Source organism: Thermodesulfobacteriota bacterium (genome assembly GCA_026415035.1).
Taxonomy (GTDB): Bacteria; Desulfobacterota; BSN033; order BSN033; family UBA1163; genus RBG-16-49-23.
Genome location: JAOAHX010000009.1, coordinates 1 through 57461, shown reverse-complemented (window position 1 = coordinate 57461; position 57461 = coordinate 1). Strand labels below are relative to the sequence as shown.

Annotated in this window: 55 protein-coding genes and 1 pseudogene (1 of these 56 running past the window's edge); 1 reads left to right on the top strand and 55 read right to left on the bottom strand. The window is 57.4% G+C overall.

Going from position 1 to position 57461, the window contains the following annotated elements; translation table 11 throughout:
* The 54 genes and pseudogenes from N3G78_07285 to N3G78_07020 all read right to left on the bottom strand — a co-directional run.
* On the bottom strand, positions 1-299 hold the beginning of the coding sequence (locus N3G78_07285; GenBank protein MCX8117714.1) for an acyl-CoA carboxylase subunit beta. It extends 1276 nt beyond the left edge of the window; only the first 299 of its 1575 coding nucleotides appear in the window; its start codon is at positions 297-299; its stop codon lies beyond the left edge, outside the window.
* Between the two features lie 98 nt (positions 300-397).
* Positions 398-1345, bottom strand: coding sequence for a methylmalonyl Co-A mutase-associated GTPase MeaB (meaB, locus tag N3G78_07280; protein ID MCX8117713.1), 948 nt, complete (start codon positions 1343-1345; stop codon positions 398-400).
* Between the two features lie 71 nt (positions 1346-1416).
* Positions 1417-2586 (bottom strand): acyl-CoA dehydrogenase family protein, encoded by a 1170-nt coding sequence (locus tag N3G78_07275; protein ID MCX8117712.1) that lies wholly within the window; start codon positions 2584-2586, stop codon positions 1417-1419.
* 55 nt (positions 2587-2641) lie between these two features.
* Positions 2642-3118, bottom strand: coding sequence for a Zn-ribbon domain-containing OB-fold protein (locus N3G78_07270; protein ID MCX8117711.1), 477 nt, complete (start codon positions 3116-3118; stop codon positions 2642-2644).
* Between the two features lie 116 nt (positions 3119-3234).
* On the bottom strand, positions 3235-3765 hold the full coding sequence (locus N3G78_07265) for a Zn-ribbon domain-containing OB-fold protein (GenBank protein MCX8117710.1): 531 nt from the start codon (positions 3763-3765) through the stop codon (positions 3235-3237).
* 15 nt (positions 3766-3780) lie between these two features.
* The gene (locus tag N3G78_07260) at positions 3781-4938 is read right to left on the bottom strand and encodes a thiolase domain-containing protein (protein ID MCX8117709.1); all 1158 of its coding nucleotides are present in this window, start codon (positions 4936-4938) and stop codon (positions 3781-3783) included.
* A 16-nt stretch (positions 4939-4954) separates the two neighbouring features.
* On the bottom strand, positions 4955-6103 hold the full coding sequence (locus tag N3G78_07255) for an acetyl-CoA acetyltransferase (protein ID MCX8117708.1): 1149 nt from the start codon (positions 6101-6103) through the stop codon (positions 4955-4957).
* A 197-nt stretch (positions 6104-6300) separates the two neighbouring features.
* A complete protein-coding gene (locus N3G78_07250; GenBank protein MCX8117707.1) occupies positions 6301-6702 on the bottom strand; it encodes a cobalamin B12-binding domain-containing protein in 402 nt (133 codons plus the stop codon).
* Between the two features lie 14 nt (positions 6703-6716).
* On the bottom strand, positions 6717-8390 hold the full coding sequence (locus N3G78_07245; GenBank protein MCX8117706.1) for a methylmalonyl-CoA mutase family protein: 1674 nt from the start codon (positions 8388-8390) through the stop codon (positions 6717-6719).
* A gap of 117 nt (positions 8391-8507) precedes the next feature.
* On the bottom strand, positions 8508-9032 hold the full coding sequence (cobO, locus tag N3G78_07240) for a cob(I)yrinic acid a,c-diamide adenosyltransferase (protein MCX8117705.1): 525 nt from the start codon (positions 9030-9032) through the stop codon (positions 8508-8510).
* 33 nt (positions 9033-9065) lie between these two features.
* Positions 9066-11000 carry a CoB--CoM heterodisulfide reductase iron-sulfur subunit A family protein gene (locus N3G78_07235; protein MCX8117704.1) on the bottom strand — a complete coding sequence of 645 codons (1935 nt, stop codon included), beginning with the start codon at positions 10998-11000 and terminating at the stop codon, positions 9066-9068.
* A gap of 42 nt (positions 11001-11042) precedes the next feature.
* Positions 11043-12830, bottom strand: a complete 1788-nt coding sequence (locus tag N3G78_07230) for an FAD-dependent oxidoreductase (GenBank protein MCX8117703.1) — start codon at positions 12828-12830, stop codon at positions 11043-11045.
* A pseudogene (locus tag N3G78_07225) lies at positions 12822-13259 on the bottom strand (NAD(P)-binding protein). Before N3G78_07225 ends, N3G78_07230 begins: the two are co-directional and overlap by 9 nt.
* Positions 13260-13446: 187 nt before the next feature.
* Positions 13447-14601: an acyl-CoA dehydrogenase family protein gene (locus N3G78_07220; GenBank protein MCX8117702.1), complete on the bottom strand. Its 1155-nt coding sequence runs from the start codon at positions 14599-14601 to the stop codon at positions 13447-13449.
* A 25-nt stretch (positions 14602-14626) separates the two neighbouring features.
* The gene (locus N3G78_07215) at positions 14627-15607 is read right to left on the bottom strand and encodes an electron transfer flavoprotein subunit alpha/FixB family protein (protein MCX8117701.1); all 981 of its coding nucleotides are present in this window, start codon (positions 15605-15607) and stop codon (positions 14627-14629) included.
* Complete coding sequence (locus N3G78_07210) at positions 15607-16398, bottom strand: electron transfer flavoprotein subunit beta/FixA family protein (GenBank protein MCX8117700.1); 792 nt, start codon at positions 16396-16398, stop codon at positions 15607-15609. The genes N3G78_07215 and N3G78_07210 overlap by 1 nt, the downstream gene beginning before the upstream one ends.
* A gap of 26 nt (positions 16399-16424) precedes the next feature.
* The gene (locus N3G78_07205) at positions 16425-18914 is read right to left on the bottom strand and encodes a molybdopterin-dependent oxidoreductase (GenBank protein MCX8117699.1); all 2490 of its coding nucleotides are present in this window, start codon (positions 18912-18914) and stop codon (positions 16425-16427) included.
* A gap of 66 nt (positions 18915-18980) precedes the next feature.
* Positions 18981-20768: an NADH-quinone oxidoreductase subunit NuoF gene (locus N3G78_07200; GenBank protein MCX8117698.1), complete on the bottom strand. Its 1788-nt coding sequence runs from the start codon at positions 20766-20768 to the stop codon at positions 18981-18983.
* Positions 20769-20798: 30 nt separating this feature from the next.
* Positions 20799-21182 carry a (2Fe-2S) ferredoxin domain-containing protein gene (locus tag N3G78_07195; protein ID MCX8117697.1) on the bottom strand — a complete coding sequence of 128 codons (384 nt, stop codon included), beginning with the start codon at positions 21180-21182 and terminating at the stop codon, positions 20799-20801.
* A 12-nt stretch (positions 21183-21194) separates the two neighbouring features.
* Positions 21195-21674, bottom strand: a complete 480-nt coding sequence (gene nuoE, locus N3G78_07190; GenBank protein ID MCX8117696.1) for an NADH-quinone oxidoreductase subunit NuoE — start codon at positions 21672-21674, stop codon at positions 21195-21197.
* Positions 21675-21695: 21 nt separating this feature from the next.
* Positions 21696-22289 (bottom strand): sensor histidine kinase, encoded by a 594-nt coding sequence (locus tag N3G78_07185; protein MCX8117695.1) that lies wholly within the window; start codon positions 22287-22289, stop codon positions 21696-21698.
* Positions 22290-22300: 11 nt separating this feature from the next.
* The gene (locus tag N3G78_07180; protein ID MCX8117694.1) at positions 22301-23050 is read right to left on the bottom strand and encodes a PHP domain-containing protein; all 750 of its coding nucleotides are present in this window, start codon (positions 23048-23050) and stop codon (positions 22301-22303) included.
* Complete coding sequence (locus tag N3G78_07175) at positions 23044-23394, bottom strand: DRTGG domain-containing protein (GenBank protein ID MCX8117693.1); 351 nt, start codon at positions 23392-23394, stop codon at positions 23044-23046. Before N3G78_07175 ends, N3G78_07180 begins: the two co-directional genes overlap by 7 nt.
* Positions 23391-23870: an ATP-binding protein gene (locus tag N3G78_07170; GenBank protein MCX8117692.1), complete on the bottom strand. Its 480-nt coding sequence runs from the start codon at positions 23868-23870 to the stop codon at positions 23391-23393. The genes N3G78_07175 and N3G78_07170 overlap by 4 nt, the downstream gene beginning before the upstream one ends.
* Positions 23857-24234 carry a DRTGG domain-containing protein gene (locus N3G78_07165; GenBank protein ID MCX8117691.1) on the bottom strand — a complete coding sequence of 126 codons (378 nt, stop codon included), beginning with the start codon at positions 24232-24234 and terminating at the stop codon, positions 23857-23859. Before N3G78_07165 ends, N3G78_07170 begins: the two co-directional genes overlap by 14 nt.
* A 1-nt stretch (position 24235) precedes the next feature.
* Positions 24236-25384 (bottom strand): (Fe-S)-binding protein, encoded by a 1149-nt coding sequence (locus tag N3G78_07160; GenBank protein ID MCX8117690.1) that lies wholly within the window; start codon positions 25382-25384, stop codon positions 24236-24238.
* A 92-nt stretch (positions 25385-25476) separates the two neighbouring features.
* Positions 25477-26622 (bottom strand): acyl-CoA dehydrogenase family protein, encoded by a 1146-nt coding sequence (locus N3G78_07155; GenBank protein ID MCX8117689.1) that lies wholly within the window; start codon positions 26620-26622, stop codon positions 25477-25479.
* A 135-nt stretch (positions 26623-26757) separates the two neighbouring features.
* Complete coding sequence (locus N3G78_07150; GenBank protein MCX8117688.1) at positions 26758-27612, bottom strand: 3-hydroxybutyryl-CoA dehydrogenase; 855 nt, start codon at positions 27610-27612, stop codon at positions 26758-26760.
* Positions 27613-27651: 39 nt separating this feature from the next.
* The gene (locus N3G78_07145) at positions 27652-28857 is read right to left on the bottom strand and encodes an acetyl-CoA C-acetyltransferase (GenBank protein MCX8117687.1); all 1206 of its coding nucleotides are present in this window, start codon (positions 28855-28857) and stop codon (positions 27652-27654) included.
* The gene (locus tag N3G78_07140; GenBank protein MCX8117686.1) at positions 28802-29251 is read right to left on the bottom strand and encodes a MerR family transcriptional regulator; all 450 of its coding nucleotides are present in this window, start codon (positions 29249-29251) and stop codon (positions 28802-28804) included. The genes N3G78_07145 and N3G78_07140 overlap by 56 nt, the downstream gene beginning before the upstream one ends.
* Positions 29252-29352: 101 nt before the next feature.
* Positions 29353-30030, bottom strand: coding sequence for a CBS and ACT domain-containing protein (locus tag N3G78_07135; GenBank protein ID MCX8117685.1), 678 nt, complete (start codon positions 30028-30030; stop codon positions 29353-29355).
* 218 nt (positions 30031-30248) lie between these two features.
* Complete coding sequence (locus tag N3G78_07130) at positions 30249-30806, bottom strand: hypothetical protein (protein ID MCX8117684.1); 558 nt, start codon at positions 30804-30806, stop codon at positions 30249-30251.
* A gap of 13 nt (positions 30807-30819) precedes the next feature.
* On the bottom strand, positions 30820-31587 hold the full coding sequence (locus N3G78_07125; protein MCX8117683.1) for an ABC transporter ATP-binding protein: 768 nt from the start codon (positions 31585-31587) through the stop codon (positions 30820-30822).
* A gap of 81 nt (positions 31588-31668) precedes the next feature.
* Positions 31669-32913, bottom strand: a complete 1245-nt coding sequence (locus N3G78_07120; protein MCX8117682.1) for an ABC transporter substrate-binding protein — start codon at positions 32911-32913, stop codon at positions 31669-31671.
* 204 nt (positions 32914-33117) lie between these two features.
* Entirely contained in the window at positions 33118-34212 is a 1095-nt protein-coding gene (locus tag N3G78_07115) for a branched-chain amino acid ABC transporter permease (protein ID MCX8117681.1), read from the bottom strand.
* A gap of 69 nt (positions 34213-34281) precedes the next feature.
* Positions 34282-35166, bottom strand: coding sequence for a branched-chain amino acid ABC transporter permease (locus N3G78_07110; GenBank protein ID MCX8117680.1), 885 nt, complete (start codon positions 35164-35166; stop codon positions 34282-34284).
* 18 nt (positions 35167-35184) lie between these two features.
* Positions 35185-37119, bottom strand: a complete 1935-nt coding sequence (locus N3G78_07105) for an AMP-binding protein (protein ID MCX8117679.1) — start codon at positions 37117-37119, stop codon at positions 35185-35187.
* Positions 37103-37912 carry an ABC transporter ATP-binding protein gene (locus N3G78_07100; protein ID MCX8117678.1) on the bottom strand — a complete coding sequence of 270 codons (810 nt, stop codon included), beginning with the start codon at positions 37910-37912 and terminating at the stop codon, positions 37103-37105. The genes N3G78_07105 and N3G78_07100 overlap by 17 nt, the downstream gene beginning before the upstream one ends.
* A gap of 442 nt (positions 37913-38354) precedes the next feature.
* Complete coding sequence (locus N3G78_07095) at positions 38355-38927, bottom strand: nitroreductase family protein (GenBank protein ID MCX8117677.1); 573 nt, start codon at positions 38925-38927, stop codon at positions 38355-38357.
* A gap of 23 nt (positions 38928-38950) precedes the next feature.
* On the bottom strand, positions 38951-39697 hold the full coding sequence (locus tag N3G78_07090) for an ATP-binding cassette domain-containing protein (GenBank protein ID MCX8117676.1): 747 nt from the start codon (positions 39695-39697) through the stop codon (positions 38951-38953).
* 17 nt (positions 39698-39714) lie between these two features.
* Entirely contained in the window at positions 39715-41358 is a 1644-nt protein-coding gene (locus N3G78_07085) for an AMP-binding protein (GenBank protein ID MCX8117675.1), read from the bottom strand.
* 9 nt (positions 41359-41367) lie between these two features.
* Positions 41368-42156: an ABC transporter ATP-binding protein gene (locus tag N3G78_07080; GenBank protein ID MCX8117674.1), complete on the bottom strand. Its 789-nt coding sequence runs from the start codon at positions 42154-42156 to the stop codon at positions 41368-41370.
* The gene (locus N3G78_07075; protein MCX8117673.1) at positions 42153-43157 is read right to left on the bottom strand and encodes a branched-chain amino acid ABC transporter permease; all 1005 of its coding nucleotides are present in this window, start codon (positions 43155-43157) and stop codon (positions 42153-42155) included. Before N3G78_07075 ends, N3G78_07080 begins: the two co-directional genes overlap by 4 nt.
* Before the next feature lie 55 nt (positions 43158-43212).
* On the bottom strand, positions 43213-44079 hold the full coding sequence (locus N3G78_07070) for a branched-chain amino acid ABC transporter permease (GenBank protein ID MCX8117672.1): 867 nt from the start codon (positions 44077-44079) through the stop codon (positions 43213-43215).
* Between the two features lie 12 nt (positions 44080-44091).
* Positions 44092-45354, bottom strand: a complete 1263-nt coding sequence (locus N3G78_07065; GenBank protein MCX8117671.1) for an ABC transporter substrate-binding protein — start codon at positions 45352-45354, stop codon at positions 44092-44094.
* 324 nt (positions 45355-45678) lie between these two features.
* Entirely contained in the window at positions 45679-47064 is a 1386-nt protein-coding gene (locus N3G78_07060) for a sigma-54 dependent transcriptional regulator (GenBank protein ID MCX8117670.1), read from the bottom strand.
* Positions 47064-48590: a PAS domain S-box protein gene (locus N3G78_07055; GenBank protein ID MCX8117669.1), complete on the bottom strand. Its 1527-nt coding sequence runs from the start codon at positions 48588-48590 to the stop codon at positions 47064-47066. The genes N3G78_07060 and N3G78_07055 overlap by 1 nt, the downstream gene beginning before the upstream one ends.
* Positions 48591-48638: 48 nt before the next feature.
* A complete protein-coding gene (locus N3G78_07050) occupies positions 48639-49802 on the bottom strand; it encodes an ABC transporter substrate-binding protein (protein MCX8117668.1) in 1164 nt (387 codons plus the stop codon).
* A 64-nt stretch (positions 49803-49866) separates the two neighbouring features.
* On the bottom strand, positions 49867-50460 hold the full coding sequence (locus tag N3G78_07045; GenBank protein ID MCX8117667.1) for a cupin domain-containing protein: 594 nt from the start codon (positions 50458-50460) through the stop codon (positions 49867-49869).
* A gap of 58 nt (positions 50461-50518) precedes the next feature.
* Positions 50519-51094, bottom strand: a complete 576-nt coding sequence (locus tag N3G78_07040) for a 2-oxoacid:acceptor oxidoreductase family protein (protein MCX8117666.1) — start codon at positions 51092-51094, stop codon at positions 50519-50521.
* A 43-nt stretch (positions 51095-51137) separates the two neighbouring features.
* Positions 51138-51890 (bottom strand): thiamine pyrophosphate-dependent enzyme, encoded by a 753-nt coding sequence (locus tag N3G78_07035; GenBank protein ID MCX8117665.1) that lies wholly within the window; start codon positions 51888-51890, stop codon positions 51138-51140.
* Between the two features lie 113 nt (positions 51891-52003).
* Complete coding sequence (locus N3G78_07030; protein MCX8117664.1) at positions 52004-53062, bottom strand: 3-methyl-2-oxobutanoate dehydrogenase subunit VorB; 1059 nt, start codon at positions 53060-53062, stop codon at positions 52004-52006.
* 12 nt (positions 53063-53074) lie between these two features.
* Positions 53075-53314 carry a ferredoxin family protein gene (locus N3G78_07025; GenBank protein MCX8117663.1) on the bottom strand — a complete coding sequence of 80 codons (240 nt, stop codon included), beginning with the start codon at positions 53312-53314 and terminating at the stop codon, positions 53075-53077.
* A 150-nt stretch (positions 53315-53464) separates the two neighbouring features.
* Positions 53465-54664 (bottom strand): CoA transferase, encoded by a 1200-nt coding sequence (locus N3G78_07020; GenBank protein MCX8117662.1) that lies wholly within the window; start codon positions 54662-54664, stop codon positions 53465-53467.
* A 179-nt stretch (positions 54665-54843) separates the two neighbouring features.
* On the opposite strand from N3G78_07020, the gene N3G78_07015 reads away from it, so the two are divergent.
* Complete coding sequence (locus N3G78_07015) at positions 54844-57096, top strand: acetoacetate--CoA ligase (protein MCX8117661.1); 2253 nt, start codon at positions 54844-54846, stop codon at positions 57094-57096.
* A gap of 8 nt (positions 57097-57104) precedes the next feature.
* Here the strand turns inward: N3G78_07015 and N3G78_07010 are convergent.
* On the bottom strand, positions 57105-57461 hold a 357-nt coding region (locus N3G78_07010), incomplete at its 5' end, for a 4-hydroxythreonine-4-phosphate dehydrogenase PdxA (protein MCX8117660.1).

Genomic DNA, 57461 nt, shown 5'->3' with positions numbered 1-57461 from the left:
CCGAAGACGGTGAAGTCTTGAGAAAAGACAAAGACGAGACGACCGTGGATCTTCCCGTAACCGGTGACCACGCCATCGCCCCAGAATTTCTTCTTCTCCATCCCGAAATCGGTGCACCGGTGAGTGACGAACTTGTCCAGTTCGACGAAGGTCCCTGGATCGAGGAGGAGGTCCAGTCGCTCCCGAGCAGTCAGCTTCCCCTCTTTGTGCTGCTTATCGATCTTCTCCTGTCCCCCTCCCAAGAGGGCTTCGGCCCTTCTCCTCTCCAACTCTTTTCGGATGGCTTCGATGGATCGCATGCGTGGATCCCCCCTGTCCCATTCAAATTCAAAACGGAAAACTCAAACCCCAAAATTCAGATGCAACGCCCAAAGGATCAATCCTCAGGGAAGACGGGTTAAGGACTCCGGAGTTCTTCGGCGATCATCGTCTCGGCCAGGGAATAGGGATCGAGGCGTCGATGGGCCAATGCTTCGAGGAGGTTTTCCCATCGGGGATCGGATTGGATCTTCTCCATAAACCGGGTCATCACCTCTGACTCGAGAACCTCCAAGAAGAGGGTCTTGGCCCTTTCCTTTTGCTTCTTTTCGAGGCCCTGGCCCTGTTCCAGAGCCTGCCTGTGGCGGTAAATGCCATAGACCAGTTCGAAGATCCCCTTCCCGAGGATCGCCTCGGTTTTGAAGATGGGAGGGTCCCACCCGTCCTCTCGCTTCCGCCCCATCTCGAGCACCATCCGGAGGTCCCGCTCCATCTTGTCCGCCCCTTCGCGTTCACACTTGTTGATCACGAAGAGATCTCCGATCTCGATGATCCCCGCCTTGATCGCCTGGATATCGTCTCCCAGGCCTGGGATGAGGACGACGATCGAGGTATGGGCCGTGTTGACGATGTCGACTTCGTCCTGCCCCACGCCCACGGTCTCGACGAGGATGATGTCCTTTCCCATGGCATCCATGACGTTAACGATGTCCTGGGTGGATCGGGAGAGACCGCCGAGAGAACCCCGGGTGGCCAAGGAGCGAATGAAGACGCCTTCATCCGTCGCATGGCGCTGCATCCGGATCCGGTCGCCGAGGATCGCCCCTCCGGTAAAGGGGCTGGTGGGGTCGACCGCCACGATGCCGACCGTCTTTCCCTCCTTCCGGAAGATGTCGACCATCTTATCGACGATGGTCGATTTCCCGGAGCCCGGTGGCCCCGTGATCCCGATGACATAGGCCCTCCCGGTCCTCGGATAAAGCTCTTTCAGGGCGTCCGTCGCCGAGGGGATTCGATCATCGATGTCCCGCATCAATCGGGAGGCCGCCCGAATATCTCCCTGGAGGATCCGTTGGACCAGACTCATTGCGGTATCACCTTAGCAGAAAACGGACCTCATCGCAATAGAGGAAAGCGAAGGCCCTCTCCTGCCATCCTTTAGAGGGCCCTTCCCGGAACGCCGATGTGTCTGGCGATGACGATTCGCTGGACTTCCGATGTCCCCTCTCCGATATCGAGAAGTTTCTGGTTCCGGTAGTGACGCTCCACCCCATATTCCTTCATCAACCCGTACCCTCCGTGGAGCTGGACGGCCTGATAGGCCACGCGGTGATACATTTCGGAACAATATAATTTGGCCATGGCCGCTTCCTTTCCGAAGGGTCGATGCTGTTCGCAGAGCCAGCAGGCCTTGTAGAGGAGCAATCTTCCCAGCTCGATCTCCGTGGCCATGTCCGCGAGCTTGAAGGCGTTGACCTGAAAGGTGCCGATGGGCCGGCCGAATTGCTCCCGCTCGGAGGCATATTTGAGGGCCAGCTCGAAGGCGCCCTGGGCCCCACCCAGTCCCATGGCCGCAATGCTGAGCCTTCCTCCGTCCAGGGTGGCCAGCATCTGGTGAAATCCGTCCCCCCGTTTTCCCAACAGGTTCTCTTTGGGGACCTTACAATCGGTGAAGTAGAGTTCGCCGGTGTTGGAGGCCCGCCAGACCATCTTTCCGTGCATGGTCTTGGTGGTGAATCCCGGCGTTCCGTTCGGCACGAGGATGCAGGAGATCTCGGGCCGGCCATCGGGGCGTTTTCCGGTGACCGCTTGCACCGTACAGACCTTGCTGATCTCGGTCGTCGAATTGGTGATGAAGATCTTCGATCCGTTGAGCACCCAGTAGTCTCCTTGGAGGACGGCGGTGGTCTTGGAGGCCCCGGCATCGGAACCGGCATTGGGCTCGGTCAAGCCGAAGGAGGCAAGGGCCTTGCCCGCGCAGAGGTCCGGAAGCCACCTCTGTTTCTGTTCTTCGTTCCCATAGTAATAGATGGGAGCGATGCCGAGAGAATTCCCCGCGGCGAGGGTGGCGGCCTGAGACCCGTCGATCCGGGCGATCTCTTCGACCGCGATGATATAGGAGATGTACCCCACATTGCTTCCCCCATACTCCTCCGAAACGAAGGGACCGAACAGGCCGAGTTCCCCCATCCGCTTGGTCAGGTGGTAGGAGAACTCTTCTTTCTCATCGAGCTCCTGAGCCACCGGAGCGATCTCTTTTTCCGCAAAATTGCGGACCATTTTTCGAAGCATCTGTTGCTCTTCGGTCAGGTCAAAGTCGAGTGCCATAGGTGCCTCCCGAATCCCCTCACCCCCCCCACGGGGAGGGGGGTGAGGGGGCAGATTATCTCGTGGGTTTGAAATACTTGATGTCCAGGATGCTTCCCTCGCGATCCTCTTTGGGTTTGAAGACCGCCTCGACCGGCATGCCGATATAGACGTCCTTGAAGTCGACCTCGCCCAACCAATGGACGAGCCCTCCCTGGGTGCCATCGATGCGGATCACCGCGACGATGGAGGGGGTCTCTTTCCGGATGCCGTCAAAGGTCTCCCAGCACTGGGTGAAGGTGTGGACCGTCCCCTTCGTCCCCACCTCCACATAATGGTCCTCTAACCGGGCAAAGCATTTCTCACAATAGGTTCGAGGGGGGACGTAGAGGAGCTCACAGGCCTCGCATTTTGCCCCGAAGAGCTTTCCGTTGATGATCTCCCGGAAGAACTTCTCTCCGGCCCGGCCCACCGTGTAGATATAGTTCATCGGGATTTGGCCTTCCCAATACGTGACGTCCGTGGTCTTCTGAAGACGTTCGATCAACGCCATGGTTTCACCTCCTGATTTAGGAAATCGGAAATCCGAATCTCGAAAACCGAAACCGGCGTGAAATTCTCAACCCCGATTCTCAAAAGGATGAATCTTCCATATTGGCCATTCGGATTTTATTCGATGGGTTTGAAATATTTGATATCGGTGATGGCCCCGATCCGCTCCTCCGGCGGTTTCCAGACCGCTTTCACCTTCATGCCCCGATAGATCTTCCACGGATCGACCTCGTTTAAGAGATGGAGGATGCCCATCCCCTTGGAGGCCCCGTCGATTTCGATGATGCTCTGGGTGATGGGACGGACCCCTCCCTTGATGTCGAGGCGGGCCGCCTTCCAGTCGACGTAGCCGATGATCCAGGCATTGACCACCCCTGTATCCTGGACGTAGACCCATTCGCCGGTCGGGACCCAGCAGAGTTCGCAGAACATCCTCGGCGGGAGCATGATCCGGTGGCATTTGTCGCATTTCTTGGCGATGATCCTTCCGTTTTTGAGCTCCGCGAGATACCGGCCGATGGCCGGGCCGTTGTCCCAGGCATATTTCAATTTGGGCTCCCATTTTACCGAGAGGACTTTTCCTCCAAGGATCTCCTCAGCGGTCAATTTCGTGGCCGTGTGAGCTACCATTTTATCCGTGATCTCCATGGTTTCACCTCCTCCTTATTTTCTCAAGACGACGACGGTCCCCACCTGCATGAGATCGCCCCAGGCATTGGCCACGCCGCAGGTAGGATTGCCCGGGACCTGCCGTTTTCCAGCGCTTCCCTTGAGCTGGAGATAGACCTCCATGATCTTCATCAGGCCGGCCGCGGAAATGGGATTTCCCACGCCCAGAAGACCGCCCGAGGGCGAGCAGGGAAGGTTTCCGTCCCGGTTGAAGTGGCCTTTGACGAGCAGGTCGACCGATTTTCCCCTCGGGGCCAGCATCAACCCCTCGATGTGATGGAGTTCCTTGTAGGTGAAGGGGTCGTAGGGTTCGGCCACGTGGATCTCTTTGGCCGGTTCTCTGATGCCGGCCATCTGGTAGGCCTGGCGTGCGGCCACCTCGAGATAGTCGGGATAATAGAGGTCGCGCGTGCACCAGTAAGCGGTATCGAGACACCAGCCCACGCCGGCGATCCAGATGGGTTTCTCGTCGATCCTGCGGGCCACATGTTCTGCGGCCAGGACTAAGGCGCAGGCCCCGTCGCTCGTCGGGCTGATATCGAGGCGGTTGACCGGCCAGGCCATGATCTCGGAGTTGAGCACGTCCTGAACGGTAATCTCCGCGGGCAGTTGGGCCGAAGGATGATCCATGGCGTTCTTCTTGTTCTTCACGGCCACCAGGGCGATCTCTTCTTTCTTATAGCCGTGGGTCGTCATGAATCGGTTCATCTCGATGGCGAAGATGTAGATCAGGGTTGGGTAGAGGGGCTGTTCCGTGGTATGATCGAAGATTGTCAGAAAAGCCCCTGCCGGATGGGGATAGGCACAGGACATCTTCTCCTCGGCCACGACCAGGCAGGTGTCGAACATCCCTGAGGCGATATGAAACCACGCATGGGCCGGCGAGAGCACCCCCGTTCCACCGCCCACGAAGTGTCTCATGTAGGGTTTTCGAAATGCGCCTGCCCCATCGGAGAGGTATTCGCCCTTCATGTGGACTCCATCGAAGGCGTCAGGAGCAGACCCTACCACGACACAATCGATATCGGAGAGCTTTAAGCCGCAGGAGTCGAGGGCCATCTTGGCGGCCTCGTAGGCCAGCTCCTTCGGCGTCTCCTGGGCGTTCCGGTAGAATTTGGTAATTCCCGCTCCAACAATGGCTACCTTTCTCATTCTGTCACCTCCTTGTTCAATTGCTCAGGATGGCCACGGTTCCAGTGGTCGTCGGAATCCCCCGCCAGCTCTGGGCAAGGCCCGTTGTGACATTTTTCAATTGATTCTTTCCGGCCTCTCCCCTTAACTGGCGGACCACCTCCAGCACCACATGGCCACCGTTCAGTTCGAAGAGGTGTCCCACTCCTAAGCATCCTCCCGAAGGATTGACCGGGAATTCTCCCCCGATCTCGGTCCCTCCGATCTCCGTCAGGGGGCCGGCCTCCCCCTTTTTACAGATCCTCATGGCCTCGAGGTGTTGAAGCTCTTTGTAGGAGAATTCATCGTTGATCTCCGCAAAGTGGATCTCCTTCCGGGGATAACGGATGCCGGCCATCTTGTAGGCCATCTCCGCTGCGAGCTGCGCATAAATAGCCTCTCCCCAGGGTCGGGTCTCCAACCCCGGTGTGTCCGAACACCATCCGATCCCCCTGATCCAGATGGGTTTATCGGAGAGGGATTTGGCGGTCTCTTCATCGGCCAAGACCATCACCACCGCGCCATCGGAATGAGGGGCGATGTCCATCCGGGTGAGGGGATAGGAGACGACCTCTGAATTGAGGACGTAGTCCAAGTCGACCAGGACCCCATGGGCCGCCAGCTCGTTGGTGAGGGCATTCCTTTTATTCTTGACCACAACCCGGGCGATCTGCTCCCGCGTCGTGCCGGTTTCATACATAAATCTTGCCATCTCCATGCCCGCCACGGCGTAGGGGCTCTCCTTTAAGGGCCTGTTGTAGATCGGGTCCATGGCGAAGGTGACCATGTCCGAGAGGGTCAGCATGTTGGAGGCCTTGGACATCCCCTGGACGACCATGATCCTGCCCACCCCCGAAAGGATCATCATATAGGCGGAGGCGAGGGAGTGGATGACGTCGCCCGTGACCGTATAGATGGGTCTCAAGACCGCTCCCAATTGATCGGGACAATACTCGTCTGCAATGCTGTAGCCCTCCAGAAAATCCTCGGAGGTCGCTACAAAAGCGTCCACATCTTTCGGCTCGATGCCGGCCTCGAAATACGCCTTGGTCGCCGCTTCATAGGTCAGCTCCCGGTAGGAGACGTCAGGGGTCGTGGCCCGAAATCCCGTCGTCCCTATGCCAACAATTGCCACTCGTTTTGCCATCTGGTGGTTTCCTCCTTTCTTTCGAGAATAGGGGGGTCTCCCCGAAGGTGGATCGGTTTCACCTCCTTTCTTTTTGGGAATGGATTTCTTCACTGGCGAAGGCTTCTGTGCACTGCTATCAAAGGTGACTCACTATACCATAAAATCCACTTTACGTAAACTGTAAAGTTTAGGCGAAAAAATAATCGGCCGCCCCTTTACGATCTCGGCTTGATGTTTTCCCGAACCCATTTGACCGCTTCTTCGATGGGCGTTCCGGGTAGGAAGATCGCCTTCACCCCGCAGGCCTTCAAGGGGGGGATATCCTCCTCAGGGATGATACCTCCTCCGAAGACCACGATGTCGCCCGCCCCCTTTTCTTTGAGGAGCTGGATGACCTGGGGGAAGATGTAGTCGTGCGCTCCGGAGAGGATCGAAAGCCCAATGCCGTCCACATCCTCTTGGATGGCCGTGGCCACGATCTGCTCCGGGGTCTGGTGAAGCCCGGTATAGATCACCTCGAACCCCGCATCGCGAAACCCCCTTGCGATCACCTTCGCTCCCCGGTCATGTCCATCCAGGCCGGGTTTGGCAATCAGGATTCGGACCTTCCGTTCCATGTCCCCCTCCGCCTTTAAAAGTATCCTGGATCCGTGTATCGTCCGAAGACCTCCCGCCACACATCGCAGATCTCCTGGATGGTGGCATACTCCCGGACGGCTTCAATGATCGGAGGCATGAGATTTTCGCCGTTGAGGGAGGCCTTCCGGATCTCTTCGAGACAGGCCTTCACCCTTGCGTTGTTGCGGGTCCGTTTGACCTCCTGCAGTCGTCGAAGCTGGCGCTCCTCGATCTCCGGTCTCATCCTCCAGATCGTGATGGGGGGGTGGTCGGTCACATATTTATTGACGCCGACGATCACCTTCTCCCCCGAATCGATCTGCCGTTGGTAGCGATAGGCGGCCTCTGCGATCTCCATCTGGGGATACCCCCTCTCGATGGCGTTCAGCATCCCCCCCATCTCATCGATCTTGCGGATATAGTCCCAGGCCTGCTCTTCCATCTGATTGGTGAGGGCCTCCACAAAATAGGATCCCGCCAGGGGATCGATGGTGTTGGCCACCCCAGTCTCCTCGGCCAGGATCTGCTGGGTTCGGAGGGCGATGGTGACCGCTTCCTCGGTCGGGATGGCATAGGTCTCGTCGAGGGAGTTGGTGTGGAGCGATTGGGTCCCGCCCAGCACCGCCGCCAAGGCCTCGTAGGCGGTTCGGACGATGTTGTTGAAAGGTTGCTGGGCCGTCAACGAACACCCGGCGGTCTGGGTGTGAAAGCGGAGCATCCAGGATCGAGGTTTTTTGGCCATGAACCGCTCCCGCATGATCTTGGCCCACATCCTCCGGGCCGCCCTGAATTTGGCGATCTCTTCGAAGAAGTCGATATGGGCGTCGAAGAAGAAGGAGAGCCTCGGCGCAAAGTCATCCACATCGAGGCCTCTCTCGAGGGCGGCCTCCACATAGGCGATTCCGTCGGCGAGGGTGAAGGCCAGCTCCTGGACGGCCGTCGACCCAGCCTCACGGATATGGTAGCCACTGATGCTGATCGTGTTCCAGCGGGGGACCTCCTTGGTGCAGTACTCGATCGTGTCCACGATGATCCGCATGGAGGGTTTCGGAGGCAGCATGAAGGTCTTCTGGGCGATGAACTCCTTCAACATGTCGTTCTGGATCGTGCCCCCGATCTCTCGCTTGCTCACCCCCTGTTTCTCCGCCACCACGATGTACATCGCCAGCAGAATGGCCGCCGGTGGATTGATCGTCATGGAGGTGGTCACCTTGTCGAGGGGGATCCCCTCGAAGAGGATCTCCATGTCCTTGAGGGTATCGACGGCCACCCCGCACTTTCCGATTTCGCCCCGGGCCATCGGCGAATCGCTGTCGTAACCCATCAGGGTCGGGTAGTGGAAGGCGATGGAGAGTCCGGTCTCCCCGTGATCGAGCAGATAATGGAAACGCTGGTTGGTCTCCTCCGGACCCCCGAGGCCGGAGAACATCCGCATGGTCCAGAGGCGGCCACGGTACATAGAGGGTTGGACGCCTCGCGTGAAAGGATAGAGGCCGGGGAAACCGATGTCTTTTGTGTAGTCGAGGTCTTTGATGTCCTCGGGTGTGTAAAGCCCTTTGATCTCGAGGTCAGAGATGGTGGTGAAACGAGGCAGGCGTTCGGGCGTTTCAGAAAGCAGTTTGGAGAGATCGTTGACCCATCTCTTCTTCTCTTCTCCCACCTTATTGAGTTGGTCTTCTTTGAACATGGACCCCACCCCCTCTTGAAGAGAATCCGTTCATGGAGAAGATGGATCGGTAGCCCCAGGCGGGCTTTCCTACGGTCGTCTCGAGAAACCCCAACAGGACAACGATCCTATCGATCCCTATATCTCAATTCCGATTCGTGATGTAACCCCCTTTTGAAAGTAATGTTTCTTTTCGACCATCTCCGTGACCAGATCGGCCCGATCGATGACCTCCTCGGCCGCATTTCTTCCGGTGAGGACCAGCTCGACCGAATCCGGTTTTGAATCGAGAAGCCGAAGGAGCTCCGGCAAAGGGATCAAGCCAAAATCGACGGCCACGTTGATTTCGTCCAGGATGATGATATCGTAGGCTCCGCTGGCCACGGCCTCCCGGGCCAGGGCGAACCCTTTACGAGCCCATTCGATGTCCACGGGGTCGGGGTTCGTCTTCGAGACAAAGGTCTCCCTCCCCATCTGGCGGATGGTGAGATAGGGGGATAGCCTCTTGGCCGATTCCAGTTCTCCGTATTGGATGTTCCCCTTCATGAACTGGATGACGAGCGTTTTAAATCCATGGCCGGCTGCCCGGAGGGCCAACCCGAGGGCCGCCGTCGTCTTCCCCTTCCCATTGCCTGTGTAAACCTGAACGAGACCCTTCTCCATGGATCTTCGGCCTAATCCCTCGCAGAGGGCCGTTTAACAGACCTCCCTGAGCTGGGCCATGATCTGCTCCGTCTTGAAGTGTTTCAGGGTGATGGCGCTCGAGGGGCAGGTGGCGTTGCAGGCGCCACACCCCTTGCACAGGGCCTTGTTGACGGTCATCACCTTTCGGTATGGGTCGAGCCTCAAGGCCCGGTATTCGCAGATTTGCTCGCAAAGCCCGCATCCCGCGCAGATCTCCACATCGACCCAGGCGGTGATGGGCTCGATCCTCACCTTGCCGGCAAAGAGCGGGATGGTCGCCCGCGAGGCGGTCCCGTGGGCCTGGGAGAGCGTATCCATGATATCCTTGGGACCTTGACAGGTCCCGGCCAGGAAGATCCCATCGGCGGCCGTATCGAGGGGCCTCAGCTTCGGATGGGCCTCGAGATAGAAGCGATCTGGAGAAAGGGAGAGCTTGAGAAGACCCCTCAGGGCCGAGGCGTCCTGTCTCTGGGTGAGGCCGGTGGCCAGCACGACCAGATCGGCCTCTTCCTCGTAGGGCTCCCCGAGGAGTTCGTCGTCCGCCTTGACGATCAACTTTCCATTTCTCTGGTAGATCTCCGATGGGACGCCCTTTCGATAGTATATCCCTTTGAGCTGGACGGCCTCGTAGAACTGTTCGTAGCCTTTGCCGAAGGCCCGGACGTCGATGTAGCAGATGGTGATCCGGGCATCGGGGATCCTCTCCTTGAGGAGATAGGCCTGTTTGGCCGTGAACATACAGCAGATGCGGGAGCAGTACTCGTTTCCGACGGTCTTGTCCCTGGAGCCAACACATTTGATGAAGACGATATTTTTGGGCTCCTTGCCCTCGATCAGGAGCTTTCCCCGGGTCGGTCCGTCAGGGGCCAGCAACCTCTCCAGTTCGAGACCCGTGATGACGTTTTTATAGACGCCGTAACCCAGTTCGGGCTTCAATTTGGGATCGAAGGGGTCATAGCCCGTGGCCACGATGATCGTTCCGATTTTGACCTCGAACTCCATCCCCACCTCTTCGAACTGGACCGCGCCTTCCGGGCAGATCTCACGGCACCGGCCGCACTCCCCTTTGGTGAAGTAGAGACAGTTTTCGGCGTCGATGGTATAGCAGCGGGGCACGGCATCCGGAAAGGGAAGGTAGATGGCCGGTCGTTCATCGAGACCCAGGTTGAATTCGTTCGGAACCCTGACCGGGCAGACCTCCTCGCATTTTTTGCAGCAGGTGCATCGTTCGGGGTTGACATGCCGGGGCCTGTGTTTGAGCTTGGCCTGGAAGTTCCCCACGAAACCCTCCACCTCCACCAATTCGGTCTGGGTGAGAAGGTGGATGAGCGGGTGGTGATGGACCTGCTGAAGTTTCGGGAGGAGCAGGGTGGAGGTCTCTTCGAGGGACGGGAAGGTCCGGTAGATCTGAGCCAGATGGCCTCCGATCGAAGGAGATTTCTCCACGAGATAGACTTCGAAACCCGAATTGGCCACGTCGAGGCTCGCCTGGATCCCCGCGATCCCGCCGCCGATGACGAGGACCGATGGGGTCACGCCCACCTCGTTCTCCTCGAGAGGCTCATGGAGCGAGACCTTGGCCACCGCAGAGGCGATCAGGTCCATCGCCTTCTTCGTCGCCTCCTCCCGGTCGGCATGCACCCAGGAGCATTGCTCCCGGATGTTGGCCATTTCGAAAAAGTAAGGATTGAGCCCAGCGGAGCGACAGGCATTCCGATAGGTGGGCTCGTGCATCCTTGGGGAGCAGGCTGCCACCACCACGCGATCGATGCCCAAATTCTTGATGTCGTTCTTGATCCAGTCCTGACCCGGATCGGAGCACATGTACTGATAGTTCCTGGCGATGGCCACATGGGGAAGCGTCGAGGCGAAGGCCGTCACCCGCTCGATATCGACCGTGGCCGCGATGTTGATTCCGCAATGGCAGATATAGACACCGATCTTCATAGATTAACCACCCAACTCCGAAATTCGTATCCCGACGGGAAATTACGCAACCTTGAGGTCGCGACGGCGACCTTTTGACAAAAAGGTGCAGGCCAGGGCGGCGGCGCCGCTTGCCTGGGCGACCGTGTCGGGGATATCCTTCGGGCCTTGACAGCACCCGGCCAAAAAGATGCCTTCGACCGGGGTAAGGATCGGATCCAACCCAGGGGCTTCCCCGTAGAATCGATCCGAAGAGCTTTCGAGGCCGAGCATCGCTTTAAGAGGCCCGTCCTCCCGCCTGGGCACCAGTCCCGAGGCGAGCACCACCAGGTCCGCCTCCAGTTCGAGGGGTTCTCCGAGGAGGGTATCCTCCGCCCGCACCACCAACTTCCCGTTCCGTTGATAGACTTCGGAGGGGTTGGCCCTCCGATAGACGATCTCCTCCTTCTGAACCCTCTCGTAAAATTCTTCGAATCCCTTCCCGAAGGCCCTCACATCCATATAGAGGACCGTGATATGGGCCTCGGGGATCTTGTCCCGAACGAGATGGGCCTGTTTGGCCGTGTACATACAACAGACCCTGGAACAGTATTCGTTTCCGACGGTTTTATCCCTCGAACCCACACAGTGGATGAAGACGATCTCTTTGGGTTTCTTCCCTTGGATCAGGATCTCGCCCTTGGTCGGACCCGAAGCGGAACAGAGACGCTCCATCTCGATTCCGTGAAGGACATTGGGATAGACGCCGTAGCCAAATTCGGGCTTCAATTTGGGATCGAAGGGGTCGAACCCGGTGGCCAGGATGATGACCCCTACATGGAGTTCGACGAGCTCTTCCTTCATCTGATAATTGATCGCCTTGGGTTGACAGTATTTGGCGCATTCCCCGCAGTCGGAACATCCGCCGCAGTTGAGGCACCGCCTGGCCTCCTCCATGGCCTCCTCGAGGGTTAGACCCGGCCCAAGGGGCTCGATCATGTGGGGTGGGGTTTCCCTCTGTTGCCTTTCGGGATAAGGCATCGAACTCTGCATGGGGGAGACCGTTTTCCCTTCATTCTCCCGGCCCGCCCGGAGGTCCTCTCCCCGGATCCAACGATCGATGGAGGTGGCGGCCTTTCTCCCCTGGGCCATCGCCTCGATAATGGTCCCGGGACCTGTGACCGCATCGCCTCCGGCGAAGACTCCCTTGAGATTGGTCTCCAGCGTGAGGGGATCGACCTGGATCATCCCCCTCCGGTTCTTCCGCAGCGCGTCAAAGGCAGGGTCATGAGCTCCGGAGGCCCCCACGGAGATGAAGAGGGCATCAAAGGTCTTCTGGAGCTCCTCGAAGGAGAGGTCTCTTCCCACCACGGTATTGAGCCGGATTTCGACCCCCATCTTTTCAACGACCGAGAGGTCCTTCTTCACGACCTCCTTCGGGAGCCGGTAAGAGGGGAAGCCATGGGTGAGGAGACCGCCCAGTTCCTCTTTCGCCTCGAAGAGGGTCACGGCGTATCCCTTCCTCCTCAGATCGAAGGCCGCGGTCAGGCCTGCAGGCCCTCCGCCCACAATGGCGACCTTCTGGGGTTTCTCCTCCGAAGGGGCAAGGGGGAGGTCTTCTTCCTCTACGTGATCGACCAGGAAACGTTTCAGATGGCAGATGGAGACGGGCCGATCCACCTCGATCCTCTTGCATTCCCTTTCACAGGGACGGGCGCAGACATAGGCGAGGATCCCGGGAAAGGGCAGGGTCTGCCTCACCAGGGCCAGGGCCTCCTTCAATTTTCCTTGGGAGATGAGGGCCACGTAGCCCTGGGCATTGCAGTGGAGGGGACAGGTTGCGGTGCAGGGCGGGGTCCCTCTCCGATCCATCGTATATTTGAGCGGGACGGCCTGAGGGAAGGGGATGTAGATCGCTTTCCTCAGACCGAGCCCCATGTCGAATTCATTGGGAAGGGAGACCGGACATTTGGAGACGCAGTCCGCACAGGCCGTGCATTTCGTCATCTCGACGTAGCGGGGTTTCTTCCGGATCGTGACCTTGAAGTCCCCCACCTTCCCCTCGATCTTCACCACCTCCGAATAGGTCATGAGGTTGATGTTGGGGTGATTGGCCGTGTCGACCATCTTCGGGGTGATGATGCAGGCGGAGCAGTCGAGGGTGGGGAAGGTCTTGTCGAGCTGGGCCATATGGCCTCCGATCGAAGGGTCCTTCTCCACGAGATGGACCTTGAAGCCCTTGTCCGCGATGTCGAGAGCCGCCTGCATCCCTGCGATGCCGGCCCCGATGATCAATGCCTCGGGGATCATTTTCTCTTCTTCAACCTTCATCTCTCTTTCCACTCATCGAACCAAAATCCGAATCTCGAACCTCGAAAGGAATCTCGACTGGCCTTTCCATCCCCTCGAGGGGCTTTGGGGTGGATCCGGCCTGCCTGATCCCCCTGCTCTTTATCCCTCCTTCGGGTTTCGGAATTTGGGTTGAAGGTCACTTCATCTTTCCGATTAAGGCACTGGCGATCGTGTTCTTCTGGATCTCCTTGGTGCCTTCGTAGATCTCGGTGATCTTGGCGTCGCGATAGAATCGCTCCACCTCGTATTCGGTGATGTAGCCATAGCCGCCGAAGATCTGGATGGCCTCGTCGGCCACCTCCACAGCCACTCTTCCGGCAAACATCTTTGCCATCGAGGTCAGTTTGGGATCGATCCGTCCCTGATCGTAGTTCCAGGCCGCCTTGTAGGTGAGAAGCCTGGCCACCTCGACTTTCGTCGCCATATCGGCCAGCTTGTGCTGGGTGACCTGGAAATCCACGATCTTCCTTCCAAACTGCTCCCTCTGTTTGGCATATTCGAGAGCCCGGTCAAAGGCTCCTTGGGCGATTCCCACCCCCTGGGCTGCGATCTCGATCCGGCTCTCGTCGAAGAATTCGAGGACCTGGTAGAACCCTCTGTTCTCCTCGCCGATCAGGTGGGTCAAGGGCACTCGAACGTCGCTGAAGGAGAGCTCCGCCGTGGAGGTCATTCGGATCCCCATCTTCGGCATGATCTCGGTGGCCTCCAATCCCTTGGTCCCCCTCTCCACGAGGATGGTGCACTGGCCTCGGTAGGGCGGTTTGGCCTGGGGATCGGTCTGGCAAAGGACCACGAAGAAGTCGGCGAGCAACCCGTTCGTGATGAAGGTTTTCGTCCCGTTGATCACGAAGCAGTCTCCCTGCTTCACCGCGGTGGTGGCCATCAGGGTGATGTCGCTTCCGTGATTGGGTTCGGTATAGGCGCCCCCTGAGATCATCTCGCCCCGGGCCACCGGGATGAGATACTTCTTCTTCTGGGCCTCGTTGCCGAAACGGAGGATCACCTCGGAGGAGAAGTCTGCCAAGGTCACGGCAATGCCCACGCCCGAATCCTTCCGGCAGAACTCCTCGACCACGAGGATATTCTCCATGATGCCGTAACCTTGCCCTCCATACTCTTCCGGAAAATGAATGCCGATGAAGCCCAGTTTGCAGGCCTTCTTCCAGACCTCTCGGGGGAAGGAATGGGTCTGCTCCCATTCGAGGATCTTCTCCTTATCGTACTCTCCCTGGATGAACTCTCGGGCCGCCTTCTGGATATCCTTCTGCTCCTGGGTCAGTTCGAAATCCATGGCCTCCTCCCGTTTCTGCTCGGGGTCATTTTTTCAGCTCCTTCAACTTCTCCTTAATCACAGGAAGAATCTTGAAAAGGTCCGCCACGATGCCATAATGGGCGACGCTGAAGATGGGGGCCTTGGGGTCCTTGTTGACGGCGATGATGGTCCCCGAGCCTTTCATCCCCGCCACGTGCTGGAAAGCCCCGCTGATCCCGAGGGCGATGTAGACCTTGGGTTTGACGGTCTTGCCGGAGGTTCCGACCTGGCAACCCTTCGGGAGCCACTTCTTGTCCACCACCGGCCGGGAACAGGCGAGGACACCGCCGATGGAGTCGGCCAGCTCTTTGACCATGGGGATGTTCTCGGCATCCTTGATCCCCCTTCCGATGGCCACCAAGATATCGGCCTGGGAGATATCGACCTCTCCTGCCGCGCTCTCCACATATTCGATGAAACGTCTGGCCAACGCCTCATCCGTCAGCGGAGAGGCCACGGGCACGATCTCGCCCTCCAGAGGAGGCTTCTCGACCACCGGAAAGGCACCGGCCCGGAGGGTGACGATGTAGGAGGGCGATTTCTTGAGAAACGAGACGGCGGCGTTGATCTTTCCTCCGTAGATCTGCCGGGTCAGGGCAAAGGTCTCGTCTTTGGGTTCGATGCCGATGAGGTCTGTGGCCAGGGGGAGTTTCAGGTGGGCGGCCAGGGGCGGGGCAAAGTCCATCCCGGTGGCGGTGTGGCCGATCATCGTCAAGATCGGTCTTCGCTCCGTGAGAAGGTGGGTAAGAACCTTCTCATAGGTCTCTGAATTGTAGCTTTCGAGCCGAGGGTCCTCGACGAGAAGCACCCGGTTGGCCTTCGGTTTGAGGGCCTCCGCCAGGGGCCTCACATCCTTTCCTAGGAGGGCGACCGAGAGCTGGGCGCCGAGGCTTTCCGACAGTTCCCTTCCTTTTGAGAGCATCTCAAAGGTCACATCCCTCAACTCTCCCCGTCGATGTTCCGCAACAACGATGATCTCTTTCATCAGGCCACCCCTCCTTTTTCTTTCAGAATATCGAAGACCTTCTGGGCGATCTCCTCGGGCTTTCCCTCTAAGATCTGCGCCCCCTCACCGACAGGGGGAAGGAAGATGTGTTCAAGCTGCAGGTCTGACCCGGGTCTCCCCACTTCCTCAGGCTTCAGGTTCAGATCGGAGGCCCCGAATACCTTGATCTCCTTCTTGGCCACCTTCCGGATGCCCATGATGGAGACGTATCGAGGTTCGTTGATGCCGGTCTGAATGGTGAGAAGGGCTGGGAGGTCCACCTCCACGACCTCCTCCAGTCCTCCTTCCAGTTCCCGATGGGCTTTGATCTTCTTCTCCTGCACTTCGATCTTGTTGACGATGGAGACGTGGGGGATGCCAAGCATCTCCGCAATCATCCCCCCCACCTGGCCGTAACCGTCGTCCTCCGCCTGGGTGCCGGTCAGGATGAGATCGTAGGGTCGCTGGCGGATCGCCTCTGCAAGGACTCGGGCCGTGGCCAACCCGTCCCCCCCTTCAAAAGCAGGATCATAGAGCCGAAAGGCGTCATCCGCGCCCATGGCGAGACACTTTCTCAGCGATTCGTTCGAATCCTCCCCCCCCAAGGTGAGGACGGTCACGGTTCCGCCCAGCTTCTCCTTCAGCTGGATCGCCTCCTCGATGGCATAACTGTCCCATTCGTTCAGGTCGAAGGCCAGGCCGCTCTTCTCGATATCCTTTCCAGACTTGTCGATGAAGATATCTGCGTCGGCCGTGTCCGGAACCCTTTTGATGCAGACGATGATATTCATTCACGTTCCTCCTTTCGTTGGACGAATTACTTCTTCAACCTCTCCAACCTCACCCTGACCGGGCCTTCTTCCTTCATGGGAGACGGATAAGGAGTCAAGATGACCCCCGGGATGGGATCGGCCGAGAGACGGACCTTAAGCCTCAGCTTTTTGCCGGCCTGGGAGACCAGTTCGACCACCTCTCCCTCTTCGAGATTCATGGACCGAGCCTCTTCGGCATTCAATCTCAGGGCGGGGGGTTCCATCACCTTCTTGAGATGTCCGCTCCGGAGGCTGAGCTCTCCGCTGCGGAAGAGGGTCGGTCTTTCGATCAGGAAGAAGGGATAGTCTTCGATGGGGGGGGGCGGAGGAGCCGAACCAACGGGGAGGATGTTGGCCTTGCCCGAAGGGAATCCCTCTCCGTAAAGGTAGGTGGTCCCTTTCGGCCACTGTTCGCCCACGGTCAGATCCCGGTACCAGGGGATCCTCGCCGAGATCTCTTGGAAGATGGCCTGGGGCGTCTCTCCTGGAAGAGGGGACTCCATCATTCTCAGGAGCTGGAGAAAGATGTCGAAATCCCGCTCAGACCGTCCTCTTGGAGGACGAAGAGGTTGTAAGGCCTGGACCCTGCGCTCGAGGCTGGTGTAGGTGCCCTCCTTTTCAACGAAGGAAGAGGCGGGCAGGAAGGCATGGGCCTGCTTCCCGGTTTCGGTCAGGAAGAGATCCTGCACCACGAGCAGTTCGAGGCCCTGAAGGGCCTTTTGGTTTGTGGCCGGATTCGCTCCCACCAGGTAGAGGGCCTTGAGGTTTCCTTCCTCTGCCGCTCGGAGGAGATCCTTCACCTCCTTGGGTCCCGGAACCCCCATGTCGATGGCGCCCTGGCTGTTACACTTTTCGAGAAGGAGGAGGATCCCCGAACCCTCCTTTCCGACATGTCCGGTCAGGAGGGCCAGGTTGGCACAGGCGAGGCCGATCTTTTCGGCCTCCCCTCTGGACCACGGTCCCGACCCGACGAGGATCATCGATCTCTTAGACCGGGCGAAGGCCCTTGCAGCCTTTTCGACGAGGGCTCGTTCTTCCTCGGACAGGGGCGAATGATCTTGCGCCTTGCTCATCGCTTCAACCCCTGAGGTGTGACGGTCGATAAAGCCTCGATCTTCGAGTCCCTCCTTCAAGACCAGTGCGGACATCCCGTTGAGAAAGGCCAGTTCTTGGCCCGGCCTCGCAGGGATGAGAAGGGAAGGCGGCGAGAGGGGGGAGAGACGGGAGGCCCGACTGAGGCCGATGTCCGAGGGGCCGAGGACGATGAGCTGGGCCCTGTTCTTCCGGATGGCCCGATGGATCTCGTTCTTGACAATGGGATGGGTCTGGGCCGGATCGACCCCGATGACCAGAAGGCAATCGGCCTTTCCGATCTCCTGAATGGAGTTGGTGGAAGCACCGATCCCGAGGCTCTTGGCCAGCCCCTCTGCCAACCCGAGGTCCCCTGGGGAGGTCGCCAGGGCAATCTGCTTCGTTCCGATCGCCTCCTCGAAAAGCCTTTTGAAGAGGAAGTATTCTTCGTTGGTCAGGCGGGGGGAGACGATGGCCCCGATGCTCTCTGGTCCGTATTTTGACTTGACCTCTTCGAGCCTTTGAACGACGAAGCGGAGGGCCTCCTCCCAGGAGGCCTTTTCGAAGGCCCCGTTCCTCTTGAGAAGGGGATCCTCGATCCTCTCGGGAGAATCGGCCACGTCCCATCCGAAGCGCCCCCTCACACAGAGGTTTCCGTCGTTGGGGCCCTTTTCAGGCGAGGAGAAGACGCGTTTGATCTCCCCGTCTTTCGAGCCGATGATGAGGAGACAGCCGACGCTGCAGTATGGGCAGGGGGTGGTCGTCTCTTTCAACTCCCAGAATTTGGTCTGCGTGTCGAAGCAATCGCTGGTGATCGCGGCCACCGGACAGGTGTCGAGGCACTGGCCGCAGAACTCGCAATTCAGGGGCCGGTGGAAATCGGTGTCGATGATGGCCCGGATCCCTCTGTGCGTGAAAGAGAGTTCCCCCACCCCTTGAACCTCGTCGCAGATCCTGACGCAACGGCCGCAGAGGATGCACTTATTCCCATGTCTCTGGATCAAGGGGGAGCGATCCTCGGGAAAATGGATCGGTTCCCAGGGATAGGGGGTGTCGCCGACCCCATATTCGTACACCAGATCTTGGAGATCGCACTCTCCCTCCTTTTCGCAACGGGGGCAGGTCATGGGATGGTTCAAAAGGATGAACTGAAGCTGGATCCTTCGGGATTGGATGATTTTTGGAGTATTCGTTAAAATCTCCATCCCGTTTTTGGCGGGGGTAAAACAGGAGGGAATGAGTTCGGGTTTCCCCTTTTCTTCGACCATGCAGAGCCTGCACGCACCGAAGGGGACGAGTCTGCGATCATGGCAGAGGGAGGGGATCCGGATCCCCGCGGCCTGGGCGGCCTCGAGGATCGATTTGCCCTTTTCGACCTCCACCTCAATCCCGTCGATTCTCAGTTTTATGGTTTGGTGTGCCATAGTCTCCGTCGCTGATCAAACCCTCGTTTCCCTCGCTCCAATCCCTTCCCCATCTGGGAGAGAAGGCTATTCGATGGCCCAAAACTTACAGGCCTGGATGCAGGAGCGGCATCGAGTGCATTTCTCCGGATCGATCACGGCCACGGCCTTCTTCTCCCAGGTGATGGCGCCCATCGGGCATGCCTTGTAGCAGAGGCCACACATCTTACACTTCTCTGGAATGACCCTGAACTTGATCAAGTCGGGGCAGACCAAAGCCGGGCAGCGCTTATCGAGGATATGGGCCTCGTACTCCTGCCGGAAGTAGCGGATGGTCGAGAGGACCGGGTTGGGAGCCGACTTGCCCAGGCCGCAATGAGAGGTCTCCTTGATATGATGGCCGAGCGTTTCGAGCAGTTCGATGTCCTCCAGCTTTCCCTCACCGTGGGTGATCCGGTGGAGGATGTTGAGCATCACCTTCATGCCGACCCGACAAGGAACGCATTTGCCGCAGGACTCGTCCACCGAAAAGTCGGTGAAGAACCGGGCCGTGTCGACCATGCAGGTCTGGTCGTTCATCACCACGAGGCCTCCCGAGCCCATCATCGCCCCGGCCTCATCCAGGGAGTCGAAGTCCACTTCGGTATCGAGGAGGGAGGCGGGCAGACAGGCCCCGGATGGCCCCCCGATCTGAACCGCCTTAAATTCCCGTTTGTCCGGAATGCCCCCGCCGATGTCAAAGACGATCTTTCTCAGGGTCGTACCCATGGGGACCTCGATCAGCCCCACATTCTGGACCGCGCCGGTCAGGGCGAAGACCTTCGTCCCTTTCGACCCCGCGGTGCCGAGGGAGGCGAACCAGGTCCCCCCGTGGAGGAGGATCTGGGGGATATTGGCAAAGGTCTCCACGTTATTGAGGACCGTGGGCTGTCCCCAGAGGCCCGCTTCGGTGGAACGGGGGGGCTTGATCCTGGGCATCCCGCGCTTCCCCTCCAGGGAGTACATGAGGGCGGTCGACTCCCCACAGACGAAGGCCCCAGCCCCGGGATAGATCGCAATGTCGAAGTCGAAGCCCGTTCCGAAGATGTCCTTTCCGAGAAGTCCGTAATTTCTGGCCTGATCGATGGCGATCGTCAGCCTGTGGATCGCCAGAGGATACTCCGCCCGGACATAGATATATCCCTGGTGGGAATCGATGGCATAGCCGCAGATGATCATCCCTTCGAGGACGGCGTGGGGATCGGCCTCGAGGATGGAGCGGTCCATGAAGGCGCCCGGGTCGCCTTCGTCCCCATTGCAGATCACATACTTCGGAAAGGAGGTGTAGCGTCTCCCCTCCTCCCATTTCTTCCCGGTGGGGAAGCCAGCCCCCCCTCGGCCTCTTAGCCCGGAGATCTTGACCTCCTCGATCACCTGTTCTGGGGTCATCGAGGTGAGGACCTTATGGAGGGCCGCATAGCCGTCCCTGGCGATATATTCGTCGATATTTTCCGCATCGATCAACCCCCGATTCCGAAGGGCCCTCAACACCTGATGCTGGAAGAAGGGGATGTCCTTCATGAGGGGGACTTTCTCTTTGTCGGCCGGAGCGGTATAGAGAAGTTTTTGAACGGGCCTGCCCTTGAGGAAATGTTCCTCCACCAGGTGGGGGACATCCTCGGGGCTTAATTTCCGATAAAAGATCCCCTCGGGATAGACGACGGCGATCGGGCCTTCGGCGCAGAAGCCATTGCAACCGGTCAAGACGACCTGAACCTCTTCGCTCAACCCCCGTTTCCCCAGTTCCTCCGCAAACCGCTCCTTCAACTGCAGGGAGCCGCAGGCGACGCACCCCGTTCCCGCGCAGACCATGAGATGGGCTCGATAGGGCTTCATATTCTCAGCCTTCCTCCTCCGGAGATCGGGTTAATAAGTCGTTTCGCTTCCTCTGGCCAGGGCATAGGATTCCACCACCTCTCCCTTGAGGATATGGCTGGCGAAGATCTCTTTCATCTTTTCCTCGTTGAGGTCGCAATATTTCACCGGAGGTTTCCCAAGGATCTCCACGGTGGCCATGGGCTCCCGGCTGCAGAGCCCGGCGCATCCCGAAGTGGTCACCATCACGTCCCGGACCTGATGGTCTTCAATCGCCTTCAGGGCAGCGCTCATCACCTTCCGGGCCCCTGCCGCGATCCCGCAGGTCCCCATGTGGATCGTGATTTTGGCCCGGAAGCCCCCTTCCCTCAACATGGTGGAGGCCCTCACCTCCTCCTTGATGCGTTTCAGGTCTTCGAGGGTCATCTTTGGCATCGTTTCACCCTGCTATGGATAGTTTCCCAGAAGGTCGATGATCCTCCCCGGAGTGACCATCCCGTGCGTATCCTGACCGATCACCACCACCGGGGCCAACCCGCAGGCCCCCACACACCGGACCGCTTCGAGGGTAAATCTCCGATCTCTCGTGATCCCCCCCACCTCCACGTCCAGTTCCCTCTGGAGGGTGTCGAGGATCTCTTTGGAACCTTTCACGTAACAGGCGGTTCCCAGACAGACCCGGATGATGTAGCGGCCCCTCGGGACGGTCGTGAAGAAGGCGTAGAAGGAGACCACGCCGTAGACCTGGGAGGTGGGCAGGTGGAGGCGGTCGGCGATCCGGTGCTGGACTTTTTTGGGCAGATAACCGCAGATGTCCTGAACCTCCTTGAGCACAGGGATCAGGGCCCCATGCCTTCCCCGATACTTGTCGATCACCTGGTCGATCCTCTCCCACTCATCGCGGGAGATCTCCTCCACCCATCTCATCTTATGCTCCGTCGGATCGTCTCAACTTGCGCCTTCGCGCCGGCTCGAAGGGTCTCCTTCGAAGGAGGCGAGGCCTGCGCCAATTCCGGAGAGCCCCTCCTGGAGATGTTTTCTCAACCATTGAATCCCCTCCGGGGTCATCCAGGCCTCTCCCTCGAAACGCTCCTTCAACCATTGGCTTTTGAAACAGTAGGTCTTATTCCCTCTCACATGGCGATAATGAAGGTCGACCCCTGGATTCCCATAGATGATCATAAGGATCGTTTCGGTCAGGTTCCCCAGGGGTTGACGGTCGATGTGACCATGCTGAAACGTGGCCCTCACGGTCGTCCCGGCCTCAGGGGAGGAATCGATTTCGAGCGTCCCTCCCGCGGCCTTGGCGGCCTGGGATAGAAGGGATAGGCCCAGCCCCACCCGACGGGAGGTGCGGGTGGTGAAAAAGGGATCGAGGGCCCTTCGCCTCACCTCTTCATCCATGCCTAAGCCATCGTCTTTGATCTCGATCCTCAATCGATCCCTCTCTATCTCTTCGGAGATCAAAATTTCGATCTTTTTGGCCTTGGCCGCGATGGCATTTTCGACCACGTCGAGGATATGGAGAGCGAGCTCTTCCAAGGAAGTTCTCCCTATGCCTCTTCATGGGTCAGGACTTTTCGCCCACCCTCGGCATGGAGGGCCATCCTGATCTCTGCCGATGTCCTCTCGCCGAGGAGAAACAGGGTCGATCCCCTTCCGATCTCGTCGAGGCGGTGGGCATCGGAGAAGGTGACGAAAGGATATTGCCGGTAAATACGGAATCGATGCCTCGCCTCTTCGAGGGGAATCCGAGAGGAGACCTCCAGGCCATCGAGGGGCGCCCCCTCCGGGATGAACCCGAGTTGCCCGATGACGCTGAAGGCCTGTCGATCGATATGGGAGGCGATCGTCACGCCGTCGAGGCCTTTTACAAAGCGGGCGATCTCCTCGAAAGAGAGGAGGGTAGCGCCGATCAACATCTTTTCGGTCAGGCCGATGGCCTCCGAGGTCTCATCGACCAAGATCTGGGGGCCGAAAAGCTCCGGATCGTTCTCTCCCGGCAGATGGTGATAGATCCAGTCCTGCAAGAGGAGGCAATCTTCAGGCCGGTTGAGCAGGGTGAGGAGGTGGATCTCCTCTCGGGAGGTCACCTCCATCCCCGGGAGGACGGCCATGCCGTGTTTCTGGCCGACCTCGATAAAGGCCAGGAGGTTTTCAGCCGAATTGTGGTCACAGATGGCGATCATGTCCAGTCCCACCTCGAGGGCCCGATCGACCACGGCCTGGGGCCTCATCTCCTCGCTCCCGCAGGGGGAGAGGCAGGAGTGGATGTGAAGATCGGCCCGATATCGTCTCAGCATGACCCGATCCCTGCGACCCCAAGTTGATAGAGCCTCCCGACAAGTTCGAAGGCCGAAAGGGAAGACCGAAGAAGAGGGATCTCTTCCTCCTCGGCCTTTTGGAGGGCCTCCGCATCCGGTTCCCTTCCTCCGGCCAGGAGGACCGCAGAAAGCTCTTTCATGCTGGCCACGGCTACGATATTGGGATGGGTCTGAATGGTGACCCAGATATTTCCCTTTTCGCTATGAGCGAGGACATCGCTGAGGAGATCTCCGACGTAGCCTCCGGAGACCGGCTGATCGAGACGATCTCTCCCCGCCTTGACCTCCAGCCCCAGCGCCCTGACGAGATCCTCAAGTTTCACGAGACGTTCTCTCCCCTGGCCCGCGAGGTCGGCCCGCCATCGATCCTGACCAAAAATTCGAGGTGGGTTCCTTGATTAACGACCGAGGTCAGCACCATCTCATCGGTCACCTTCTTGATGTTGGACAGTCCCATGCCGGCCCCGAATCCGAGCTCCCGGATCCTTTCGCTGGCGGTGGAAAATCCCTCCTGCATCGCCAGTTCCACATCGGGGATCCCAGGGCCCTCGTCATCGACCGCCACCTTGATGTAATCGGAAAAGACGAGCAGGTTGAGGATCCCCCAGTGGGCATAGCAGATGACGTTCATCTCGGCTTCGAAGGTGGCGATGGAGACCCTCCGGATCACCTCGCTCGGGAGGCCTTCTCCTTTCAGGATCCTTTTGACCTGACTCGACACCCAACCGGCCTGCTTAAAGTTTCCTCCCTCGATGTGGAAGGTCTCGTAGAAGGGGTACCTCGCCTCAGTCTGTTCCATCTCCGACCTTTTCGACGCACCCCCTCAACCCATGTTGATAGAGGCGTCCGCAGGTTTCGAACATGATATAAGAGGTCGTCAAGAGAGGGATCTCCATCTGATTGGCCAGATCGATCATGGCCTCCGTCGGCCTCTTCCCTCGGACGAAGAGGATGGCTCCCAGGTCCACCACATCGGCGGTGTAGACGACCTGAAGGGTCACGTTGCCGGTGATGAGCATGGCACCTTCGGCCCCCCTTCTGGCGATGGCCAGGACGTCGCTGAGCAGGTCCGCGGCAAAGGCATGGAAGATTTCCCGATCCAAGAGGTTCGTCCCTGCCACGATCTCGCCTTCAAGGAGCCGTTGAATCTCCCGGAGCCTCATGTCAATCGATGGCCTCCGCGAGCAATTCCATGACATCCATCACGCGGATCCTCTCCTCGTGTCCGGATGTTTTGACGGCATCCTCCAGGGTGAGGACACAGAGGGGACAGGCCGTGGCGATGACCTCGGCCCCCAAGGCCACGGCGTCCTGAACCCGAATCTCGGCCAGGCGCTGGCCCGTATCCGACGACGATTCGGCCCACATCTTCCCGCCGCCCCCTTCACAGCAGAGGCTCCTCTCTCGGGAACGGTCGAGCTCCCTTAACGTCAGCCCAGGGATGGCCGTGAGGAGGATTCGAGGGTCGTCGAAGATCTGGTTCTGCTTTCCAAGGAAGCAGGGATCGTGGTAGGTGACCACCTTCTTGACGGGACGGGTCAATGGGACTTTTCCCTCTTCTATGCGCTCCCTTAAAATCTGGGTGGCGTGGAGGACCTCGAATTTGCCTTGGGGATACTCGTTTTTAAATACATTGTATCCGTGGGGACAAGCGGTGAGGATGTGGTCGATCCCGTAGGATTCGAAACGCTCGACATTTCCCATCATCAATTCTTCGAAGAGCCCGGCCTCGCCCATCCTCCGGATTTCATTGCCGCAGCACTGTTCCTCGTTTCCGAGGATGGCGAAATCGACTCCTGACTGTTGAAAGAGGAAGACCATCGCCTTGGCGATCTCCTGGATCCTCGGGTCGGAGGCCGCCGTGCACCCGACGAAGTAGAGATATTCGGCCCGATCTCCTTGGGAGAAGTCCTTCACCTTGATCCCCTCGGGCAGGCTCTTGAGCCATTCCGTCCGCTTGCTCTTGGCCTTCCCCCAGGGGTTCCCATGCTTGTAGGCATTCTCCATGGCCTCGATGATCGATTTGGGAAGGTGGCCTTCCTCGACGAGCATGCCCCTCATTCCAATGACGAGGTCCATCGGCTTGAGGCCTCTGGGGCATCTCAGGGTGCAGGTCTTGCAGGTCGTGCAGTCCCAGAGCTCTTCTCGCTCTTCGAGCCGATCGAGGTTTTTTCCGAGGATTCCCTCGATCATCAATCGTCGGATGTTCAGCCTCGATTTGAGGGAGACCGGGCAACCGCCTGTGCATTTTCCACACTGATAACAGCCGTATAGCTCGAACTTACTCGCTACGTTGAGCTCAGATGATTCCATCGGGTCGACTCCTTCAGGCTGTCTTTGAGAGATTATTCACAATCCTATTCGTAACAGAATTCGAAAGAGCATGCAACCCTTTTTTCCTTCGGTTATCTTTGTAAAATCTCTCTTGAAATGACAATCCGTTGGACCTCCGAAGTCCCTTCATAGAGGGTCGTCCCTATGATATCCCGCAGGTATCGTTCGACGGGATATTCTTTCGTATATCCGTATCCTCCTAACATCTGAACCGCTCGAAGGGCCACCTCTTTGGCGGTCTCCGTCGCAAAGAGTTTGGCCATGGAGGCCTCTTTGGTAAAGGGGAGTTTGTTCTCTTTGAGATAGGCCGCCCGCAGGACGAGCAGCTGGGCGGCCTCGAGGCTGGTGTAGGAGTCGGCGATCATCCACTGGATGGCCTCGAAACTGGTGAGGGGCTTTCCGAAGGCCTCCCGCTCCTTCACATACTGGGTGGCAAAGTCGATGGCAGCAAAGCCCACTCCCACCGAAAGGGATCCGATCCCGATTCGGCCTCCATCGAGTTCCATCATGGCGATTTTGAAACCTTCGCCCTCCCTGCCGAGGAGATGGCTGGCTGGGACGACGCAGTCTTCGAAGATCAGTTCGTTCAGCACCGAGGCGCAATGGCCCAACTTCTCTTCGGCCTTCCCCACCCGAAAGCCAGGCGTTCCCTTCTCGACGAGGAAGGCCGATATCCCGCGCCCCTTTCTCGCAGTGCGATCCGTCACCGCCCAGACCACGGTGACGCCCGAGACCTCTCCGCTGGTGATGAACGCCTTGGTCCCGTTGAGGACGTAGGCCTGATTTCGTCGCTCCGCCAGGGTCCGGATGTTGGCCGCATCGGACCCCGCGTGGGGCTCGGTCAGGGCGAAGGAGCCCGCGGGGTATTCGCCGCTGCAAAGCTTGGGCAGGTGCTTCCGTTTGATCTCCTCCTGGCCGAATTCGTAGATCACCTCGGCGACCATATTGGTGACAGAGGTGGTGACCGCATGGGAGGCGCAGCCCTTGGCGATCTCGGTGATGGCCAGGCTGTAAGCGATCACCCCCACCTCTGAGCCTCCGTATTCGACAGGGATGTTCATCCCCATCAAACCGAGCTCGGCCATCTTTTTGATATTCTCGTAAGGGAATCGTTTTTCCCTGTCGTGGTGAGCGGCCACGGGTTTGATGCTCTTCTCCGTGAAGTCCCTCACCATGTCCCGGATCATCTCCTGTTCGGAGGTGAGCTTAAAATCCATCGGAGCCCCTAAGGTCGGAAATCCGAAAACCGAAAAACCGAAAGAATCCGGAGACGAGGATTTTAATGGGCCATGTTTTAGATCAGAATGTTGACCTTTTGAAGATTTTTGGTCTTCCTTTGCTTTTCTTCCAAGTCAGGTCGAATATTGGTAGAAACCTCTTCCCGCCTTCCGTCCCAGATAGCCCGCATCCACATACTTCTTCAGAAGGGGGCAGGGTCGGTATTTCGGATCCCCAAAGCCCTTGTGGAGGACCTCCATGATGGCCAAACAGGTGTCCAGGCCGATGAGATCGGCCAGGGCCAAGGGGCCCATGGGATGGTTCATGCCCAACTTCATGACCGTATCGATGGCCTCGGCCGTGCCCACGCCTTCGTAGAGGGCGAAGATGGCCTCGTTGATCATGGGCATCAGGATCCGGTTGGAGATGAACCCCGGGAAGTCGTTCGCCTCCACCGGGGTTTTTCCCATCCGTTGCGAGAGGGAGCGAACCACCTCGAAGGTCTCCTGGGAGGTTTGATGGCCTCGGATGATCTCCACCAGTTGCATCACGGGGACGGGATTCATAAAGTGCATCCCGATCACCTGGGAGGGCCTCCCGGTGGCAGAGGCGATCTTCGTGATGGAGATGGAGGAGGTGTTGCTCGAAAGGATGACCTCCTGGCGGCAGATCTGGTCGAGTTCTTTGAAGAGCTTCAACTTAAGGGCCTCGTTTTCCGTGGCGGCCTCGATCACAAAATCGGCCTCCGCCATCTCCTCCAAGGCAAGGGTCCCCTTGATCCTCTGAAGGAGGTCGTCCCGCTGCTCGGCGGAGAGCGTTTTCTTCTCGACCAATCGATTCAAATTCTTCGTGATGGCGAGGATCCCCTTCTGGAGGAAGGGTTCTGCGATGTCGCTCATCACGACTCGAAATCCGGATTGGGCCGCCACTTGGGCGATCCCGCTTCCCATCTGCCCTGCTCCCACGACCCCGATCGTTTGGATCTGCATCTGCCTCCCCTTCTTCGGCGAAAATGTCCAAAATCGGGACTAATCGATGTTTTCTATGATCAGGCTGACCGCCTCACCCCCTCCGAGGCAGAGGGAGGCCAGGCCCCGGTGGGCGCCGGTATCCTTCATGGCATAGATAAGGGTGGTCAGGATTCGGGCGCCACTGGCCCCGATCGGATGGCCAAGGGCGACCGCACCGCCTCGGATATTGACCCGATCCTCTTCGATCCCCAAGGTTTTGATGATGGCCAGGGTGGTGGCTGCAAAGGCCTCGTTGATCTCGAAAAGATCGATCTCCTTGAGAGAGAGCCCAGCCTTCCTCAGGACTTTTGGGATCGATTGGATGGGAGCGACCAGGACGTCTTCCAGTTCGACGCCGGCTGCCGCCTGAGCCCCCACCCTTGCCAGGGGTTTCACCCCCAAGGCCTCGGCCTTCTCCGAAGACATGAGGACGAGGGCGCTTGCGCCATCGCTGATCTTCGAGGAGTTGCCGGCGGTGACGACCCCTCCCTCCTTGAAGGCCGGTTTCAATCTCGAAAGGGCCTGAAGGTCGGTCTCCCTTGGGCCTTCGTCGGTGTCGAAGAGCGTCGGTTCCCCTTTTTTGGAAGGAACCTCGATGGGGAGGATCTCGGCCTTGAACTTTCCCTCTCGGATGGCGCGCATCGCCTTTTGATTCGACTCGAAGGCAAACCGGTCCTGCGCCTCCCGGGAGATCTTGAATTTGACCGACTGGATCTCCGCCGTGAACCCCATGTGGTAGTCGTTCACCACATCCCAGAGGCCGTCGTGGACCATCCCGTCGATGAGTTTCCCGTCCCATAGGCGATAACCGGTGCGGGCCTGTTCGAGGTAGTAGGGAACCCGGCTCATGGATTCCATGCCGCCTGCCACGATCACCTCTGCGTCCCCTGCCTGGATGACCTGGGCGGCCAGCATGACCGCCTTGAGGCCCGATCCGCAGACCTTGTTGATCGTCAGGGCTCCGCCGGCCATGGGTAGGCCGGCCTTGATCATGGCCTGGCGGGCGGGATTCTGTCCGAGGCCGAAGGGGAGGACGTTTCCCATGATCACCTCGTCGACCTCCTCCTTCTGGATTTTGGAGCGTTTCACCGCCTCCTCGATCACTTTTCCTCCAAGTTCCGTGGCGGTGAAGGCGCTGAGGGCCCCCAGGAAATTTCCTATGGGTGTCCTAACGGCGCTGGTGATCAGAACCTCTCTTTTCAAGGTCTCCTCCTTTGGGTGCATCCGGTTCGGCATTGAGCTTCTCCCGGATTTTTTCCTGATAGCTCAAGATCTCCGCCTTCAACCGTAGGAGGATTTTGATCCGCTCATCGATATGGTTGACGTGATTGTCGAGGAGTTCGAGCAGGCGAGGCAATACCTTGCGGTTGGTGCGATGGATCTGGTAGATGGCCTCTAATTCATGCATCTCCGCCAGGGAGAGGCCGAGGTGTTTGAGCCTCTGGATGAACTTGAGGCGCTGGACATCCTTATCCGTATAGACTCTCTTTCCTCCCTCGATCCGCTTGACGGAATTGAGAAGCCCGATCTCCTCGTAGTACCGGATCGTCCGCGGGCTTAGATTGACCAGCTTGGCAAGCTCACCGATGGGATAGTATTTGAGGCCATCAATTTCCATAATGATTTAAACCACTTTACGTAAACTGAAAAGTTCGACAAAGAAAAAAACGGGGGACTTCCCCCAAGGGAAGGTCTGGTTTTTCCCAACTTATTTCCTGACTATACGGAGGGCCATTTTCCAACGGAGAGGACATCGTAACCGGCCTTCTCGAGGAGATTGACCGCCTCTTGATAATCTTCGGTCTGAATCCGTATGGCGGCGATCCGCTTTCCGTCCACCATGAATGAGGGGGTGACGATGCTGATGATGTTGATGTTCAATTTCTTAAAAATTTCGAGGATGCTCGCCATCGTCCCGGGCTTGTCTTCGAAGGCGATGGTCAGGCGGGTTCCTTTCTGGTTGGTTCCGAAGATGTCCACCAGATGGTCGAGGGCATCCGTCTCGGTGAAGATTCCGTATAATTTTCCTTCTTCCACCACGGGGAGGCACCCGATCTTGTGGTCCCTCATCAGCTTGACCGCTTCTTCGATCAGGGTGTCGGGAGTAATGGTGATCAGTTTTTCCTTGGGGGTCATGAAGGAGGCCACCTTCAACTTTCCGAGAAGGTAGTTGAGTTCCTGGACGCTTAGGAGCGTGGCATCGGAGGGGGCGGCTTCCCGGATGTCCCGATCCGTAACAATGCCGACGAGCTGCCCGTCCTTGTCGACGACCGGAAGATGCCGGATCCCCTTTTCATGGATCAGGGCACGGGCTTCGAAGAAGTTCGCATCGGGGCTGATGGTGATGGGATTTCTCCGGATCTTTTCTCTCATGAACCCCTTGTACTGAATCTTCATGCTCTCCTTCTCCTTTCATACGATTTAGAACTTTTTGTATCACATTTTCAACCGAGGGTCAAATCCTTGGCTGATTGCCATCGCACCTTAAAGAGGTCTTCCTTAAGGCAACGGAGGCGACCGGGGCCGGCCTCATCCAACCCTCCCCTCTTCCCCCTCCCCCTCCTTCGGGAGGAGGAGCGGGTGAGGGGAGGGAGGAGGCGTTGAAGGCAACGGAATCACTTCTTGGGAAAGTGTCCTTCGAAAGGAACGAAGACATCTCCCTTCTCGGTCGAGAAGACGGCCATGCCTTCGTGGATTTTGATCCCGAACTTGAAATCGCCCACCTTCGCATACCAATCTTTGATGAGATCGGCCGGGTTCAGCTTCAGTTCCTGAACCTTGGGAGCCTGGGCCACGAGAAGGGTCAACCGGATCGTGCCCGAGCTCAAGATGCTTACCACCCGATACTGGCTGGTCGTCTTGGGCGGGAAGTAGATCCGGTCATAGACGGTTGGGGTGGCGATTTCAATATACTTTCCCGGAGCCGCCTCGAAGGAGACCGTGAATTTGAAGTTGTCGAGCATGATATTATAGGAGCTCGGGTTCTCAATGTTGAAGACAAAGGCGAGCCCCAGGGGCGTGGCCGTGGGAAGATCGACCCACGGGAAATAGCTTGCGATTTCGACACGATCCAGGGTGACCTTCGGTTTTCCAGCCTCATCGGTGGGTCGAAGGCCGGCACAGCCCATCGAGAGGGCCAATATCAGCATCAGGACCACAGATATTTTTCGCATAGAAACCTCCTTTTTAGGTGAGCCATCTCTTTCTCCTCTTGTAATGTTTCACCTGCCTGAAGCTCTTTCGTTCGCCGAGGTCTGAGAGGCCGAGGTAAAAGTCCCGAATATCCGGGTTCTCCTTTAACTTCTCTGACGTATCGTGCATCACCAGCCTTCCGTTCTCGAGGACGTAGGCATAGGGAGCGACGGTGAGGGCCAGCTTCACGTTCTGCTCGACCAGGAGGAGGGGGATCTTCTCGTCTTTATTCAATTTCGAGATGATCTCAAAGATCTCTTTAATCAAGAGAGGAGCCAGCCCCATCGAGGGTTCGTCCAGAAGCATCAGCCTCGGTTGGGCCATCAGGGCCCTCCCGATCACGGTCATCTGCTGCTCCCCTCCGCTGATGAACCCCGCCATTACATTTCGGCGCTCCACCAGCCTTGGAAAATAGTGATAGACCATCTCGAGCCTCTCCCTCATGGCGCTCCCCCCGGCCCGAAGGTGGGCCCCTACGCGGAGGTTCTCCTCCACCGTGAGGTGACCGAAGACCCTTCGACCTTCGATGATCTGGAAGATCCCCCGCTTGGAGATCTCCTCCGCGGAGAGATGGTGGATCTTCTCTCCCATGAATTCGATGGAGCCGTCGGTGACCTCCCCGTCCTCATGCTTCAAAAGGCCCGAGATCGATTTGAGGGTGGTCGATTTTCCAGCTCCATTGGCCCCGAGGAGGGCGACAATCCCTCCATGGGGCACTTCGATCGAGACCCCCTTCAAGACCAGGATGACCTCGTGGTACATCACTTCGATATTGTTCAACTTTAAGATGATGTCGTTCGATTTTTGTTCCAAGTCGTCTCCTCCTCCGCGAAACGGGTCCGATTACCACCCCAACCAGGCGGCCCATCGGTCAGGATATTTGGCACGCATGTCGATGGTCCCCACCGTCTGAGGTTTTCCTTTGATAATCCGGCCGATCGTCACGATGGAACTGTAGCGGTGATCTTCCGGGGTGAGGGTGACGAGTTGCCCGCCGAAGGGCTTCAACCCCGGCCAATCCCTCAAGGTTTCGAAGGCCTCTTTGATCCCCGGGCCGTTCAACTTTCCCGCCTTGTCGGCCCTCGTCATCGCTTCCACAGCCAGGGTCACCTTCAGCCATCCCTGGACCGTCCGGATGAGACGGTTTTCGAGGGGGATGCCTGGGTTGAGCTTCTTGGCATATTCGACCACGGTCTTCTTCGCAGGAAATTCTTCGATGAAGAAGGAACATGCGGCCAACCCGATCGCCCCTTCGGCCGCAGGCCCCGCTAATTTGGGGAGGTTTTCGTCGAATCCCCAGTTATTGATAATGTGATCGGCTCCGAGACCGAGGGCCATCGCATCCTTCAGGGCCGCCGAGACAGACATGGTCGTATTCCCATGCCACACGATGTTGGCGCCGAAGCCCTTGGCCGCAATGACCTGGCTCTTCGTGTCGAGGGCTGTCAGGGCGACGTGCTGATCCGGTCCGATTTCCATTCCCAATATAGTGGCTTGATCTTTGATTGCCTTGATGGGTGCGGTGGCATAGGGAGAGGCGGTATCGATAAAGCAGACGAACTTCGGTTTCGCCCCTTTCTCTCTCAGTTCCTTCCATTTGGGGTCCTTTTTCCAGACTTCGTCGAACCAGTACTGGAGGGCGCCCCGGGCATTGGTCGAATAGTCGGTTCCGTAGACGAAGTTATAAGGGGTCTTTTTGGGGTCGCAGAGATGGGCGGAGAAAGAACTGGAGAGATAGGGCATCTTGTCGGCATTGATAGTCGGCGAAAGGGCCTCCGTATCGCCGGTGCCCCACCCGAGCACCATCACCACCTTGTCGTAGTCCCTGAATCGCTTGTAGGTGGTGATGGCCTCAGGGATTCGGTAACCGTAGTCGTATTGAAACAAACGGATCTTCTTCCCGTTGATCCCCCCTTTATCATTGTAATATTGGACCGCCTCGCGGACTCCCAAGGCCTCGTCCTTTCCCACATCCGAAGTCGCACCGGTGGTATCCTGGAGGGCCCCCAACCTCACCTCCTGGGCGATGGCCCATGAGGCGAAGAGGCACAGCAATAGAATCAACCCTATCACGATCTTCCTTTTCATCTTTCACCTCCTATGAGGACTTTGAAAAAGTACGAAAAAAAGATGACGTCCGATTAAATCCCTCCCACCATCCACTTGAACCTCCCACCATCCATTGACGGGCACCACCTCCTTTTTTAATTCGTGATGGGCGATGGGGAATTCGTGATCGATCCGATCCACATGTTTTGGGGCGATTCGCCTCCTCAGGGACCTCCCTTTTGGTTAATAAGAGAAGGGCCAGAGATTAAAGTAATTCTTGATCTGCCACCATCGGTATGCCAGACCGTTGGGTTCATAGATGAGGAAGAGGGCGATGGCGAGGCCAAAGGCCGCCTCCTTCACGTAGAGAAATTTCTCAAGGAGGTGAGGCAAGAAGGGCATCAGGCCCACCAAAAAGGGGCTTTCCGTCAGGATGAAGATGAAAAATTTGAGGGCTTCTGGGATGAGGGTCATGAACAGGGAGCCGAAGATTGTCCCGTGGATGCTTCCCACGCCTCCGATGAGGATGACCCCCACCAGCCAGAGGGACCACCCGAAGTGGAAGTGCTCCGGGCTGACGGCTGCCAGGGAGGTGACCCAGAAGGCGCCGGCTATTCCGCCGAAGAACCCGGCCACGAAGAAGGCCAACAGTTTATAGTAGACAATGTTGACGCCCATCGTCTCCGCAGCAATATCGTTGTCGCGGATGGCGATCCAGGCCCTTCCGATTTTCGACCGCACCAGGTTGGCCATGACGAGGGTGAGCAGGACAACCAGGATGGCCATCAGGTAGTAAACATCTTTATCATCTTTGATCACCCATGGCCCGATCTTCACCGTACCGGGCGGGATCGAAAAGGCCACGCCCCTTCCTCCGATCTGGCTGATGTACTGGGTGATGAAGAATTCGACCGTGAGGAACTGGGCGGCCATGGTGGTCATGATCAAATAAAATCCCTTGACCCTGGCGGAGGGAAGCCCAAAGAGGACACACCACAGACCTCCAACGAGGCCGCCGATCACCATGGCAATGGGGTAAGGGACGTTGAGCTGAAGCATCAGGAGGGTGCAGGTATAGGCGCCGGTCGCAAGGAAGGCCGCATGGCCGAGGGTGACCTGTCCGCAATACCCGATGAGGAGTTGGACCCCCATAGCCGAGAGGATGGTATAGCCCACGACATTTGCGATGGAGATGAGGTACATACTGGCGAATTGGGGGAAAAGGAAGAAGATGCTGACAAAGAGCAGGATCATCTTCCCCCAGACGAATTTGGTCTGCCACCAGGCATGGTCCTGACGATAATGTTGATGGTAGACACCGCAGGGACGATAATTCATAAGGAACCTCCTCCGCCCACCCTTCCTTTTCCCCGGGAGAGGGGAGGGAAGGGGAGGGGGTGTGATGTTTTAGACTCGTTCGATCCTCACCCATCCCCACAGGCCGTAAGGCTTGAAGAGGAGGATGATCACCATGACCGCAAAAGGGAAGACATCTTTGACCCCGCCCGGGGTGTAACGGCTCAGGTAGCCATCGGCCAGGTTCTGGAGGACCCCGATGATGAGGCCGCCCACGATCGCGCCCGGGACCGAGTTCAATCCTCCCAGAACGACGGCCGGCAAGACCAGCAAGCCGAGGTACCCAACCGAGATATTGAGACCATTGATATTTCCCAGCAGGGTGCCTCCCACGCCAGCCGCCATGAAGGCGATAGCCCAGGCCAGGGCATAGACCACCTTTGCGTTTACCCCCAGAGAGAGGGCGGCCATTTCGTCGTCTGCCGTGGCCTGCATGGAGAGGCCCCACTTCGTGAATTTAAAGAAGGAGACGAAGGCGATCATGAGGATGACGGAGGCGATGAAGGCCCAAAGGAAGACCTGGCCGATGACGATCCTCCCGATTTTGAGGGGCTCCATCGGAAAGACGGGGGGGGAGAAAACCACGGTGTCGGTCCCCCAGATGAGCATGACCAGGCCTCTGAAGAAGAAGGCCAGCCCGACCGTCACCATGATGACCGCGAGCACAGGCTCTCCCACCATGGGCCTGAGGAATAAGACCTCGGTCAGGATGCCGAGGATGAAGCCGATGGCTAAGGTGATCAACAGGGCGAGGATGAAGGGAATGCCCAAGTGATATAAGGTGAGGCAGACATAGGCGCCGATGAGGGTGAGCTCTCCCATGGCCAGGTTGAGGACGCCTGAGCATTTATAGATGAGCGTCCAGCCGAGGGCCACCAAAGCGTAGATGCTTCCGACCAAGATCCCCGTGATTAATAGCTGTAAAAAGATCTCCATAGGACCTCCTCGATCAGATCATTGAGGGACCTCCATGACTTTCATGTCGGCCTTGATATGGACCACCCTTCCGTCCTCATAGGTGATGTTGGTGTCCATGTGGACGCTTTTCACGTCCGAGTAGAGACCGTTGACGATGTCCCGATAACGCTCTTCCACAAAGGCCCTCCTCAATTTTCGGGTTCGGGTCAATTCGTCATCGTCCGCATCGAATTCCTTAAAAAGGTTGACGAACTTCTTCACCCGGGCGACTGGGGGGAGGTCTCGGTTCATCTTGACGATCTCTTTTTTGATCAGTTCATAGACCTCCTGGATCTGAGAGAGTTCCGGGTAGCTGGTGTAGGCGATGTTTCGATCCTCCGCCCATTTGCCCACCACGTTATAATCGATGCAGATGACGGCCGTGACGTAGGGCTTCTTATCCCCGATCGCCCAGACATCCTTGATATAGGGGCTGAATTTCAACCGGGTCTCCAGGTACTGGGGCGCAAACTTCGTCCCGTCGCTCAACACCATCACGTCCTTGGTCCGATCGAAGACGACCAGGTGGCCATCGGAATCGATAAAGCCGGTATCGCCCGAGTGGAGCCATCCCTCCCTCAAGGCCTTGGCGGTCTCCTCGGGCATCTTATAGTATCCCTGGAAGACGGAGGGGCTCTTGGAGATGATCTCCCCATCGGGCGTGATCTTCACCTCGGTTTCGGGGATGGGTTTGCCCACCGTATCGAATTTGATATCGCCGTCTCGATGAAGAACGGAGATGCCGGCAATTTCGGTCTGTCCATAGATCTGCTTCAGGTTGACTCCGAGGGCGTGGAAGAACCTGAAATGGTCGGGACCCATGGCGGCCCCACCGGTGTAGGTATACCTGATCCTCGAGAGGCCGAGGTGATCCTTCAATTTTTTATGAACCCCGAGATAGGCCAGGTAGTTGAGGGCCTTCCACTGGAAGGGGACCGGTTTTTTGGAAAACTTCAGCTCCGCCACGTGGTATCCGATCTTCATCGCCAGCTCATAGGCCTTCCGCTTGGCCCAGGTGGAGTCAAGATATTTCACCTGAACATTTCGGACCATCTGCTCATAGATCCGGGGGGGCGCGAACATCACCTGGGGGCCGATCTCGCGGATATTTTCTTGGGCCGTCTCCGGTTCCTCCGGGAAGTTGAGCGTGAACCCGGCCTGGATCCCGCAAGAGATCGACATCATCTGCTCGCCGATCCAAGCGAAGGGAAGATAGGAGACGAAGTCATCGGTCTCGAAGTAGGGATCGACCCGCATGAGGTTTCGGCCCATGGTGAGCATGTTGTAATGGGTGAGGAGAGCCCCCTTGGGCAGGGCCGTCGTTCCGGAGGTATAGAAGAGGAGGCAGATATCGTCTCCCTTCCCCTTCGAGATCAAATCCTCGAAGAGGCCGGGCTCTTTTTTATCCAGGTCCTCGCCGATTTTCATCAACTCCTTGAGGCTCATCAAGGTGGGCTCGTCGTATCCTCTCATGCCTTTGGGATCGTCCCAGATCATCTTCTTCAGCTTGGGGCACTTCTCCTTGATCATGAGATATTTGTCGACCTCCTCCTGTCCTTCGCCCACCATCAGTTTGGCATCGGAGTGGTCGATGATATACTGGACCTCATCTATGAGCGAATCTTGAAAGAGCCAGACGCCGACGCCTCCCACGCACATGGCCGCCATCTCGGCCCAGAGGGCCTCGGGTCGGTTGTCTCCGATCATGGCCACCTTGTCGTTTCGCTCGAGCCCCAGGGAGACCATCCCGAGGGCGATCCTCTTGACGTTCTCATAGTACTGCTTCCAGGTGATGGGGACCCAGATGCCGAACTCCTTCTCGCGCATCGCGACCTTCTTGTCCCAGTACTTCTTCGCCGCAGCCAGCCAGAGCTTGGGAATGGTCAAATCTTTGGTGATGGGCACCTCTCTGTGTTTAACGTCTTGTGACATAGAGATCCTCCGCCTCTCCTAAATAGGCTTTGATGACGCTGGGGTTCTTCTGGACCTCGGGGGGGGGACCCTCTGCGATCTTCTCTCCAAAGTTGAGGGCCATGACCCGGTGGGAGATGTCCATGACGACCCCCATGTCGTGTTCGACCAGCACACAGGTCGTCTGCCATCGCTCTTCTTCATTGATGTCGAGGATGAACCGGGCCATATCCTCGACCTCCTCCAGGTTGAGGCCGGCAAGGGGCTCATCGAGGAGGATCATCTTTGGATTGAGGGCCAAGGCCCTTGCCAACTCCACCCTCTTTTGAAGCCCGTAGGGGAGCATCCCGACGATCTTGTGTCGGATGTGTTCGATCTCGAGCAGGTCGATGATCTCCCTTTCGATGAAATCCCGATGTTCGATCTCTTCTCTCGCGGTCTTCCCTATGTAGAGGGCGCTGCTGAGAAGACCCGATTTCAGATGGATATGGCGCCCGAGGCGGATGTTATCGAGGACCGTGGCCCCCCTGAATAGCTCCAGTTTCTGGAAGGTCCTCGAAATCCCCAGTTCCGCCCTCTGGTAGGGTTTTAAGGTGCTGATGTCCTTTCCCTCGAAGAAGATCTTCCCTTTCTGCGGTTTGTAGAGCCCGTTGATACAGTTGAGAAGGACCGTTTTCCCGGCGCCATTGGGGCCGATGATGGAGAAGATCTCGCCCTTTTTCACTTCGAAACTGACCCCGAGCAAGGCCTGGACGCCTCCGAAGGCCATATGGATATTTTCCACCTTGAGCTGGGTCTCATTGGTTACGACCATGAAGCCCTCCTTTTGAATAGGGATTCCGGCTGACTTGCCTGGATAGCCTAAGGCAGGGAGATGAGGGTAGAGGGGGCTTGCTTTGCCAAAGGGAAGGAATCGAGGTTTTTTCCTTCATCGGGATTTGGCTCAGCCTCTCCATCGGGGCGCACCGGGCGCCCTCCATTTGTCTGTTCGATGCGGACAGAAGGGCTGGAAAGGAATCGAAAAGCCCACCCAGAAAAATCGTGACCCTTCTATTATCAGAACGCCATCTTTTTGTCAAGAAAAAAATTCCAGTTTACGTTAAATGTGAAAAGGTTCTCTTGGAGGGAGGAAATCTCTTGGAAGAACGGAGGGTTAAAGAAGTTAAGAAATAGCTACAATATAGTTTTCCCGAGGCCCGAAAGACCCATTTTTGCCGGGGGTTGGGCTCGGTCTCCTTACCCCATCCCAAACGAGATCAGCGGAGGAAGGTGACTTTCTCCCTGAGCTCTTTACGGGGAGTTGGAGCAGGGGGGCTTGCGGGTTTTCCGATGCAGATCAGTGCGAGGGGGACTTTTTCGGCAGGGATGCGAAGGATCTCCCTCATGGCCTTTTTGTCGAAGAGGGTGAACCAGAGGCTGCTTAGGCCGAGGCCGTGGGCAGCCAGATGGAGGTTCTGGATGGCTGCGGCGCAGGCGGCCTGATATCCCATCGGGCCCTCCTCCATGAAGAGGTCGACGCCTGACTTCTTGGGATCTCCCACGACCGCGATGAGGGCGGGGACGGTTTTTAAGAAGTCGAGGGTGTAGGACCCCAACCACTTCCAGCCGCTCTTTTCAAGGGCCCATTGACGGCACCTCTCGCCTTCCGCGAAGATCTTCTCTTTGATCTCAGGACTGGTGATCACGATGAATTCCCAGGGCTGGCTGTTGAGGGGCGAGGGGGCCCAGATGGCGGCCTCCAAAAGCCTTTCAAGGGTGGGATCGTCTATAGGGTCGGGCAAGAAGTTTCGGCAGCTCCGTCTCTCTTTGATCGCCGTAAAGAGGTCCATGCATGCTCCTTCCTTTTTCGGTTTTATATTCCGAAGTAAGCGGACTTTACGTCCGGGTTCTCCATCAAGTCCTTGGAGCTCCCTTCCAGCACCGCCCCTCCATTTTCAAGGATGTACCCGTAGTGGACGATGGGGAGAACGGGACGGGCATACTGTTCCGAAATCAGGATGGTGATCCCGGTCTGGACATTGATGTCATGGATGGCCCTGGCGAGCATCACCTCCATCAGAGGGCTCAGACCCAACAGGGGTTCGTCGAGGAGAAGCAGTTTGGGTTGGGCCATCAAAGCCCTTCCGATGGCCAGCATCTGTTGTTCTCCGCCGCTGAGGAACCCCCCTTCTCTCCTTTTCAGCTTTACCAAGGGGGGAAAGATCGAAAAGACGTATTCGAGGGTCTTTCTGGCCTGGGTTTTGGAAGCCAGATAGGCGCCGATCTTGAGGTTTTCGAGGGCGGTGCTCTCGGCAAAGATCCGCCGCCTCTCGGGGCAGAGGATGATCCCCCTTTTGGCGCGTTCGCTCGGTTTCATCCAGGTGATGTCCGCCCCCTCGAATAGGATATTACCGAGGAGGGTGATCCGCTCCCCGCCCCTCATCTCCTCTTTCTTCTTGACGTCGAGGATGATCCCCGAAATGGTATACATCAGGGTCGATTTTCCCGCGCTATTGGCCCCGAAAATGCCCGTCACTTTTGCGGCCTCGCATTTTAGGTTGATGTTGTTAATGGCGAGGGCATTTTCGTAAAAGACCATGAGGTTTCTGACGTCCAGCACTTCGACCCTCCCCGTTCTTACCCTTTGGTTTTCTCCTGGGCGATCTTCCGTCTTTCTTCGCTCCGGATCTCCCGTCTCAGGAGCTTCCCGACCTTCGATTTGGGCAACATGTCCCTGAATTCGATATACTGAGGCACCTTATAGGGGGCCAAACGCTCCCGACACCACCGAATCAATTCCGAGGCGTCCACGCCCCTGGCATCTTCTTTGAGGACGACGATCGCCTTGATCCGCTCGCCGACCTTCGGATCGGGGACCCCGACCACACAGGCACCGATGACCGTGGGGTGATCCTGGAGGACCGCCTCGATCTCCGAGGCCGAGACCCGGTAGGCCTTATGCTTGATCACATCGGCGGAGCGCTCCACATAGTAGATGTTTCCATCCTCTCCGAGCCGGACATAATCGCCCATTCGATAATAGACCTGGCCATCGAGATTGACGTAAGCACGGCTCGTCTCCTCGGGCTTGTTCCAGTAATACTTCAGCGTATAGTCGGAGGTGACCAGGAGCTCGCCCACCTCTCCCACGGGAAGGGGCTCGAGCGTGTCGGGGTCGACCACCTTGCATTGTCTCGTTTTGAGGGGTTGCCCGATCGAGGAGAGTTCCGGCTCCCGGTCGAGACGGCTGTAGGTGACGTGGCCCGCCTCAGTGGATCCGTAGACCTGGTAGATGGAGATGCCCAGCAGTTCCTTCCACCTTTTGAAGACCTCGATGGGAAGCACATCCCCGCCGCAATAGCAGTATTTCAGGGAGCTCAGGTCGTATTGGTTCAACCGGTCGTTTTCGAGGATCATCCGGTAGAGGGCCGGGACTCCGAGGAACCACCGGACCCGGTATCTTTCGATGGCCTTCAGGATGGAGTCGACCTGGGGGACGGGCATGATGACCGTCGTATTGCCGTAATTGAGGCCGATGGCGACGAAGAGTCCCAGGGCCATGATGTGAAAGAGGGGATTGATGGCGATGTACGTATCCTTGCCCTCCTCGATATAGCCTCCCACCACATCCTCCATGATATCCCTCACGTAGGAGACCATCCCCATGTGGTTTCCGGGGACCCCTTTCGGAAAGCCCGTCGTCCCTCCGGTATAGAGGATGTAGGAGAGGTCGGTCCAGGGGTCGATCTCGACCCTCAATCTCTCTGGCCGTTGCCTGAGCAGATCTGTGAAGGAGTAGACATGGGGGCCCTTTTTTACGATCCCTTTTGGGATCTTGTCGAACAGATATCCCACGGCCCGTTTATAGAAGGGGAGGAGGTCAGCCAGGTTGGTGACGATGATCCTTTTTAGGCCGGTCTTCGGGAAGATGTCCTGGACGTAACCGAAGTTGGTATCGAGGCAGACGATCGTCTCGGCGCCCGAATCGTTGATCATGTATTCGATTTCGTAAGAGGTGTAGATGGGGGCCACCGGGACAGCCACCGCGCCGATCTTCTGGATTCCGAAAAAGGAGATGACCCATTGAACCGAGTTGGAGAGATAGAGGAGGACCTTGTCGCCCTTGCGAACGTTCAAACGGTGGAGGGCGGTGGCGAATCGATCGATCAGATCCCTCAGCCGGGCGTAGGTATATTTTTCACCCAAATAGATGACCGCGACCCGGTCGGGGTACTTCTCGCAGATCCTTTCGAATTGGGTAAAGACCAGTTCTTCTTTCATGGGTTTCGATCAGGCCTCGAACTTATAATCGAGGAGTTTTTCCGAACCTAAATAGGCCTCTTTCACCCTTTCGTCGGCCATCACCTCATCCGGCACCCCTTCGGTCAACTTCTCCCCGAAGTTGAGGACCATGACCCGGTTGGCCACCCGAAAGAGCTCTCGCAAGCGGTGCTCGATCATCACGAGGGTGATCCCATCCATCTGCAACTTTTCGATCAAGGGGACCATGCTGGCGATTTCGCTCATGCTGAGCCCCGAGAAGACCTCGTCACAGAGGATGAGATCGGGCTTCAGGGCGAGGCATCGGGCCAGCTCGAGCCGTTTGAGATACCCCGTGGGGAGGTTGGAGGCCAGCTTATACGGGACGAAGGAGTCCCTTTCGAATCCGATCTCTTCGAGGATGTCGATGCTGACCGTGGCCCGATCCCCGAGTTTACCGCCTCCCCGCCATCCCCCCGTCTTCCGGGCCCTCGGGGAGAAGAGGGGGATGATCAAATTTTTATAAGCCGGGAGGCTATAGTAAGGCCTCATGATCTGGAAGGTCCGGGTCAGACCGAGATTGGCGATCTTTTCGGGCGCTCGATTGGTGATGTCCTTTCCTTTAAAGAGGACCCTTCCAGAATCCATTTTGATGAACCCGGTGATGCAGTTGATGAGGGTCGTCTTTCCGGAGCCATTGGGACCGATGATCCCGAAAACCTCTCCCGGCTGGACTTGAAAGCTGACCTCCCTCACGGCCTGGATGCCGCCGAAGGACTTCGACACCTTGGTGACCTGAAGGATCGGCTCACCGTTCATACCTTGACCCACCTCTCGAATTGATGGTACTTCCGCTGCGCATAGACCATGAACCCCTCGCTCCGGAACAGGATGAAGGCCAGCAGGATGACGGAATAGAAGACGATCCGGAGGGTGCCGAAGGCGCGGAGGAGTTCGGAGATGGGAACGAGGATGAAGCACCCCAAAAGGGGACCCACCAGGGTCCCTCCTCCGCCGATGACCGTCGCGGCGATGGGAATGACCGAGTAGTCGAGGGCGAACAGGGAGATTCCGGCCACCATGTAGATATGGACGAAGTAAGCGCCTCCGAAACAGCCCAAGACGGAGGTGATGAAGACGGCCACCGCCTTGTAATAGGTGATGCTCAGCCCCGAGGCCCTGACCGCCTGATCGTTGTCTTTGATCCCACGAAAGACCAGACCGATGTCCTCGTTCACCAGGCGTCTCAATCCGAAGAGGGCGACGATCACCACGATCAGGATGAGATACTGTTCTAACCAGGGGTTGGGGAAACTGGCCACGCCAAGGATCCCGTCCGTGCCCCCCAGGATGTTGAGGGCCTCGATGATCCTGAAGATGATGAGGGGATACATAAGGGTGACGATCGCAAAGTAGACGCCCCGCAGGGGGAGGGCAGGGAGGATCAGAAGGGTGCAGAGCACCGCTCCGAGGAGGGTAGCCAGGGGAAGGGTGACCAGCGGAGGGAGGCCGAGCGATTTGTTTAAAATGGCCGCAAGGTATCCTCCCACCCCGATGAACAGGGAGCCTCCCAATGACACCAGCCCCACATAGTGGGCCAGAAAGTCGAAGCCCAGGGCCAAAAGTCCATAGATCCCCACGATGGAGATCACCCGGTTCCAGTATAGGGAGGGCATCAAGAGCGGGAGGAGAAGGATGCCGACGATCAAGGCCAGCCTCGGCAAGACCAAATAACTGATCTCCCCCAGGGAAGAGATGGCGTAGATGCCCTCGGTCCGGACTTTGATTCCCCTATCTAATCTCTCCTTCCGTCTCTCCATCACCCTTGCAGTTCCCTTTGTGGTTTTTCGTTCGACTTCTGGACGGTCAAAGGGTTTAGACCCGTTCCTCCAGCTCCTTCTGCTTTCCGAAGAACCCGGAGGGTCTGATGATCAACGTGATGATGATCGCCAAGATGGCCACCACCATATGGAAATGGGACTGGATATAGGCCACGGTGATGATCTGGAGAAATCCGATCATGAAGGCGGCCAGGATGGCCCCGACCCAACTGCCCAGGCCTCCCACGATACAGACGGCGATCGAGAGGATCAACACATTGTATCCGGCCTCCACGACGATGTTTCCAAGGGGGAGGAGGGTGATGGCCGCGATCCCGGAGAGGATCGATCCCAAGGCCATGGCGATCACCGCCATTCGGTCTGAATCGATCCCGAGCATCATGGCGGCATGTTCATCTTGGGCCATCCCCCTCAGCGCCAGGCCGGTCCGGTTGAAGTGGGTGAAAAGCCACATCAGGCCGACGACGACGATCCCGATCCCGATGATGAGGAGGCGCTGAAGATCGACGGGAATGGCGCCAATGGTCACGCTGCCTTCGATGAAGACCGGAAGCGTATAGGTCATCCCCTTGAATCCCCTCCAGCGCAGAAATTCGAGGATAGCCAGCCCCAGGGCATAGGTGGCGATGATTTCGGAGGTGGCCATCCCCCTCACCCGGATCAAGACGAACCGATAGATAGCAGCTCCCACGAGGCCCATGAGGCACAGGGCCAGAAGGATGGAGAGGATGTAATTCAATTTGAGCAGATGGACCAGGCTCCAGACGAGGAAGCCGGTGATCACATAGAGGGCCCCGTGGGCGAAGTTGGGCAGACGGCTGATGCCGTAGACGAAGGTGAATCCAATGGCCATCAGCGCCAGGGAGACGCTATTGATGATGCCGTAAACCAGGATGTCCATGGAAGATCGCCCTTATTTCTTCATCCAGGGGGGGAGCTTGATCTCGCCCATGGCGATCTTGGGCGGAAAGACCACCACCCTTTTGCCGGCCTGCCACTGGAAGATCGTCCCCACCGCGCCTTCCTTAGGGTCCACACTGGGGATGACCTGATGATTTTTAGGATTGAATCGGATTCGACCGTAAACTCCTTCCAGATCGGTCTTCTCGAGGGCGGCAACGATATCGTCCGATTTGAGGGATCCCGCCCTTTCGATGGCGTCTTTCAACACATAGGGGACCATATAGCTGGAGGAGGCCCCGTATCCTTCGGGCTCCAATCCATATTTTTTGGTGTAGGCTTCGACAAATTTCATGGTCCAAGGCGTCGCATTGGAGGGGGCATTGCCTGCGTTCACCACGCTGGCCATGCAGAACTCTCCCTTGCCTTCGGTGGCCTTCCAGAAGCCGGGCTGCTCCGCCGCCGCGATGATCGTCCCGAAGGGAAGGGCCGGGATCTTCAGATCGAACCATTGTTTGAGCAATACCGAGCTTTCCGGCATGTCCATGACGATGAGGATGACCTGGACATTCTCCCGTCTCGCCTTGAGCAACCCGACCGAGAAGTCCGTGGTGCCGGTGGGATAGATCTCCCTGCCAACGACCTCCCACCCTTTTTCACCGGCCAGCTTCGCCGTGAGATCGCCGGTTGCCCTGGCATGGGCCACGTCCTGAACCATGATGAAGAGGCGGTTCAAGCCGTGCTTTTCTTTGATCGCGGTCAATTTCGGGATGAACTCGCCGGTCACGAGCCAACCCACCTCCCCGGAGATCCTGAAGCAGTATTTGAATTTATCGTACTCGTCACCGACCCTTTTGTGATAGGCCGGGGTAAGGGCACCGGTGGAGAGGATCGACACTTTCTTATACTTCGCCAGCAGGTCCATGGCGGCCAGGGCGGCCTCTGAACGAGCCGGGCCACCGACGATGAAATCGGCGTTCTTTTCAAGGATGAGTTTCTCGACGACCAGGAGGGCATCGCTGACGGGCACGACTGGCTCAAGGTCTCGGGTGTCCATCACCTCCAGTTTGAATGGCCTCTTTTCCTTTCCCACCGTAACGCCACCGGCCGCATTGATCTCCTCGACGGCCAATCTCAATCCCTTCTCCGCGGTCCAGCCATAGAGAAAGGCTACCGGAAGAGGAGCGCCTAAGACGATGGGTTTCTGGGCGTGAGAAAGGGAAGATGTGAGTAAGAGGGCGAGACAAGCCAAGAGACAACACCATCCTTTTTTCATAACGACCTCCTTTCAATCCTTGTTTTATCCCCCCTTGCCTTCCTATGGTGAAAGAAACCCCTTTTTTAGGTGGTTAACGGACGTTCACCTTCTTTTCTTCACTATACGAGAGGAGACCTCCCTTGTCAAGAAGGCCGCCTCGGGGGCTTGGGTTGAAGCTCATCCGTTGAAGCTCATCCAAGGTGTTTAAGGGATTGCAACAAGTATGCCGCTGATCGCTTAAGTCGAAACGGAAAGGAAGTCGATGGATTGGGGGGCAAACCCGGGTCTGCCGGCCCCATTGGAGTTGAAAAAGCTCTTCCACCCTTTGAAAAAATTTTTCAATCAACCGTGGCCTTTGGAATTCATCCGGGGTTCGTTGGTGAGATTGTAAATCCTGAGCTTTTGCCGGAGGGTGGGTCTCGAAATGCCGAGGACCTCGCAGGTTTTTCCGAAATGCCACTGGGTTTCGTTGAGAACCCTAATGATGAGATCCTTTTCGAGACTTTTTAGGCTGACTTCCTTTGGGAGGGCAGGGGTGGGTCTGGGTTGAGGGGTGGGTTTCTGCCCCAGCAAAGGGGTGACGAATTCTTCGAGGATGACCTCCCCCTGAGTTTGTATCGCCGCATGGACGAGGACGTTCTCCAGTTCCCTCACATTTCCCGGCCAGTCATAATCCATCATCTTTCGGAGGGCTTCTCCTTCGACCTGTTTGATCTGTTTTCGCAATTCTCGGTTGATCTTTTTCAAGAAATGTTCCACCAAAAGGGGGAGGTCCGACTTCCGCTCCCTCAAGGGCGGGACCTTGATGGTGGCCACCTTGAGCCGGTAATAAAGGTCCTCCCTGAACGTCCCCTTTTCCACCATTTCACCAAGGTCTTGGTTGGTGGCCGCGATCACCCTGGCGTGGGATCGGATTCTCTTTTCTCCTCCCAACCGTTCGAACTCCTTTTCCTGGAGGAACCTCAGCAGTTTCGCCTGGAGCTCCAGGGGGATCTCCTCCACCTCATCGAGAAAGATGGTCCCTTGGCCGGCCAGCTCAAATTTCCCCCTCTTCAAGCTGGAGGCCCCGGTGAAGGCTCCTTTCTCATGGCCGAAGAGTTCGCTCTCGAGGAGGGGTCCGACAATCGTTGAACAGTTGATCGCCTGAAAGGGATGGTCTCGGTAAGGACTGTTGCAGTGGATGGCTCGTGCGATCAGCTCTTTGCCGGTTCCTGTTTCGCCATAGATGAGCACGGTCACCCGGTTTTCGGAGAGGACGCCGATGGCCTTGAAGATGTCCTTCATGGCCTTGCTTTTGCCGACGATCTTTCCTTCCTCAAAGGAGATCGGGGGGCCGACCTGAAGGGCCTGACCTTCCTCGGAGAGGAGGGTGGCCTTGAAGGCCTTGTAGATGGTCCGTTCCAACTCCTCCACATCAATCGGTTTCGGAATATAGTCGAAGGCCCCCAGTTTCATCGCCTGGATGGTGATATCCATGTCGTGGAAGGCGGTGATGATGATGATATTTTTACGCCCCTTCCGGACCATCTCCCGAAGCAGGTCCAGACCGTTCATGTCCGGAAGGCGAATATCGAGAATGATCACATGGGGGTCGAAGAGGGAACACTGCTGCAACCCCTCCATGGCATCCGGCGCACATCGGACCCTGTACCCTTTTTCGGAGAGGAACATATCGAGGGTCTCCAGAAGGGGGCGCTCATCGTCGATGATCAGGATTCTCTTTTCCATCATGGCTGTCTCCTCGCCGGGAGGACGGGGAGGTGGAGCCGAACGCTCGTCCCATGAGGGGATCGGGGGACCACGACAGCCGACCCTCCGTGAGCCTCCATAATCTTTTTGACATTCCACAGGCCGAGACCGGTTCCCTTCTTCTTTTTGCTGAAGAAGGGATCGAAGATGAAGGGGAGGTCCTCGGGACAGATCCCCGGGCCGTTGTCGTTCACCTCGATCTGGACGAAGGACCCCTCTGGTTCGGTGGGGTGGGCCACGACCTCGATCCAGCCTCCTTCCGGAACGGCTTCCACCGCGTTCAAAAGGACGTTGAAGAGGGCCTGAACCATCTTCTCGGGATCCAAGGGCAGAGGGGGCAGATCCTCATCCCATCGTTTTTGGACGAGAAGCCCCTTCTCCTTGATCTTGGCCTCCATGATTTCGAGGGAGCTTTCCAGGATGGAAGGGAGGCGAACGGGTTCGAGTTTCAACTTGATGGGCCGTGCGAAATCGAGCATTTCGTCGAGGATCCTCTCCAACCTCGAGATCTCGTGGACGATGATCTCCATCCGCCTCTTGTCGTTTCCGTCGAAGGCCATGTTCTTCAAGATGATCTGGCTGTTCATCTTCACCGACGAGAGGGGATTGCGGATCTCGTGGGCCAGAGAGGTGGTGAGTTGGCCGATGTGGGCGAGCCGTTCCGACTCCCGCATCCGTTTTTCCGCCTCGATCCTCTCGGTGATATCCCGGCAGATCCCTGCGATGGCCACCTCCCCCTGAAAGAGGATCCGTTTCACCTTGTTTTCCGTGGGGAAGAGGCTGCCATTTTTGTGGCGACGAAAATAGATATAAAGATCCTTCGTATCGACCCCGGCCATCCGGTCTTCGTAAAGCCTCCGGACGAAGGGGAGCGATTCGGGGGCGATGAGTTCCTCGTAGGGTTTCCCTAACATCTCCTCATAGGTATAGCCATGGAGATCGCAGAAGGCGGGGTTGGCAAAGACGATCCGACCCTTCTGATTGACAAAATATCCGTCATTGATCTCTTCCACGAGGACCCGGTATTTCGATTCGGACTCGGCCAGCTGCCTTGTCCGATTCTCCACCTCTCCCTCCAGGTTCTTGGCATACTCCCGGAGGTGTTTTTCGTGGAGCGCCTGGAAGTAGTTGCTGAACTTGGTGATGGTGTAGAAGAGCGTCTCGTTCAACCGTTTGAGGGCATGATGGAGGTCTTTCCCATCCAATTCATTGGGGAGGATCGGGAGGAGGACGGTGCGGTAGAGCTCGTAGGCGTTCTGGACCTCAGAGAGAGAGAACCCTCCCTCCAACCTCAGGTTGGTGATAAACTGGATGTGTTGATTGATTTTTGAAAAGTCACTGTGGATGAGGACGGCGAAGTTTGCCTCGTTGGCCATGGAGACGGTATAGAAGAGCTCATCGAGGGGTCGGCCCCGATAGCGGTCGCTCACCTCCGTGTGGAGGCGATGGACCCATTCCTCCACCATCCGGTTTCGATATTTACTCAGGATTTCGTGGAGATTCACGCCTGGAAATGTATCACGTTCCCTCGGGTCGGTCAAGGAGAAGAAGGCCTACCTTCCGACCGAAAGAAAGCCCGAATGTCGGAGGAGCTTTTCCTCCCTGACGATGAAGATCCGGGATTCCACACTGGGCCGATGGTCCCTGGCCGTATAGGTGATGGGAGGAATGAGGCCGCCGAAGACGACGTTCTGAAATCCCTCCAAGGCGAGCCTCACCTTCTCCCTCTGAAGCCCTTGTCCCTGGAGGGATCGGCCGAGCCCTTCGGCCATGACTTTTGCGGTCGCCCAACCCTCCACATAGGCAAGGGTATGGGTGTCGTAGGGATGCCATTTCTGATGGGCCTCTTTGATCTCGGCCATCCCGGGGACCTCTTCTCCAAAAGGGGCGATGGGCTGGACGCCCAGGATTCCGTCGATCGGGGAGAGCGTTTCATCGAAGGCCCTCATGCTGCAGATCCAACGCGTTTTCAGCTCGGATCTCTTGACCTCCTGAAGAAAGAGGAAGGCCTCCTTGGGGGTCATGTGGAGGTAGGCAAAGTCCGGTTGAAAGGTGAGAAGCGGAGGATAGAGGGCCGAAGATCTCAGAGAGGGGAGGTCCGGAACGAAGAGATCCGGGCCGATCTCCAGGCCCAGTCCCTTCGCATAGGCCTTGGCCCCATCGAGGAAGTATTGGACGGTCGGATCGGAGAACATCACGAAGGTGACCTTTGGCCTCCTCATTTTGAGGTCGGATCGGTCCGAGATGAATTTCATAGCGATCTTGGCGAGGTCAAGGGGGGTGGGCAAGGTCGAAAAGAGGTAGGCGATCTTCGTGGAATCGGCGAGTTGGAGCGGGAAGGAGCTCGTCAGCGTGGGAAGCCGGTGGTAATGGAGGTGGGGAAGAAGGGCCCATCCCGTCTCAGGGGAATACAGGTAGAGCATCGAAACCCGATCGGCCTCGTTCAATTTTCGAAAGGCGGCGAGGAACTCGGCCGGGTGGGAGGAGTCGTCGATCAAGAGGATTTCCAGTTTTTTCCCGTAGATGCCCCCTTTCTGGTTGATCCACTTGCTGGCATCGAGAAGCCCCCTGGCGAACTCTCTTCCAGAATCGCCCCAACGGCCCGCAAAGGGGATCATCGCCCCCACCTTGAGGGGGTCCTGAGAGGAGGCCAGCCCCGGCCCCACGGCCAAGACCAAGAGGAAGAGAAGGAAGATCGGGGTGAAGCATCGATTCATGGAATCCGAAAAACCGCCTTCGAAAACAGATCCTCCCCTCTGTGACGAGGGCCGGGAGAGGGGACTAAGTGGCCGAAGTATAGAGCACGGCTAAAATCTTGGTGATCTTGTTCTGGTGACACTGAACCCTGTGGGGGATCGTAGAGTCATAATAGATCGAATCTCCGGGGTAGAGAACGTCCGTGTGATTTCCAAGGATGACCTCCATCTCCCCTTCGAGGACGAAGATGAATTCCTCCCCCTCATGGACCGAGGTCTTGGTCGTGGGCACGGTTGCGGGTTCGAGGGTCACGATGAAGGGCTCCATGTGCCGGTCTTTCTTGTCAAATCCGAGGGATTCATAGGAATAGCCATACTTGACCCCGTCCTTGGAGGCGAAGCGGGAGACCTTTTTGCGCTCGTCCTTTCTCACGATCGTGAAGGGTTCCCCCTTCGTCTCCCCCCAGAAGTCCCCGACTCTGACCCCCAGGGCCGAGGCCAGTTTGATGAGGGTTCCGAGGGAGGGTGAGACCAGGTGGTTTTCCATCTGGGAAAGGAGGGCCGTTGAGAAACCCGTCAGGTCGGCCAAATCCTTTAAGGAAAGCCCCTTCCTCTCCCTCAGCTCTTTGATCTTCTCCCCAACCCGGACCTCTTCGGGCTCCCTTCTTTCTTCCTCCATATCCTCCCCCTCGACCAAAGAGAACCTTCCCCTCGGCGCAGGCCGGAAAGCCGGCCCGCTATCCCGTGGGGGGCAGCTCCTTTTTCACATATTCGGCACCGATCTGGATCGCCTTGATATTGGCTGGGATGAGACTATGGTACCGTTCGTCAAAGACCTTTTCGAGCGATTCGAAGACGGATGACATCTTGACCAACCCGGTCTTGGCGAGGAAGGCGCCGAGGGCGATCATGTTGGCCATCTTCGTAAAGCCATTCTGGTTGGCGATATCGTTGACCGGAACGGCCAGCAGATCGACATCGGTGCGGGTGACCTCTTTGAGATCGACCAGGGAGGAGTTAACCATCAATAATCCATTGGGCAACACCCTCAGCCCATATTTGAGAAGGGAGGGCAGGTTCATGGAGATGACCGCATGGGGACGCTGGACGATGGGAGAGCCGATCTCCCTGGAGGAGATGACCACCGTGCAATTCGCCGTCCCCCCCCTCATCTCGACCCCGTAGGTGGGAAGGTAGGTGACGTGCCTGCCCTCTCGCATGGCCGCATAAGCGATGAGGTTACCGATCGCCAAGACTCCCTGGCCGCCGAACCCCGCCACAATCACATCGTAATAGAAGGGTTGGGTGTCCATCGTTGAACCCAAAAACCGAAAATCAGAGTTCCTCCTTCGAATTTCATAAGTAATCGGCCATCTTCCTCTCTTTCAAGATCCCAAGGGGGAAGTAAGGGATCATCTGTTCTTCAACGCGTCTGTTGGCCTCAAGGGAAGAGAGCCCCCAGTTGGTGGGGCAGGACATCAGAACCTCTACGAAGGAGAATCCCATCCCATCGATCTGCATCTGGAAGGCCTTCCGGATCGCCTTTTTGGCTTTCATCAGATTGGCCGGGTTGTTGACCGCCACCCGGGCGACGAAGGCGCTCCCTTCGAGGGTGGCCATCATCTCGGCCATCCGGATGGGATACCCGTCGTAGGTGAAGTTCCTTCCGTAAGGGCTGGTCGTCGTCTTCTGGCCCAGGAGGGTAGTGGGCGCCATCTGACCTCCGGTCATCCCGTAGATTCCGTTGTTGGCGAAGATGAGGGTGATGTTTTCACCCCTGTTGGCCGTGTGGATCCCTTCGGCGATTCCGATGGCCCCGAGGTCCCCGTCGCCCTGGATGGTGAAGACGATCGCCTCCTTTCTGGCCCGCTTCACCCCCGAGGCCACGGCCGAGGCCCGTCCATGGGGCGCTTCGAGAACGTCGATGTCGAAATAGTCATACATGAAGACCGAGCACCCCACCGAAGCCACCCCAATCGTCCTCTCCCGGATTTTGAAATGATCGATCGCTTCCGCCACCAGGCGGTGGACGATACCGTGGTGACATCCCGGACAGAAATGGAAGGGGACATCGATCAAACAATCGGGACGTTTAAAGACGAGTTCCATTTTAAATCCCCCGTTGGCCTCCCCTCTCCGCGGTCGTTTCTCCTCCTTCATGAGGTCCGCCTGGTACTCTCTGGACTCCCGTTGTCTTTTCCTCCACCGAGCCCCATTTCGGCTCAGTAATATTTTTTTATCTCTCCCAAGATCTCCTCCGGAGGAGGTAACGCCCCAGGGGGCTTCCCGTAAAAATAAACCATAGCATCCCTGTCGACAGACAGCCTGACATCCTCTACCATCTGGCCCGTGTTGAGCTCGACGGTCAAAAATTTCTTGACCCGCTTTGAAACCTCAAAGAGCGCCTTTTCCGGATAGGGGAAGAGCGTGATGGGCCGGAAGAGCCCGACCCTCAGGCCCTCCTCCCTCGCCAGCTCCATTGCCGTTTTCGAAACCCTCGCCATACTTCCGAAGGCCACGAGGATGAGTTCCGCATCCTCGGTCAGGGCCGTTTCGAATCGGACCTCCTCCCGCTTCATCCTTTCGTATTTCTGATAGAGCTTCCAGTTATGCGCGGTGAGTTCCCCTTCCTGGAGGTAGAGCGATTTGATCCGGTTCGGCTTTCTTCCCTTGGCGCCCGTTAAGGCCCAATCCTTCGGCGGGAGATCCATCCCCTTCGGTCGATGGCGGATCAGGGGCTCTTTCATCTGGCCGATGAGGGCATCGCCGAGGATCATCGCGGGGTTTCGATACTTATCGGCGAGGTCAAAGGCCAAAAACGTGAGATCGTACATCTCCTGGACCGAAGACGGGGCTAGGACGATCATCCGGTAATCGCCGTGGCCCCCGCCCCGGGTCGCCTGAAAGTAGTCGCCCTGGGAGGCGGAGATCCCGCCCAGTCCTGGACCGCTTCGCGAGATGTTGACGATCACCACGGGCAGCTCGCTCCCAGCCATATAGGACAATCCCTCCTGCATCAGGGAGATCCCTGGACTGGACGAGGAGGACATGGCCCGGGCCCCTGTCGCCGAGGCGCCAAGCAACATGTTGATCGAGGCGATCTCGCTCTCGGCCTGGATGAATTCCCCTCCTAAGGGGGGGAGGTGCTTGGAAAGGTATTCCGGGATCTCGTTCTGTGGGGTGATGGGATACCCGAAGAAGAGGCGACACCCCGCATCGATGGCTCCCATGGCCACCGCCTCGTTCCCCCTGACCAGAATCTTTTCCAATTCTTTGCCCACGTTTTCGTCTCCCTATGCCTCGATCTCCCGATCTTCTGCCCTTTTCTTCTCCCTCCAGACGCGAATGGCCACATCCGGGCAGATCTCCGCACAGAAGGCGCAGCCCGTGCAGGAGCCGTTCTCCTCCCAAATGACGTAGAAATATCCCTGACGGTTGATCTCCTTGCCCACTTTGATCAACGATTTCGGGCACGAGATGGTGCAGAGGCCGCAGCCTTTACATCGTTCCTTGTCGATTTCGATTTTGCCGATCACGACCACACCTTATCGGAGGGGCTTTCGATCTCGTCTTCGGTAAATCCGATCTCCCTTGGTAGGGGATTGAGCAGAGCGGACCCACCCTAAAGATCTCGGGTTACACCGATGAGTCATTTTCCAATTTCGGTCGTTGGATTTCAAATGTTAAATGGCCCCCCGCTCTTTAAAGTGTTCGATCTCCTTTTCAGAATAACCTATCTCTTTCAACACCTCCATGGTATGTTCCCCTCGCTGGGGGGAGGGGAGAGGAGGTTCATAAGGAAAGAGAGAGGACTTGATGGGGTTGCCCACCTGCTGGAGTTTACCCTCGGTAGGATGGTCATATTCGATGAGCATCCTTCGGTAGAGCACCTGGGGATGCTCGAAGACCTCCTCGAGGGTCAGGATCGGTTCGCAACAGGCGTCGACCTCCTTGAAGAAATCGGTCCATTCCTTGAGCGTCTTGGTCTTGAAGAGGTCCTTGATCTCATGGATGATTCGGGTCTGCTCTTCCCCCTCGACGAATTGTTTGGGGATGAGTTCTGGCTTTCCGACCGCCTCGCAGAAGTTTTGCCAGAACTTCGGCTCCAGGGCCCCTAACGACATATACCTCCCATCTCGGGTCGGATAGACCTGATAGCAGGCATATCGGCCTGAGAGGTGCATCTCGCCTCTGACCGGGAGGAGGCGGTCCATGAGATATCTTCCGGCATGGATGGAAAGCCATGAGAGGACCCCATCGTGCATGGCGATGTCAAGGTGCTGGCCTTCGCCGGTCTTCTCTCGGTAAAGGGCAGCCGAGAGGATGGCGATGGCCGCCATCATCCCTCCGGCCCCGATATCGGCGATCTGGACCCCGGGGATGACTGGACCGCTCTCTTTCGTGCCCGTCAATTCGAGGATCCCTCCGAGACCGATATAGTTGATATCGTGGCCTGAGCGGTCTCGATAGGGACCGTCCTGTCCGTAACCGGACAGGGAGCAGAGGATCACCTTTGGGTTTTTCTTTTTAAGCGACTCGTATCCGACCCCGAGGCGGTCCATGACGCCAGGTCTGAAACCTTCGAGGACGATGTCGTAGGTTTGGATCAACCGGTAGAAGATCTCCCTTCCTTGTTCAGTTTTGAGGTTGAGGGTCATGCTCTTTTTGTTCCGGTTGAGGGCTGTAAAATAGGCGCTGTCCTTCCTTCGGACAGGTCCCATCGTCCGCATATAATCGCCTTGGTCTGGATCCTCCACCTTGAGGACATCCATTCCGAGATCGGCCAAGAGGAGGGAACAGTAGGGACCTGGTAAAAGTCTTGAAAGATCAAGGAGTTTTAAACCACTTAGGGGGCCCCTCGAGAGACCGCCTTTCGTTCCCATAGAATTCTATTAACATATTGTTTTTAAAAATAAAAGTCTATTGGCCTCCGGCCACCCTTCGCCCCCGAACGTTTTTTCAATCCCGACGGTTGAAGAAAAAATTCTTGACGAAGGTATTTAAGAATGGTATTGAATGAAAGCGATTTTGGGTGTAATTTCAGAAGTGAGGAGGGGGGTAAATGAAGAAGGTGGCCAAAAAAATCTCTAAAAAACCGACCCAGAAATCGGCCAAGAAACCTTTGAAGAAGGTCTCGAAACCCGCTGCCAAGAAGGTGTCAAAGAAGGAGACGAAGAAGGTTGCAAAGAAACCGATGAAGCCCTCCGTCCCCAAAAAGGGGGCAAAGACCGCTAAGCCCGCAGCGAAGAAGCCGGTCAAGAAAGTTGTTAAAAAACCGGCCAAGAAGCCCCTTAAGCCCCCATCCAAACGGGTTCAACCCCGACCGGTTTCGATTACCTTGCCCTCGGTCAAGACGTCGAAGAGACCCCTTTGGGTCCCTTCGGACGAGCAGGTTCAGAATTCCAACATGGCCCGTTTCATTCGCTATGTCAACGAAAGGCATCAGAAACAGTTCCGTTCGTATCCGGAACTTTATCAGTGGTCGATCGATTCGATTCCCGATTTCTGGGCCACCCTGTGGGAATTCCTGGAGATCAAGGCGTCGAAGAAGTGGGACCAAGTGGTCGATGATTTGAGCAAGTTTCCAGGGGCCACCTGGTTTCCCGGCGCAAGGCTCAATTTTGCCGAAAACCTCCTCCGTTACCGAGATGACCGGCTCGCCTTCATCTTCAAAGGGGAGACGCAGAAATATGCGACCCTGACCTACCGAGAACTTTACCATACGGTGGCCCGGTTGGCCAAATCTCTCCGGGAGCTCGGCATCCAACCCGGGGATCGGGTCGCCGGGTATATGCCCAACATGATAGAGACCGCGATCGGGATGCTTGCGGCAACGAGCATCGGAGCGGTCTGGTCCTCCTGCGCCACCGACATCGGCCCCCAGGCGGCTTTGGACCGGCTCGGACAGATCGAGCCGAAGGTCCTCCTTTCGGTCGACGGCTATTTCTACAAGGGCAAGGCCTTCAACACCCTGGGAAACGTGGCCGAGGTCGTCAAAGGGATCCCTTCGCTTCAAAAAGTGATCATCGTCTCCTACATGGGTGAACGGGCGGATCTCAGCGCCATCCCCAAGGCGGTCCACTATGAAGACTTTCTCTCCTCCGAGGCCGAACCCGAACTGGAATTCGAACAGCTCCCCTTCGACCATCCCGTCTTCATCATGTTCTCCTCTGGCACGACCGGAAAGCCAAAGTGCATGGTCCAAGGGGCCGGTGGGATTTTGATCAACCATCTGAAGGAGCTGGTGCTCCACAGCGATCTCAGGCGGGAAGACAAGGTCTTTTACATCACCACCTGCAGCTGGATGATGTGGAACTGGCTGATGAGCACCCTCGGCGTGGGAGCCACCCTCGTCCTCTACGATGGCAACCCCAACTACCCGGATGCCTATGCCATGTGGAGGATGGTCGAGCAGGAGAGGATCACCTTCTTCGGCCTGAGCGCAAGCTACATCAACTATCTCAGAGGCGAAGGCGTTCAACCCGGGAAACATTGCGATCTCTCCTCCCTGAGGGAGATCTCTCAAACCGGCTCCGTCCTCTCCGCCGAGGGGTTCGAGTGGGTCTATCGGGAGGTGAAGAAGGATCTCCACTTTAACTCCATCTCCGGTGGCACGGATATCAACGGGTGTTTTGCCATCGGAAGCCCGATCCAGCCAGTCTATGCCGGAGAGCTTCAGGGGCCCGGGCTGGCCATGAAGGTCAAGGCCTACGACGAAAACGGAAAGCCCATCTGGGACCAGGAGGGCGAGCTGGTCTGCGAGGCCCCCGCGCCCTCGATGCCCCTCTACTTTTGGAACGACCCGGATGGTTCGAAATATAGGGCCGCTTACTTCGAACACTACCCCGGGGTCTGGCGTCATGGCGACTACGTGGTGATGCACAGCGACACGGGAGGGATCACCTTCTACGGCCGCTCCGATGCCGTGCTGAAACCATCGGGGGTTCGAATCGGCACCGCCGAGATCTACAACGTCGTCGAGAAGATCGAAGGGATTGCCGACAGCCTGGCCATCGGCCAGAACTGGGAGGGCGATCAGCGGATCATCCTCTTCGTCAAGCTCGCCCCGAACGTGGAGCTCACCGAGGAGCTGAAGAATACCATCCGGAAGGCGCTTCGGGAACAGGCCTCCCCCCGCCATGTCCCCGCTATCATCATGGAGATGCCGGAGGCGCCCTATACGATGAACATGAAGAAGGTGGAGAGCGCCGTGACCAACATCATCCACGGAAGGCCCGTCACCAACCGGGACGCCCTGATGAATCCGCAGGTGCTCGACTACTTCGAGAGCATCGTCCCCGAACTGCAGAAGTAAAGAAGGACTCAGGGATTCGAAGCGTCGAGGATTCGGGAGGACGCTAACTTTGCTGCAACCTTGATGGCTTGGATCATGCTTTCGGGGTTGGCGCGCCCTTCGCCCGCTTTGCCAAAGGCCGTCCCGTGGTCCACCGAGACTCGGATGATGGGTAGGCCACAGGTGATGTTGACCCCAGAGATGGATCCCCAAGTTTTGGTCGTGTCATCGTATTGGAAGCCGATCAACTTCATTGGGATATGGCCTTGGTCGTGGTACATGACGACCACCAGGTCATATTGTCCCCCTCTCATTTTTGGGAACACCGTGTCGGGAGGGAAGGGTCCTTCGACGTTTAGGCCTTCCATTTTGGCCCTTTCGATGGC

Excerpts from the sequence above, each read along its gene's own strand:
- N3G78_07265 (MCX8117710.1), bottom strand. The coding sequence starts at position 3,765 with ATGGAGATCACGGATAAAATGGTAGCTCACACGGCCACGAAATTGACC.
- N3G78_07165 (MCX8117691.1), bottom strand. The coding sequence starts at position 24,234 with ATGAGGCTCCGGGAGATTCAACGGCTCCTTGAAGGCGAGATCGTGGCA.
- N3G78_07155 (MCX8117689.1), bottom strand. The coding sequence starts at position 26,622 with ATGGATTTTAAGCTCACCTCCGAACAGGAGATGATCCGGGACATGGTG.
- N3G78_07060 (MCX8117670.1), bottom strand. The coding sequence starts at position 47,064 with ATGGAAAAGAGAATCCTGATCATCGACGATGAGCGCCCCCTTCTGGAG.
- N3G78_07050 (MCX8117668.1), bottom strand. The coding sequence starts at position 49,802 with ATGAATCGATGCTTCACCCCGATCTTCCTTCTCTTCCTCTTGGTCTTG.
- N3G78_07180 (MCX8117694.1), bottom strand. The coding sequence starts at position 23,050 with ATGCTGAGACGATATCGGGCCGATCTTCACATCCACTCCTGCCTCTCC.
- N3G78_07205 (MCX8117699.1), bottom strand. The coding sequence starts at position 18,914 with ATGGCACACCAAACCATAAAACTGAGAATCGACGGGATTGAGGTGGAG.
- N3G78_07125 (MCX8117683.1), bottom strand. The coding sequence starts at position 31,587 with ATGTACCACGAGGTCATCCTGGTCTTGAAGGGGGTCTCGATCGAAGTG.
- N3G78_07095 (MCX8117677.1), bottom strand. The coding sequence starts at position 38,927 with ATGGACCTCTTTACGGCGATCAAAGAGAGACGGAGCTGCCGAAACTTC.
- N3G78_07260 (MCX8117709.1), bottom strand. The coding sequence starts at position 4,938 with ATGAGAAAGGTAGCCATTGTTGGAGCGGGAATTACCAAATTCTACCGG.
- N3G78_07020 (MCX8117662.1), bottom strand. The coding sequence starts at position 54,664 with ATGGGAACGAAAGGCGGTCTCTCGAGGGGCCCCCTAAGTGGTTTAAAA.
- N3G78_07210 (MCX8117700.1), bottom strand. The coding sequence starts at position 16,398 with ATGAATATCATCGTCTGCATCAAAAGGGTTCCGGACACGGCCGACGCA.
- N3G78_07045 (MCX8117667.1), bottom strand. The coding sequence starts at position 50,460 with ATGGAGGAAGAAAGAAGGGAGCCCGAAGAGGTCCGGGTTGGGGAGAAG.
- N3G78_07270 (MCX8117711.1), bottom strand. The coding sequence starts at position 3,118 with ATGGCGTTGATCGAACGTCTTCAGAAGACCACGGACGTCACGTATTGG.
- N3G78_07215 (MCX8117701.1), bottom strand. The coding sequence starts at position 15,607 with ATGAAAGAGATCATCGTTGTTGCGGAACATCGACGGGGAGAGTTGAGG.
- N3G78_07235 (MCX8117704.1), bottom strand. The coding sequence starts at position 11,000 with ATGAAGATCGGTGTCTATATCTGCCATTGCGGAATCAACATCGCGGCC.
- N3G78_07110 (MCX8117680.1), bottom strand. The coding sequence starts at position 35,166 with ATGGAGATCTTTTTACAGCTATTAATCACGGGGATCTTGGTCGGAAGC.
- N3G78_07105 (MCX8117679.1), bottom strand. The coding sequence starts at position 37,119 with ATGTCACAAGACGTTAAACACAGAGAGGTGCCCATCACCAAAGATTTG.
- N3G78_07040 (MCX8117666.1), bottom strand. The coding sequence starts at position 51,094 with ATGGACACCCAACCCTTCTATTACGATGTGATTGTGGCGGGGTTCGGC.
- N3G78_07195 (MCX8117697.1), bottom strand. The coding sequence starts at position 21,182 with ATGCCAAAGATGACCCTCGAAGACCTGAAACGCATCAAGGAGGAGGTG.
- N3G78_07170 (MCX8117692.1), bottom strand. The coding sequence starts at position 23,870 with ATGGAACAGACTGAGGCGAGGTACCCCTTCTACGAGACCTTCCACATC.
- N3G78_07160 (MCX8117690.1), bottom strand. The coding sequence starts at position 25,384 with ATGGAATCATCTGAGCTCAACGTAGCGAGTAAGTTCGAGCTATACGGC.
- N3G78_07245 (MCX8117706.1), bottom strand. The coding sequence starts at position 8,390 with ATGTTCAAAGAAGACCAACTCAATAAGGTGGGAGAAGAGAAGAAGAGA.
- N3G78_07275 (MCX8117712.1), bottom strand. The coding sequence starts at position 2,586 with ATGGCACTCGACTTTGACCTGACCGAAGAGCAACAGATGCTTCGAAAA.
- N3G78_07075 (MCX8117673.1), bottom strand. The coding sequence starts at position 43,157 with ATGGAGAGACGGAAGGAGAGATTAGATAGGGGAATCAAAGTCCGGACC.
- N3G78_07070 (MCX8117672.1), bottom strand. The coding sequence starts at position 44,079 with ATGGACATCCTGGTTTACGGCATCATCAATAGCGTCTCCCTGGCGCTG.
- cobO (MCX8117705.1), bottom strand. The coding sequence starts at position 9,032 with ATGGAGAAGGGTCTCGTTCAGGTTTACACAGGCAATGGGAAGGGGAAG.
- N3G78_07035 (MCX8117665.1), bottom strand. The coding sequence starts at position 51,890 with ATGGAACTCGTCTTTAAACGTCCCGATTGTTTGATCGATGTCCCCTTC.
- N3G78_07135 (MCX8117685.1), bottom strand. The coding sequence starts at position 30,030 with ATGAAGATTCAGTACAAGGGGTTCATGAGAGAAAAGATCCGGAGAAAT.
- N3G78_07120 (MCX8117682.1), bottom strand. The coding sequence starts at position 32,913 with ATGAAAAGGAAGATCGTGATAGGGTTGATTCTATTGCTGTGCCTCTTC.
- N3G78_07250 (MCX8117707.1), bottom strand. The coding sequence starts at position 6,702 with ATGGAACGGAAGGTCCGAATCCTGATTGCCAAACCCGGCCTGGATGGA.
- N3G78_07115 (MCX8117681.1), bottom strand. The coding sequence starts at position 34,212 with ATGAATTATCGTCCCTGCGGTGTCTACCATCAACATTATCGTCAGGAC.
- N3G78_07145 (MCX8117687.1), bottom strand. The coding sequence starts at position 28,857 with ATGCACCCAAAGGAGGAGACCTTGAAAAGAGAGGTTCTGATCACCAGC.
- N3G78_07100 (MCX8117678.1), bottom strand. The coding sequence starts at position 37,912 with ATGGTCGTAACCAATGAGACCCAGCTCAAGGTGGAAAATATCCATATG.
- N3G78_07150 (MCX8117688.1), bottom strand. The coding sequence starts at position 27,612 with ATGCAGATCCAAACGATCGGGGTCGTGGGAGCAGGGCAGATGGGAAGC.
- N3G78_07080 (MCX8117674.1), bottom strand. The coding sequence starts at position 42,156 with ATGAACGGTGAGCCGATCCTTCAGGTCACCAAGGTGTCGAAGTCCTTC.
- N3G78_07200 (MCX8117698.1), bottom strand. The coding sequence starts at position 20,768 with ATGAAGCCCTATCGAGCCCATCTCATGGTCTGCGCGGGAACGGGGTGC.
- N3G78_07015 (MCX8117661.1), top strand. The coding sequence starts at position 54,844 with ATGAAGAAGGTGGCCAAAAAAATCTCTAAAAAACCGACCCAGAAATCG.
- N3G78_07085 (MCX8117675.1), bottom strand. The coding sequence starts at position 41,358 with ATGAAAGAAGAACTGGTCTTTACCCAATTCGAAAGGATCTGCGAGAAG.
- N3G78_07130 (MCX8117684.1), bottom strand. The coding sequence starts at position 30,806 with ATGCGAAAAATATCTGTGGTCCTGATGCTGATATTGGCCCTCTCGATG.
- N3G78_07255 (MCX8117708.1), bottom strand. The coding sequence starts at position 6,103 with ATGGCAAAACGAGTGGCAATTGTTGGCATAGGGACGACGGGATTTCGG.
- N3G78_07140 (MCX8117686.1), bottom strand. The coding sequence starts at position 29,251 with ATGGAAATTGATGGCCTCAAATACTATCCCATCGGTGAGCTTGCCAAG.
- N3G78_07065 (MCX8117671.1), bottom strand. The coding sequence starts at position 45,354 with ATGAAAAAAGGATGGTGTTGTCTCTTGGCTTGTCTCGCCCTCTTACTC.
- N3G78_07230 (MCX8117703.1), bottom strand. The coding sequence starts at position 12,830 with ATGGATCGGAGAGGGACCCCGCCCTGCACCGCAACCTGTCCCCTCCAC.
- nuoE (MCX8117696.1), bottom strand. The coding sequence starts at position 21,674 with ATGAGATGGGTGGAGGAGATCTCCCGCGATGAGTGGGAGAGGATCGAC.
- meaB (MCX8117713.1), bottom strand. The coding sequence starts at position 1,345 with ATGAGTCTGGTCCAACGGATCCTCCAGGGAGATATTCGGGCGGCCTCC.
- N3G78_07220 (MCX8117702.1), bottom strand. The coding sequence starts at position 14,601 with ATGGATTTCGAACTGACCCAGGAGCAGAAGGATATCCAGAAGGCGGCC.